41 protein-coding genes, 1 tRNA gene and 1 pseudogene (1 of these 43 running past the window's edge) are annotated in these 57,671 nt (G+C 38.0%); 6 read left to right on the forward strand and 37 right to left on the reverse strand.

Annotated features, from left to right (window positions below; all coding sequences use genetic code 11):
• A protein-coding gene (mnmC, locus tag M0M83_RS12660) for a bifunctional tRNA (5-methylaminomethyl-2-thiouridine)(34)-methyltransferase MnmD/FAD-dependent 5-carboxymethylaminomethyl-2-thiouridine(34) oxidoreductase MnmC (protein ID WP_248466675.1) crosses the window boundary here: on the forward strand, positions 1 to 1,827 show its 3' portion. The gene continues 213 nt to the left of window position 1, outside the view; only the last 1,827 of its 2,040 coding nucleotides appear in the window; the start codon falls outside the window, past its left edge; the stop codon is at positions 1,825 to 1,827.
• Positions 1,828 to 1,831: 4 nt separating this feature from the next.
• Here mnmC and M0M83_RS12665 read toward each other — a convergent pair whose 3' ends face one another.
• From M0M83_RS12665 to hutI, 11 genes are all read right to left on the reverse strand, one after another.
• Positions 1,832 to 2,347: a GNAT family N-acetyltransferase gene (locus tag M0M83_RS12665; protein WP_213913208.1), complete on the reverse strand. Its 516-nt coding sequence runs from the start codon at positions 2,345 to 2,347 to the stop codon at positions 1,832 to 1,834.
• 73 nt (positions 2,348 to 2,420) lie between these two features.
• On the reverse strand, positions 2,421 to 2,693 hold the full coding sequence (locus M0M83_RS12670) for a YfcL family protein (protein ID WP_004257217.1): 273 nt from the start codon (positions 2,691 to 2,693) through the stop codon (positions 2,421 to 2,423).
• Positions 2,694 to 2,721: 28 nt separating this feature from the next.
• Positions 2,722 to 3,270 carry an elongation factor P hydroxylase gene (locus tag M0M83_RS12675; RefSeq protein WP_125891342.1) on the reverse strand — a complete coding sequence of 183 codons (549 nt, stop codon included), beginning with the start codon at positions 3,268 to 3,270 and terminating at the stop codon, positions 2,722 to 2,724.
• 17 nt (positions 3,271 to 3,287) lie between these two features.
• Positions 3,288 to 4,091: a TSUP family transporter gene (locus M0M83_RS12680; RefSeq protein WP_004912371.1), complete on the reverse strand. Its 804-nt coding sequence runs from the start codon at positions 4,089 to 4,091 to the stop codon at positions 3,288 to 3,290.
• 176 nt (positions 4,092 to 4,267) lie between these two features.
• Positions 4,268 to 5,356, reverse strand: a complete 1,089-nt coding sequence (aroC, locus tag M0M83_RS12685) for a chorismate synthase (protein ID WP_125891343.1) — start codon at positions 5,354 to 5,356, stop codon at positions 4,268 to 4,270.
• A gap of 115 nt (positions 5,357 to 5,471) precedes the next feature.
• The gene (gene prmB / locus M0M83_RS12690; protein ID WP_125891344.1) at positions 5,472 to 6,404 is read right to left on the reverse strand and encodes a 50S ribosomal protein L3 N(5)-glutamine methyltransferase; all 933 of its coding nucleotides are present in this window, start codon (positions 6,402 to 6,404) and stop codon (positions 5,472 to 5,474) included.
• A 211-nt stretch (positions 6,405 to 6,615) separates the two neighbouring features.
• Positions 6,616 to 8,007, reverse strand: a complete 1,392-nt coding sequence (locus M0M83_RS12695) for an amino acid permease (RefSeq protein ID WP_213913207.1) — start codon at positions 8,005 to 8,007, stop codon at positions 6,616 to 6,618.
• 89 nt (positions 8,008 to 8,096) lie between these two features.
• The gene (hutH, locus tag M0M83_RS12700) at positions 8,097 to 9,629 is read right to left on the reverse strand and encodes a histidine ammonia-lyase (RefSeq protein ID WP_125891346.1); all 1,533 of its coding nucleotides are present in this window, start codon (positions 9,627 to 9,629) and stop codon (positions 8,097 to 8,099) included.
• A 12-nt stretch (positions 9,630 to 9,641) separates the two neighbouring features.
• Positions 9,642 to 11,321 (reverse strand): urocanate hydratase, encoded by a 1,680-nt coding sequence (gene hutU, locus M0M83_RS12705; RefSeq protein WP_125891347.1) that lies wholly within the window; start codon positions 11,319 to 11,321, stop codon positions 9,642 to 9,644.
• 322 nt (positions 11,322 to 11,643) lie between these two features.
• Positions 11,644 to 12,381 carry a histidine utilization repressor gene (gene hutC / locus M0M83_RS12710; RefSeq protein WP_248466676.1) on the reverse strand — a complete coding sequence of 246 codons (738 nt, stop codon included), beginning with the start codon at positions 12,379 to 12,381 and terminating at the stop codon, positions 11,644 to 11,646.
• A gap of 229 nt (positions 12,382 to 12,610) precedes the next feature.
• Complete coding sequence (hutI, locus tag M0M83_RS12715; RefSeq protein WP_248466677.1) at positions 12,611 to 13,882, reverse strand: imidazolonepropionase; 1,272 nt, start codon at positions 13,880 to 13,882, stop codon at positions 12,611 to 12,613.
• 223 nt (positions 13,883 to 14,105) lie between these two features.
• Between hutI and smrB the strand changes: the two genes are divergently transcribed.
• Positions 14,106 to 14,648 (forward strand): endonuclease SmrB, encoded by a 543-nt coding sequence (smrB, locus tag M0M83_RS12720; protein ID WP_125891350.1) that lies wholly within the window; start codon positions 14,106 to 14,108, stop codon positions 14,646 to 14,648.
• Positions 14,649 to 14,666: 18 nt separating this feature from the next.
• On the opposite strand, the gene sixA is transcribed toward smrB, so the two are convergent.
• The 4 genes from sixA to M0M83_RS12740 form a co-directional block, all read right to left on the reverse strand.
• Positions 14,667 to 15,149, reverse strand: coding sequence for a phosphohistidine phosphatase SixA (gene sixA / locus M0M83_RS12725; RefSeq protein WP_213913204.1), 483 nt, complete (start codon positions 15,147 to 15,149; stop codon positions 14,667 to 14,669).
• 355 nt (positions 15,150 to 15,504) lie between these two features.
• On the reverse strand, positions 15,505 to 17,694 hold the full coding sequence (gene fadJ, locus M0M83_RS12730; RefSeq protein WP_248466678.1) for a fatty acid oxidation complex subunit alpha FadJ: 2,190 nt from the start codon (positions 17,692 to 17,694) through the stop codon (positions 15,505 to 15,507).
• Complete coding sequence (fadI, locus tag M0M83_RS12735) at positions 17,694 to 19,013, reverse strand: acetyl-CoA C-acyltransferase FadI (protein WP_125891353.1); 1,320 nt, start codon at positions 19,011 to 19,013, stop codon at positions 17,694 to 17,696. Before fadI ends, fadJ begins: the two co-directional genes overlap by 1 nt.
• A 274-nt stretch (positions 19,014 to 19,287) precedes the next feature.
• Entirely contained in the window at positions 19,288 to 19,584 is a 297-nt protein-coding gene (locus M0M83_RS12740; RefSeq protein WP_125891354.1) for a YfcZ/YiiS family protein, read from the reverse strand.
• A gap of 353 nt (positions 19,585 to 19,937) precedes the next feature.
• Between M0M83_RS12740 and fadL the strand changes: the two genes are divergently transcribed.
• On the forward strand, positions 19,938 to 21,266 hold the full coding sequence (gene fadL, locus M0M83_RS12745; protein WP_248466679.1) for a long-chain fatty acid transporter FadL: 1,329 nt from the start codon (positions 19,938 to 19,940) through the stop codon (positions 21,264 to 21,266).
• A gap of 570 nt (positions 21,267 to 21,836) precedes the next feature.
• Here the strand turns inward: fadL and mlaA are convergent.
• Positions 21,837 to 22,589 (reverse strand): phospholipid-binding lipoprotein MlaA, encoded by a 753-nt coding sequence (gene mlaA, locus M0M83_RS12750; protein ID WP_125891356.1) that lies wholly within the window; start codon positions 22,587 to 22,589, stop codon positions 21,837 to 21,839.
• A gap of 353 nt (positions 22,590 to 22,942) precedes the next feature.
• Between mlaA and M0M83_RS12755 the strand changes: the two genes are divergently transcribed.
• Positions 22,943 to 23,017: transfer RNA gene (locus tag M0M83_RS12755), tRNA-Arg, on the forward strand.
• A 200-nt stretch (positions 23,018 to 23,217) separates the two neighbouring features.
• Here the strand turns inward: M0M83_RS12755 and M0M83_RS12760 are convergent.
• The 7 genes from M0M83_RS12760 to M0M83_RS12790 are packed head-to-tail and all read right to left on the reverse strand — an operon-like array spanning position 23,218 to position 30,260.
• Positions 23,218 to 24,291 (reverse strand): hypothetical protein, encoded by a 1,074-nt coding sequence (locus tag M0M83_RS12760; protein WP_248466680.1) that lies wholly within the window; start codon positions 24,289 to 24,291, stop codon positions 23,218 to 23,220.
• The gene (locus M0M83_RS12765) at positions 24,288 to 26,876 is read right to left on the reverse strand and encodes a fimbria/pilus outer membrane usher protein (RefSeq protein ID WP_248466681.1); all 2,589 of its coding nucleotides are present in this window, start codon (positions 26,874 to 26,876) and stop codon (positions 24,288 to 24,290) included. The genes M0M83_RS12760 and M0M83_RS12765 overlap by 4 nt, the downstream gene beginning before the upstream one ends.
• 50 nt (positions 26,877 to 26,926) lie before the next feature.
• Positions 26,927 to 27,673, reverse strand: coding sequence for a fimbrial biogenesis chaperone (locus M0M83_RS12770; protein ID WP_248466682.1), 747 nt, complete (start codon positions 27,671 to 27,673; stop codon positions 26,927 to 26,929).
• A gap of 11 nt (positions 27,674 to 27,684) precedes the next feature.
• Positions 27,685 to 28,341, reverse strand: a complete 657-nt coding sequence (locus M0M83_RS12775) for a fimbrial biogenesis chaperone (RefSeq protein ID WP_248466683.1) — start codon at positions 28,339 to 28,341, stop codon at positions 27,685 to 27,687.
• A gap of 60 nt (positions 28,342 to 28,401) precedes the next feature.
• Entirely contained in the window at positions 28,402 to 28,956 is a 555-nt protein-coding gene (locus M0M83_RS12780; protein WP_248466684.1) for a fimbrial protein, read from the reverse strand.
• Entirely contained in the window at positions 28,937 to 29,656 is a 720-nt protein-coding gene (locus M0M83_RS12785; RefSeq protein ID WP_248466685.1) for a fimbrial biogenesis chaperone, read from the reverse strand. The genes M0M83_RS12780 and M0M83_RS12785 overlap by 20 nt, the downstream gene beginning before the upstream one ends.
• A gap of 55 nt (positions 29,657 to 29,711) precedes the next feature.
• Entirely contained in the window at positions 29,712 to 30,260 is a 549-nt protein-coding gene (locus tag M0M83_RS12790; RefSeq protein ID WP_125891361.1) for a fimbrial protein, read from the reverse strand.
• Between the two features lie 720 nt (positions 30,261 to 30,980).
• Between M0M83_RS12790 and M0M83_RS12795 the strand changes: the two genes are divergently transcribed.
• Positions 30,981 to 31,313 (forward strand): helix-turn-helix domain-containing protein, encoded by a 333-nt coding sequence (locus M0M83_RS12795; protein ID WP_248466686.1) that lies wholly within the window; start codon positions 30,981 to 30,983, stop codon positions 31,311 to 31,313.
• A gap of 72 nt (positions 31,314 to 31,385) precedes the next feature.
• Here the strand turns inward: M0M83_RS12795 and M0M83_RS12800 are convergent.
• The 12 genes and pseudogenes from M0M83_RS12800 to M0M83_RS12855 form a co-directional block, all read right to left on the reverse strand.
• Positions 31,386 to 31,734, reverse strand: a pseudogene (locus M0M83_RS12800) (transposase); the annotation flags it as partial.
• Positions 31,735 to 32,531: 797 nt separating this feature from the next.
• Positions 32,532 to 40,937 (reverse strand): hemagglutinin repeat-containing protein, encoded by an 8,406-nt coding sequence (locus M0M83_RS12805; RefSeq protein ID WP_248466687.1) that lies wholly within the window; start codon positions 40,935 to 40,937, stop codon positions 32,532 to 32,534.
• A gap of 42 nt (positions 40,938 to 40,979) precedes the next feature.
• Positions 40,980 to 42,728, reverse strand: coding sequence for a ShlB/FhaC/HecB family hemolysin secretion/activation protein (locus tag M0M83_RS12810; protein ID WP_248466688.1), 1,749 nt, complete (start codon positions 42,726 to 42,728; stop codon positions 40,980 to 40,982).
• Between the two features lies 1 nt (position 42,729).
• Positions 42,730 to 43,656 (reverse strand): fimbrial protein, encoded by a 927-nt coding sequence (locus M0M83_RS12815; RefSeq protein ID WP_248466689.1) that lies wholly within the window; start codon positions 43,654 to 43,656, stop codon positions 42,730 to 42,732.
• 11 nt (positions 43,657 to 43,667) lie between these two features.
• Positions 43,668 to 46,163 carry a fimbria/pilus outer membrane usher protein gene (locus M0M83_RS12820; protein WP_248466690.1) on the reverse strand — a complete coding sequence of 832 codons (2,496 nt, stop codon included), beginning with the start codon at positions 46,161 to 46,163 and terminating at the stop codon, positions 43,668 to 43,670.
• Position 46,164: 1 nt separating this feature from the next.
• Positions 46,165 to 46,866, reverse strand: a complete 702-nt coding sequence (locus M0M83_RS12825) for a fimbrial biogenesis chaperone (RefSeq protein WP_125891368.1) — start codon at positions 46,864 to 46,866, stop codon at positions 46,165 to 46,167.
• A 105-nt stretch (positions 46,867 to 46,971) separates the two neighbouring features.
• Entirely contained in the window at positions 46,972 to 47,574 is a 603-nt protein-coding gene (locus M0M83_RS12830; RefSeq protein ID WP_248466691.1) for a fimbrial protein, read from the reverse strand.
• Positions 47,575 to 48,624: 1,050 nt separating this feature from the next.
• Positions 48,625 to 48,939, reverse strand: coding sequence for a helix-turn-helix domain-containing protein (locus tag M0M83_RS12835; RefSeq protein ID WP_125891370.1), 315 nt, complete (start codon positions 48,937 to 48,939; stop codon positions 48,625 to 48,627).
• A gap of 579 nt (positions 48,940 to 49,518) precedes the next feature.
• A complete protein-coding gene (locus tag M0M83_RS12840) occupies positions 49,519 to 49,941 on the reverse strand; it encodes a GNAT family N-acetyltransferase (RefSeq protein ID WP_125891371.1) in 423 nt (140 codons plus the stop codon).
• 97 nt (positions 49,942 to 50,038) lie between these two features.
• On the reverse strand, positions 50,039 to 50,569 hold the full coding sequence (locus tag M0M83_RS12845) for an MltR family transcriptional regulator (protein WP_248466692.1): 531 nt from the start codon (positions 50,567 to 50,569) through the stop codon (positions 50,039 to 50,041).
• A gap of 100 nt (positions 50,570 to 50,669) precedes the next feature.
• Complete coding sequence (locus M0M83_RS12850) at positions 50,670 to 51,830, reverse strand: mannitol-1-phosphate 5-dehydrogenase (protein ID WP_213913196.1); 1,161 nt, start codon at positions 51,828 to 51,830, stop codon at positions 50,670 to 50,672.
• A gap of 11 nt (positions 51,831 to 51,841) precedes the next feature.
• Entirely contained in the window at positions 51,842 to 53,791 is a 1,950-nt protein-coding gene (locus tag M0M83_RS12855) for a PTS mannitol transporter subunit IICBA (RefSeq protein WP_213913195.1), read from the reverse strand.
• A 632-nt stretch (positions 53,792 to 54,423) separates the two neighbouring features.
• Here M0M83_RS12855 and M0M83_RS12860 point away from each other — a divergent pair.
• Positions 54,424 to 55,659 (forward strand): SLC13 family permease, encoded by a 1,236-nt coding sequence (locus M0M83_RS12860; RefSeq protein WP_125891375.1) that lies wholly within the window; start codon positions 54,424 to 54,426, stop codon positions 55,657 to 55,659.
• Between the two features lie 52 nt (positions 55,660 to 55,711).
• On the opposite strand, the gene M0M83_RS12865 is transcribed toward M0M83_RS12860, so the two are convergent.
• Entirely contained in the window at positions 55,712 to 56,449 is a 738-nt protein-coding gene (locus tag M0M83_RS12865) for a cyclase family protein (protein WP_125891376.1), read from the reverse strand.
• A 226-nt stretch (positions 56,450 to 56,675) separates the two neighbouring features.
• A complete protein-coding gene (locus M0M83_RS12870; protein ID WP_248466693.1) occupies positions 56,676 to 57,518 on the reverse strand; it encodes a MetQ/NlpA family ABC transporter substrate-binding protein in 843 nt (280 codons plus the stop codon).
• Between the last annotated feature and the right edge of the window lie 153 nt (positions 57,519 to 57,671).

Below are 57,671 nucleotides of genomic sequence, written 5' to 3' on the forward strand. Positions count from 1 at the left end.
AATTTTTTAGCATTGTGGCAATCTTTTAATCAATTTAAAGCCGCAAACCCCAATGCAACATTACAGCAATTGCATTTCATCAGCTTCGAAAAATACCCATTAACAAAAACAGATTTAATCGCAGCACATCACTGTTGGCCTGAACTTGCTGCCTTATCGCAATCCCTTTGTGATAGCTGGCCACAAGCTTTACCGGGTAACCAGCGGATCATATTAGAAAATGGCCATGTCATATTAGATTTATGGTTTGGCGATGTTAATGAGCACATTTCTTTACTGAAAAATAATTTAAACAATAAGATAGATGCATGGTTTTTAGATGGTTTTGCCCCCTCAAAAAATCCCGAAATGTGGAGTGAACAGCTGTTCACTAACATGGCAAACTTAGCCCGCCTTAATGGGACTTTTGCCACATTTACCGTAGCAGGCGCGGTCAAGCGAGGCCTACAACAAGCTGGCTTCACCCTTAAAAAGGTCAAAGGCTTTGGCAACAAGCGAGAGATGTTAACGGGTGTATTAGCCGAAAAAGAAATTGATATCCCAACGCCTTGGTTTGCAAGACGAAAAGCAGATAACCCAGCTGATGTCGCTATCATTGGTGGTGGGCTCGCCAGTTTAGCAGCGGCCTACGCCCTTCATCATCGCGGTGCAAAAGTTACCCTATATTGCCAAGACGTCCAAGTTGCGCAGAATGCTTCAGGTAATCGCCAAGGGGCTATTTACCCCTTACTCACTGGCACTAACGACCCCCTTGAACGCTTTTTTGTCAGCGCTTTCCCTTTTGCCTCTCGTTTTTATCATCAGCTGGCCAAACAAGGGCTCGCATTTGAAGGTCAATGGTGTGGTGTGAGCCAATTAGCCTATAACGACAAAGTGGCTCGCAAAATAGCAGGAATGTTAGAAACCGAGTGGCCGGCTGATTTTGCGATTGGTAAAAATCGTCAGCAACTGAGTGATATTTGCGGCGTTGATGTCAACCATGATGGCATTCATTATGCTTCTGGAGGATGGCTGTGCCCTGCTCAACTGTGTGAGAGTTTGCAACAATATTTGCAACAACAGGGAGTCAACTTCTGTTTTGAACATAGTGTCGTTGAATTAAAACAAACGGAACAAGATTGGCAGTTATTAATTGAAACGGCACAATACAAACAGCTAACACGTGTTCACTCAACAGTCATCATTGCTAATGGGCACAAGTTGCGCCAATTTACACAAACCGTTAATTTACCCATTTCACCTGTGCGTGGGCAAGTCAGCCATATTCCAACCAATCATACGCTACAACAGCTGAAAAATGTTTTGTGTTTTGAAGGGTATTTAACGCCAGCCGATGCCTCTGGCGCGCAACATTGCTTAGGCGCTAGTTATCAGCGTGAACGACTTGATTTAGATTATAGTGAGGAAGAACAACAAGGAAACCGCCAAAAACTGGTTGATAACCTACCCGATGTGACTTGGCCTAGGGATATCGATATTTCCCAGCAACATTCACGCCAAGGTATTCGTTGTGTTATTCGTGACCACTTCCCTTTGGTAGGAAATGTGCCTGATTTCGAGCAACATTTGGCGCACTATCATGATTTACCGACTAAAATCGCCAAGCAACAGCCCATCGCCCTAGCGCCTGTTCACCCAAATTTATTTATTTTTGGTGCATTAGGGTCAAGAGGGTTATCAACCGCCCCACTTTGTGCAGAATTACTTGCCGCCCAAATTTTTGGGCAAGTGCTCCCATTTGACGATGAAACCCTTGCAGAACTCAACCCAAACCGTTTTTGGGTAAGGAAATTATTATTAGGTCGCCCTATTAAACTCCCTTATTAATACATTAAGTTAATGAAATAGCCATTGCACAGCGGTCTTCAGCTGCAAACCCTGCATCGACCTCAGATTGTAAAATAGCCTGTAACTCGGTGGTTAGCTCATTAATTTCAAGAATTTTAAAACCTAAGCGTTGGTAATAAGGTGCATTCCAAGGCACATCACGGCAAGTGGTCAATGTCACTACCGTGATCTTGCGTGCCAAAGCGGCATCAAGAACCTGCTTAATCAACTTTTTACCCAGCCCCTGACCTTGCCATTGCTGGCAAACAGAAACCTCACAAATATGCAGGCTATGATGATGATTTTCAGCATTGATAAAGCCAATTGGTTCATCACAATCATTCACCACAACCCATTCTAATTGCGCTGAAATAAAGCCGAGGTGGTCTTGCTCTGTTTGTCCCTCTCCCTCAGCAAGCCATTGATATTTTTCGACACTCGAGAACGCCTGCCCTGCAGAAGCTTCTACAGCAGGAAGGTGCTTGGCATCAAAGGGGGTTGCTAAACGAATATTCGCCATAATGTTTACCTACAACAAAATTTAGCTAACAAAAAAGCGGGTTTCCCCGCTTTTCATGCAGAACTCTATAAAATTAAATTGCGTTATTTAATAAGTTTTTCCACATATCTAATACCAATACTTGGTCTGGTGGCGTCAATTCGCCTGCTTTGATGGCATTTTGAATACTGACTTCAACACGTTGGTATAATGCTTCAGAACTGGTTTCGTTTTCTTCTTCCAGTTCAGCTACAGCAAGGGTTAAGTGACCACGCAAATAGCCGCCAGCGAAGAGCTCATCATCACTCGCGTGTTCAACCATATCATCAATTTTCGTTAGTATGCGTGTTTCTAAATCCGCAAGCATGCTTAATCCTTACTATATTGTGTGTTCATTAGGCAAAAATATCTTCCGGGTAAGGAAAAGCTTCTGCACAAAGAGGTGGCGTATTGTAAAACAATTGTAACGCATTAATAAAGCGTAATGGGCGCTCAGGGATGCCATTTTCTAAATAAAGCATCACTTGGGCATGAACTTTGCGCATAAACGCAATGCGGTCAGGCTCAAAATCCCCTTCTAAGTTGTCACAACTGACATTAAATGGAATGCCAACAGCAACACAAAACAACCAATCAAGTGCTTGAGGTTTGATTTCCACCACTTCAAACTCACACTGTGTTTTTTCATCTCGCCCATCAGGGCAATACCAATAGCCGTAATCAACTTGTTGGCGCCTTGCTTCCCCTGCGATACACCAATGTGAGATTTCATGTAATCCACTGGTGAAAAAGCCGTGTGCGAATACAATTCGGTGATAAGGCACAGCCTCATCTGCGGGTAAATAAATGGGTTCATCATCCCCTTTTACCAGCCTAGTGTTATATGTCACACCAAAGCATTCATCAAAGATATTGATTAGATCCTGATAATTATGTGTACTCATGAATAATTTAAATCATCTTAAAATAATGAGAGAAACCAAGCTTTAATCACGTCACCATGGCTATCATGGAGTAATTTAATACTCATCAGCAACGAAATCACCACGATCATCGGCCTGATCAGTTTCTGTCCTTTGGTTAATACCAAACGCGCACCTAAGCGAGCGCCAACCATTTGGCCAATTAGCATAACAAAACCTAATGCCCAAAGAACATGACCCCCGATAATAAAAAACACTAAAGAGCCGAAATTAGAGGCAAAATTAAGTAACTTCGCATGTGCAGTGGCTTTGGCAAGGTTATAGCCAAGCAACAAAACATAACCTAACGCTAAAAATGAACCGGTTCCGGGACCAAATGCTCCATCATAAAAACCCAGAGTCATCCCAATTGCCACCCCGAAAAATGGCATACTAATACGTTGTTGGCGGTCTTGCACACCAATTGATGGCGTTAATAAAAAGTATAAACCGACACAAATCACCAAAATAGGCAACAGTTGTTTTAAGAACGCAGTGTCAATCATTTGAATGACAATCGCACCCAACATGGCGCCAATCATCGTCATAATGAACGGAAACAGTTGTTCTCGTAAATCTATTGCTTTACGCCTGACGAAATAGAGTGTTGAAGAGAACGAACCGCCAACCGCTTGCAATTTATTGGTCGCTAAAGCTTCAACAGGCGTTATTCCTACAGATAACAGGGCAGGGATCGTTAATAGCCCCCCGCCACCAGCGATAGAGTCAATAAACCCTGCAAACAGCGCAACAAAGAAGAGTAAAGCATAAACTTCAGGTGCAACGGCAGTTAGCCAATCCATTTTACTATCCAAAAAGAAGAAATATCATGATGTTGATGTGAATATATCGCCAATCAGATTTGGTAATATCACAACCTAGATGAGGTATTTTTAGGAGGCTTCATCCGAACCTTCATCATTAACAAAGCGACCTTATAGGCCGCTCAGTTGTCACTACATAAACACAGTAAAAACAGTTACTCAAACGGTTCCATTACTGGTGTCACATCCGCACATTGGCCTCGATGACGTAAATAGTGGTCCATCAGGACAATCGCCATCATCGCTTCTGCAATTGGTACCGCGCGAATGCCTACACAAGGGTCATGACGCCCTTTGGTGATCATTTCAACTTCTTCACCATCACGGTTTAATGTTTTACCTGAAACGGTAATACTGGATGTCGGTTTTAACGCAATATGCGCAATAATCGGCTGGCTGCTGCTAATACCACCTAAAATGCCGCCTGCATGGTTTGAGGTGAAACCATTACGGGTAATTTCATCACGATTTTCACTACCTTTAAGCGCAATAACCCCGAAACCATCACCAATTTCCACCCCTTTCACAGCATTAATACTCATTAACGCATGAGCGAGATCGGCATCTAAACGGTCAAATACCGGCTCACCTAAGCCCGCAGGGACATGCTCTGCAACGACGGTAATTTTAGCACCAATCGAATCACCTTCTTTCTTTAAACCACGCAATAATTCGTCAAGTGCGTCTAACTTGCTTGGATCGGGACAGAAAAATGGGTTTTCTTCGACAATTGACCAGTCTTTAATTTCACAAGCGACTGACCCCATTTGCGTTAAACAACCATGAATTTGCACACCGAGCTTTTCTTGTAAATATTTTTTCGCAATCGCACCTGCTGCAACGCGCATGGCTGTTTCACGTGCTGATGAACGACCACCACCACGGTAATCACGCTGGCCATATTTTTGTTCGTAAGTGTAATCCGCATGGCCGGGCCTAAATACATCTTTAATCGCGCCATAATCCTGCGAGCGTTGATCGGTGTTTTCGATTAATAACCCAATACTGGTGCCCGTAGTAACACCATTAAACACACCAGATAAGATTTTGACTTGGTCAGGCTCCCGACGCGCTGTCGTATAACGCGATGTTCCTGGACGACGACGGTCTAAATCTTTTTGTAAATCTGCTTCTGTCAGTGCTAAGCCTGGGGGAACCCCATCGACGATGCAACCTAATGCAACCCCGTGTGACTCACCAAATGTGGTTACGCGGAAAAGTTGCCCAATTGAATTTCCTGCCATCGGAGTTTCCTATTCTAAGCCATTCTTGTTTTACTAAGAATTTTGGTTGTTAATTATTATATCGTTGTGTCGTTATTATTGATTACATGATCTTGAAACATCACGCAACTGTTGATTAATCGATATAAAGCTCAAAATGTGCGTGGTGCTCGACAAGTTGTTCACGCGTTAACATAAACACCCCGTCACCACCGTATTCAAAGTCTAACCAAATAAATGGAATTTCAGGATATTGTTCAATCAGATGAACCATACTGTTACCCACTTCGCACACTAACACGCCTTCTTCTGTCAGAAAACGCGGTGCATTGGCTAAGATACGACGCACCAGTTTCAAACCATCACTTCCAGCGGCTAGTGCTAGCTCAGGCTCAACACGGAATTCTTCTGGTAAATCGTCCATATCTTCCGCATCCACATACGGAGGATTAGTGACAATTAAATCGTATTTAACCTCTGGCATTTCCCTGAATAAATCCGAACGGATAGGGATCACTCGATGCTCCAAACCATGATTGGCGATATTCTGCTCAGCAACGCTTAGCACATCACTTGAAATATCAACCGCATCGACTTCTGCATCAGGGAATTCATACGCACAAGCAATCGCAATACAACCACTTCCTGTACATAAATCAAGAATGGTTTGTGGTTCATCCGCCACTAAGCCAACAAAATGGTTATTGATTAATTCACCAATTGGCGAACGTGGGATAAGCACGCGCTCATCAACATAAAACTCATGGCCACAGAACCATGAGCGATTAGTCAGGTATGCGACTGGAATACGCTCATTAATACGGCGCAAAACACGCTCAATAATGCGGTGGCGTTCCGTTGGCGTTAGGCGTGAGGTTAACAGCTCATCGGGCAGGTCTAGAGGCAGGTAAAGTGTTGGTAACACCAATTGTAGCGCCTCATCCCATGGGTTATCTGTACCGTGGCCATAGTACACATTGGCTGCATTAAAGCGGCTCATCGTCCAACGTAAAATATCTTGAATGGTATGAAGTTCTGCAACGGCTTCATCAACGAAAATCTTTTCCAAGAAGGGGTTCTCCAGCCTGTATTTTGAAAGGGAATATATGAATAACTAAAGTTTGCCACGAAGTGAAAGACAAATCAGCAGATTAATGTAATAAAATTTGCCAAGGGGATCGGCTCATCGCGCTTATTAATGCATGTTTTGACGTAAAAACGCCCTTTATTTAGCTAAAGGGCGTGAGGAAAATAACAAGTTCAGCAAAGAAGCAACAATATTAGCTTTCGTTTTGCAGTACGATTTCCGCCTCTTTCACAGGTTTTTTTACCCAAAGTGCGTAGGCGATAGTCAGTAATACTAACCAAACAATGCCTACATAGAGTGCAATTCGTGTTGATTCAAAATACCCCAAGACACCAAAAACAAACACCATAAATGCAATGGCTAAAATAGGAGCGACAGGCCACATCGGTACAGGGAATTTTAATTGGCTAATTTCTTCTGGCGACATTTTTTTGCGCATTGCAAACTGTGACAGTAAAATCATCAACCATACCCAAATCGTCGCGAACGTCGCAATTGACGCAATCACCACAAACACATCGTCAGGAATGACATAGTTCAATACTACGCCCACCAGTAATACCGCGACCATCACTAATACCGTCATCCAAGGCACGCCGTTTTTTGTCAGCTTGGTAAAGGCTTTTGGTGCTTGTCCTTCATGTGCCATGCCATACATCATACGCCCTGCACCAAAGATATCGCTGTTAATTGCCGAAATTGCTGCTGTGATCACCACAATATTTAAGATATTCGCTGCAGATTGAATACCTAAGCTATCGAAGATCTGCACAAATGGACTACCTTGCTGCCCAATTTGGTTCCATGGATAAATACACATCAAGACAAATAACGTCAGGACATAGAACAATAAGATACGAATTGGCACCGCATTAATCGCTCTTGGGATCGTGGTTTCAGGGTTTTTCGCTTCACTCGCGGTAATACCAATAACTTCAATTCCCCCGAACGCAAACATCACCACCGCAAAGGATGCAATCACCCCACCAATACCATTTGGCATAAACCCATCGTGAATAAATAAGTTTGATACCCCAACCGCATGGTCTGCAGCTTGGCCAAAACCAAACATCATAATGGCGGCACCACCGACAATCATTGCAATAATCGCAATAACTTTAATGATTGACAGCCAAAACTCCATTTCACCGAAGGTTTTCACGTGACATAGGTTTATCGCACCAATAAAGAAAATAATGCTTAACACCCAGATCCACTGTGCAACCTCTGGAAACCACAGCTTCATATAAACACCAAATGCCGTCACGTCCGCCAAGCAAACAATAAGCATTTCAAAAACATAGGTCCAACCCGCAAAAAAACCGGCTCTCGGCCCTAAATAATGGCTGGCATACTGTGAGAACGACCCCGCAAGTGGTCGATGAACCGCCATTTCACCCAGTGCTCTCATAACCATAAACACTGCGGCACCGCCGATAATATAGGCGAGCAATACCGCGGGACCCGCGGTTTCTATTGCTTTCGCTGAACCATAAAACAAACCTGTACCAATCGCAGAACCTAAAGCCATAAATCGAATGTGGCGCGCAGAAAGCCCTCGCGCAAGTTGTGATGTGCTTTGCATGATTTATCCTTCGTATTATTTTATTGTCGTGCAGATAAATACTTCAGGCGGCCAGTACATTGCCGGCCACCTTTTATTTGCTTGATATATTAGTTAGGGAAGACTGCGCCAGCCTTGAAGAGCGCAGACAGTTTATATTGGTTAATTAAATTAATTGCCGCTTCAATATCAGGGGCAAAATAACGGTCTTTATCATAGTAAGTCACTTGATCACGTAATGTTTTACGTGCTTTTTCCAAGGTTTCACTCGACTTCAAACCTTCACGGAAATCCATACCCTGACACGCAGAAAGCCATTCAATGGCTAAAATACCCGTGACATTCTTTGCCATCTCCCATAATCGACGCCCCGCTGCAGGTGCCATCGAAACATGGTCTTCTTGGTTAGCCGACGTTGGTAGGCTATCGACACTTGAAGGATGGGCTAATGCTTTGTTTTCACTGGCTAATGCAGCGGCCGTCACTTGGGCTATCATAAAACCTGAGTTCACGCCCCCATTATTCACTAAGAACGGTGGCAACTGCGACATGTGGGTATCCATCAATAATGCAATGCGACGTTCGGATAACGCACCAATTTCCGCTAACGCAAGCGCAATATTATCTGCCGCCATCGCAACAGGCTCTGCATGGAAATTACCGCCCGAAATAATATCGCCATTATCAGTAAAGACTAATGGGTTATCTGACACCGCATTGGATTCAATTAATATCACTTCAGCTGCTTGACGAATTTGAGTTAAACAAGCCCCCATGACTTGTGGTTGGCAACGTAATGAATACGGATCTTGCACTTTCACACAGTTCTCATGGGACTTCGCCAATTCACTCGTCGGTGATAAAATATCACGGAACATCGCCGCAACATCAATTTGCCCTTTTTGCCCTCGAACTTCTTGCACGCGTGCATCGAACGGTTTACGAGAGCCCAGTGTGGCTTCAACACTCAGCGCTCCACAGACAATGCCAGATAGCAGCAATTTTTCTGCTTCAAATAACCCTTTTAGTGCAAAAGCGGTGGAAGTTTGCGTCCCATTTAATAATGCCAAGCCTTCTTTCGCTTCTAATTTCAGGGGCTTTAACCCAGCCTTTTCAAGGGCTTTTTTCGCTGAAATCCATTTACCTTCAACGCGTGCTTTACCCTCACCTAATAAAATCAAGCTCATATGCGCTAATGGCGCTAAGTCGCCAGAAGCCCCCACTGAGCCCTTAGCCGGTATAAATGGATAAACTTGCGCATTCACTAATGCAATCAGGGCATTAATGACTTCAAGGCGAATACCAGAGAAACCGCGAGCCAAACTATTAATTTTGAGCACCATGATTAAACGCACGAGGTCATCATCTAACGGCTCGCCAACACCCGCTGCGTGAGACATCACAATAGAGCGTTGTAATGATTGCAAATCTTTAGTCGCGATGCGGGTATTGGCAAGTAAACCAAACCCCGTATTGATACCATAAGCGGTTCTATCTTCCTCAATAATTTTATTTACTGTCGCGACACTTTTTTCAATCGCCGTATGCGCTTTTTTGTCTAAAGAGACAGTTACTGCTTGCTGGAAAACAACGCGTAAGTCTTCGAGTGTCATTTTTCCTGGGTGAATAGTTAACTTAGTCATTAATGGCACTCCTTAACGTGTTTTAATCATTGGTAAATTAAGATTTTTTTCTTGCGCACAGGCAATCGCGATGTCATAGCCCGCATCAGCATGGCGCATGACACCAGTTGCCGGGTCATTGTGCAATACTCGAGCAATACGCTCTGCAGCTTCATCCGTTCCATCACACACAATCACTACCCCTGAGTGCTGAGAGAAGCCCATGCCTACGCCACCACCGTGATGTAAAGACACCCACGTCGCACCACTGGCTGTATTTAATAACGCATTGAGTAACGGCCAGTCTGAAACAGCATCAGAGCCATCTTTCATAGATTCTGTTTCTCGATTTGGGCTTGCTACTGAACCTGAGTCTAGGTGGTCACGGCCGATAACAATTGGAGCCGAAACCTCGCCGCTTCTGACCATCTCATTGAATGCTAAACCTAATTTAGCGCGATCCCCAAGCCCGACCCAACAGATACGCGCTGGCAAACCTTGAAAGCTGATCCGCTCACGCGCCATATCCAACCAGCGGTGCAAGTGCTTATCATCCGGTAGCAGTTCTTTTACTTTTGCATCCGTTTTATAGATATCTTCAGGATCCCCTGATAACGCGACCCAACGGAATGGGCCAACACCACGGCAAAATAGCGGACGGATATAAGCCGGTACGAAACCGGGGAAATCAAACGCATTTTCGACGCCCATTTCCAATGCCATTTGGCGAATATTGTTCCCATAATCAAAGGTGGGGATCCCTTGCTGTTTGAATGCCAGCATCGCTTTAACGTGTTCCGCCATGGATTTTTTTGCCGCTAACGCGGTGGCTTGCGGGTCTTGTACACTGCGTTCACGGTACTCTTCCCAGCTCATCCCAATTGGCAAATAACCATTCAATGGGTCATGAGCACTTGTCTGATCGGTCACCATATCCGGTTTTACACCACGTTTGACAAGCTCAGGAAGAACTTCAGCGGCATTCGCACACAGTGCGATAGAAATGGCTTTTCCTTCCGATGTGTATTTTTTAAGGCGCGCTAACGCATCATCAAGGTCGGTCGCTTGTTCATCCACATAATGGGTTCTTAAGCGGAAGTCGATGCGGCTTTGTTGACATTCAATATTCAAAGAACACGCACCCGCCAGTGTCGCAGCAAGAGGTTGCGCCCCTCCCATACCACCTAAACCTGCGGTAAGTACCCAGCGCCCGGTTAAATCACCGTTAAAGTGCTGACGAGCGGCTTCAACAAAGGTTTCATAGGTTCCTTGCACAATGCCTTGGCTGCCGATGTAAATCCAGCTACCTGCGGTCATTTGCCCATACATGGCGAGGCCTTTCGCATCCAACTCATTAAAATGTTCCCAGTTTGCCCAATGTGGCACTATATTTGAGTTGGCGATTAAAACACGCGGAGCATTTTCATGGGTTTTAAAAACGCCGACAGGCTTACCTGACTGAACCAACAGTGTTTCATCGCTCTCGAGCTGTTTCAGGGACTCAACAATTTGGTCATAACATTGCCAATTCCGTGCCGCACGCCCAATGCCACCATAGACCACTAATTCATGAGGGTTTTCTGCAACATCCGGGTCAAGGTTATTCATTAACATACGTAATGGGGCTTCAGTGAGCCAACTTTTGGCACTTAATGTGCTCCCCCGCGGCGCCCTAATTTCGATATTTCGATATTTATTATTCAGTCCTGTCACTTGTATACCCTCTTTTATCTGTCCATTAACGACCTTTTACTGTTCTTATAGATATAGTTGTATATACATGTAGGATCAATCAATCTTTTAACATAAAGATTAAAAAAATGTGACATAAAGATATTTTTGTTTAGATAAAACAATTAGATAAAAAACAAGATTGATATTTTGGTGTGTTTTCTTTATTCTAAATATGCCTACCAAGTCACATTTAATTTACAATAAATTCACACCAAATGGGTATGGAAGAGAATAGCTCGATACGATAAGCGGAAAATAGGTTGTATATCATTCCGCCCATATATTTACGTGGTGAAATAACTTATGACGTGAAACTACCTTTAAGCTTATAGCGGTGGCCAGGAAACAATAGCTTGGTACTTGTCACCGTGAAAGACTGGGACCAAGTACGCCTTGTAATTAGCAAACAAGATGCGCCGGTGGTTATTTGCAATAACCTTGCTGAACGCTCATCAGCTTCTACAGCCTCAACAATATGCTCCCCTTGTGTTAAAGGAGCTACTTGAGACAAATAATCATGGGGTGTGATCGATAAAAAATTTTGCTGTAAATAATCAGGCGCTGCTAACGCATTGACATATCTGTCTTCAATTTGAACAGGAATATCATTCTCTAAATGAACAATAATAGAGTGGAACACTACCGTATCCGGCCTGATATTTAACTCATTTGCGAGTGCGGGTGATGCTTGTATTTCTTCGAGTTTAATTATCCGGCAACTATATTTGTGGTTTCTTGCCAGTATTTCCGCTTCAATACTGTGAATTTCAAATAGTGCAGATTGACCTTTTGGCTCAGCCACAAACGTCCCTACCCCCTGCAAACGAACCAACAACCCTTCTGCAGTTAATTCACGTAGTGCTCGGTTTGCCGTCATTCGACTACATTGAAACTGCGTGACTAACTCAGCCTCAGATGGAATCCGGTCATTTGCCTGCCACTCTGCGGTATGGATCTTTTGAATTATCGATTGTTTTACTTGCAAATACAGTGGGAGCGGTGCCCCTTGTTTATCCTTTTTATCGGCTGTCACAGTCATTTCCAATTTAATGATTAAAATCTTAAGTATTAATATGCTATTTATTAAATAGCATACAACACGACCTGGGTGCTATCGGACATTTTTTATCCTGACAGTCGCGAATAAAAACATCATGCTTAATTAGTGAGCATTTACATAATTAAACGATGCTATTTCAATAAAAACAAACAGAAAACATTTAAGGTATATAGCAGCAAACATCCTCATTCACTGCTATCAATTATTGTTATTTCTGTGGATAAACTGATGGGTCACACATATCACCGTTTCGATGGGTAATGTTGCCTTCATGGACTCTGATGAGCAATGGGTTGCTCCCTTGCTCATAAATCATTTCGACTGGCTCTTGCGCATCCCACACAATAAAATCAGCAACAAAGCCCGTTTTTAACTGCCCATGGCTATTTTCACGGCCTAACGCTTTCGCTGCGTGACGTGTCACGCCAGCCCATACCTCTTCAGGTGTCAGCTTGAATAAGACAGCACCCATATTCATAATAATACGCAATGAAGCAAAGGGACTGGTGCCTGGGTTAAAATCTGTTGAAACCGCCATAGGGACATTGTATTCCCGCAATAATTCAATAGGCGGCAACTTGGTTTCCCTTAAAAAATAAAATGCCCCCGGTAGTAAGACTGCAACGGTTCCGCTCGCTTTAAGTGCTTTAACCCCTTCTAAATCTAGATATTCAATGTGGTCAACCGATAAACCTTTGTATCGAGCAACTAATTCGCTCCCACCTAAATTTGATAACTGCTCCATATGCCCTTTCACAGGAATGCCTAATTTCTGAGCTGCTGAAAATAATTTTTCGCTTTGGGCGAGGGAAAACCCCACGCTTTCACAGAAAACATCGACTGCCTCAAACAAGCCTTTTTCCCATAGTTCAGGCATAATTTTTTGACAAATCAAATCAATGTAGTCATCAGGCTTATCTTTATATTCAACGGGTACTGTGTGAGCGGAGAGTAATGTTGAACTGACTGAAATAGGATATTGTGCAGATAACCGTTTTGCGACTTGCAATTGTTTTTCTTCATTTTCATAGTCGAGACCATAGCCCGATTTCATTTCAATGCTTGTCACCCCTTCTCGAATTAATGCTTCGAGCCTTGGTTTTGCCCGCTCAAATAATTCGTTCTCGCTCATCTTACGTGTTTCTCGCACTGTAGAATTAATTCCACCACCTTGAACGCTGATGGTTTCATAAGAAACCCCATTCATTCGCTGTTCCCATTCAGAAGCGCGGTCACCACCAAAAACGAGATGTGTATGGCAATCGATTAATCCTGGGGTTATTAATTTACCTTTTACATCAATAACCTGGCAGTCATTTAATTCAATTTCCTGAGTAGGAACAATTGCAACTATTTTATTATCACGAACGACTAAATCATGGTGATTAATAAGTCCATAAGGGGCAGGCAGTTCTGGATCCATAGTGGCAATACGGCCATTACGCCAAACAACATCCTGCGAGTGTGTTTTGAATACCATCGTTTTTCCTATTGTTATTGAACTGAGTTTTACTCATTGATTCATAAATAGTATAGATATGTATATACAATTAGACTAGCAAGTCCCCTTTTGTCAATGCTTACCTGCAAAAAGGTTATAAATATGTTACTTAGCGCGAACAATCTGCGATTATCACCATTCACCAAAAATGAGTTACACTACCAACCAGAAAAATTGATCACAAAAATACACGATTAACATTATGAAAAAAAAATTTGGTCTAGAAGATGAAGAGATCCGTCTTTTCAAAGAAGCCATTAGTGGAGCAAAAAAGATCCACCAGGACCAAGTCCTGCACGCACCTGTTCGCACCAAGGTGACACAACCATCAAATAAAAAAGTCATGCAAGAACAGGTTGACGCCTCTTTTTATTTTTCAGATGAATTTCAACCTCAACTTGAACATGAAGGCCCAACGCGTTATTTGAGGCCCGACGCTAACCCTTATGAATTAAAAAAACTTCGTCGGGGTGACTATGTTCCCGAATTATTTTTAGATTTACATGGCTTAACACAAATGGAAGCAAAACAAGAAATTGGTGCGCTCATTGCGGCATGTAAGCGTGAAAATGTCTATTGCGCCTGCATTATGCACGGCCATGGTAAACATGTTTTAAAGCAACAAACACCATTATGGTTAGCCCAACACCCTGATATTATTGCTTTTCACCAAGCACCTAAAGAATGGGGGGGGAATGCAGCCTTATTACTACTCATTGAAACTGCAGAGAGCGCTCGCCGTTAAGCGCTCATCCGTTCTGTATTATTTTGCAAATAATAGTTGTGATGGACTCAACATCCATTCTAAATGACTTTTCTGATGAGCCACGTCAATATCAACACATGCCACTGTTGATGTGGTGAACATCGGAGGTTCTTTATGTGGACATAGCTCCGACACTAAATACCCTACCAGCGGTAAATGAGATACAACTAATATCGCATTAGCGCCTAGCACAGCAAGGTCTCGAATATGATCAGCCACAAATGCGGCATTCCCACCTGGCGTTAATTGCCTTAAAACTTCCGACTTTGCTGGTAAATCAAGGTGTTGACTCACAACCTGCCTAGTTTGTTCGGCTCTTAGATAGGGACTCACTAACACCGAATCAATCTTAATACCTTGGTTCTGTAACCATTGAGCCATTAATACTGAGTCGTCTTTTCCCTTTTGAGTCAATGGGCGCTCAGCATCGCTAGGCGCTTGTATCGCTGCATCACCGTGACGCATAATGTAAACTTGCATAATCCACCATCTGAGTAACCTACCTGATTAAGGTGGCTATTCTTTTGTTGTTAAGATAATTGTTGTAAAAGTAACCATCAGTTGGGGTGAAAGGTGATTCTGCATGAAATGTTCAATAAAGAAAATGATTTGAGTGGATTTTTGTCTATGTTTTATCGGCAGACATGACAAAAAACAGATTTATTTTTTTAATATCATAAAGTTAATACAGGCAATTTATTATCGTGGATAATCGCTCTGCACGTTCAGAGAAACCTAATACTAAAAACAGGTTCAGTATCAGGCATTAGGCCATTGAATTGACGGTTAAACCGCTACCATTTCAATGACCTACTCTCTCGCTTTTTACTTGCTCTTATTCTTCCATATGATCAGGGAAAAATGTTTGATTACTCTCAGCCATATCACACAATAACTCGCAAGGCTTAAATTTATCGCCGTATTGCATTGCTAAGTTGCGTAGCGTATCTACAGTCTTAGTAATCCCCAAGCTATCCATATACCGAAACGGACCACCAAAGAATGGCGGGAATCCGATACCAAATACCGCCCCTACATCCCCATCACGTGCACTTTTAATAATCTTTTCATCAAGGCAACGGGCCGCTTCGTTAAGCATCATCATGACGCAGCGCTGTGCAATATCCGCTTTAGTCAATGTATTGTTGGGAACTACGCCAATCAGTGAATAAATGGTTTTATCGACTTGACGTTTACTGGCTTTTTTCCAAAACCACAACTTATTAGTGTGATGACCATATTCATAAAAACCTTTGCCGTTTTTCTTACCTTTACGGCCATCTTTAACGACTTTATCGAGAATATCAGGGGCTTTGAAACGCTCACCAAAACGCTCAACTAAAATCGGTAAAATTTTAGTTCCTACATCAATACCGACTTCGTCTAATAGATTAAATGGCCCGACAGGGAAACCAAATTCAACTAAAGCGCGATCAATGTGCTCTATTGACTCGCCTTCAACAAGGCATTGGGCAGCTTCACACAAGAAAGGTGCTAAAATGCGATTTACATAAAAACCGGCATCATCCCCTACGACAATGGCTGTTTTACCTTGACGTTTTGCTAAAGCAACAACGGTTGCAATCGTTGTTTCGTCTGTTTGTTGGTGAGGGATGACTTCAACCAACGGCATTTTATCGACTGGACTAAAATAGTGTAGACCAATGACTTTTTCCGGGTGAGTCGCATTCTCTGCAATTTGGTGAATAGGTAAAGATGATGTATTAGAAGCAAAAATGGCTTGTTGTTTCGACATCTGTTCAACTTCAGCAACCATTTTTTGTTTTAGAGCCAAATCTTCAAACACGGCTTCAATAACAATATCTGCGTTTTCAAGCCCTTGATAACTCAATGTGCCTGATACCTTAGCCATAATAGCGGCACGTTCTCGGGCTAATAACCGCCGCTTGATAACTCGCTGAGTCAGTAGATCCCAGCTATAACGCAAAGCTTGGGTGACACCTTTATCTGAAATATCTTTAATACGAACCGGCAATTTACCTTGAAAAGCGGTGACATAAGCAATTCCACCCCCCATCAACCCGCCGCCAAGCACACCAACTTGATTAATTTTCAAGGGTGCGGCTTGCGCCCCTGTTTCATTTTTTAACGCAGTGACCGCAAAAAATAAATTACGTAATGCGGCAGACTCTGGTGTCATCACGAGTTCACCGAAGGCTTTCGCTTCTTCTGCGTAACCTGCTTGTAAACCTTTATTCATACCTGTTTTCACAACATGAATAATTTTTTCGGGGGCTGGATAATGGCCTTTGGTTTTGCTGAGCGCTTTTTGCTTTGCACTATCGAATACTTTATTACGTAATAATTTACTGCTTAATAAACGCTGTTGCCAATGGATAGCGGGACGCTGAACGCCCCCTTTTTTCACCATCTTCACTGCAACGTCGAGTAAAATAGGCTGAGGAACGACATCATCAACCAACCCTATTTTCAGCGCCTGTTTTGCTTTTAACTGGCGGCCTGTCAGCATTAAATCCAATGCATGTGGAATACCAATCAACCGAGGTAAACGCTGCGTTCCCCCAGAACCTGGTAATAACCCCAACTGTACTTCGGGCAAGCCTAATTTCGTTTTATCATCATGGGAACAAACCCGCGCATGACATGCCAAGGCAAGCTCTAACCCGCCGCCTAAACACGCGCCGTGTATTGCAGCAATAATCGGCAATGGGTAATTATCGATTTTATCAAATAGTACGTGGCCTGCTTTTGACAACTCACTGGCTTGGGCTTTACTTTCACAGCCAGCTATCATGCTAATATCTGCGCCTGCAATAAAATTGTCTTTTTTCCCTGAGGTGATAACTAAACCTTTTAAACCAGAGGTAGACTGCGCTTGTTGTAAAATGGCAAGGAATTGCTCCGCAAATTCCGCTTTTAATGTATTCACTTTTTCATTCGGTACATCAATGAAGATGACCCCGACGTTTTCATCATAAATTTCTAAACGGAAAGCCTGTTGTGTTTTTTCTCTTGCAACTTCTATAGCAGAATTTTGAGCCATTATTCCACCTCTAAGATCATAGCTGCACCTAAACCACCCGCAGCACAAGCTGTTGTTAAACCAAAACCACCACCCCGTCTGCGCAATTCATTTAGGGTTTGTGTCACCATTCGTGCGCCTGTGGCTGCAAATGGGTGCCCGTAAGCGATAGAGCCCCCTAAGACATTAAATTTATCCATATCCACTTCGCCAATCGCGTTATCCATTCCCAATTTTTCTTGAGCGAATTTACGGCTACCAAACATGTGTAAATTAGCGAGCGTTTGCGCTGCAAAAGCTTCATGCATATCAATCAGGGATAAATCTTGCAGCGATAACCCTGCTCGTTTCAACGCAAGCGGGGTAGCATAAGAAGGCCCTAAAAGCATATCTTCCCATACGTCTATCGCTGAAAACGCATAGCTTCGAATATAACCTAACGGCGTATAACCCAGCGATTTTGCTCGAGACTCGGTCATCATCAATACTGCTGCGGCACCATCCGTCAACGGCGTGCTGTTCGCCGCGGTCACACTACCGTGCTTACGGTCAAAGGCCGGTTTTAATTTCGCATAGGATGATAATACTGAGTTTGTACGCACATTGTTATCTTGGGAAAAGGCTTGCTTAAAGGGGGGCATATACGCGGTCATAACTTCATCATTTAACGCACCATTTTCCCACGCTTTGGTCGCTAACATATGCGAGCGATGAGCAAGCTCATCTTGCTGAGCTCGGCTAATTTGATAACTTTTCGCCATTTGCTCCGCAGTATCTCCCATACGCAGCCCCGTAGAGTATTCCGCAACCCCGGGAGCAACAGGCGCTAAATCTTTCAAGCGTAATTTCGCTAACAGTGATAATTTTTGCCCAACAGACTTTGCTTTGCTTAATGCTAATAATGTCTCTGCCAATTTTTTTGATACGCCAATTGGAAGCACAGAGGATGAATCAGCTCCGCCAGCAATACCGATAGAAATATCGCCAACCTTCATACTTTGAGCAACGTTAACAATTGCTTGAAAGCTGGTGGCGCAAGCTCGGGATACACTATAAGCATCCGTTGAGACACTCATCCCTGTTCCAAGAACAATTTCCCGCGCAATATTCGGTGCTTCAGGCATTTGTACCACTTGCCCAAATACCAGTTGCTCAATCAGGTTTCTATCTAAATCATTACGGGCTAATAATTCAGCAACTACGGCTTTACCGAGATCGACGGCTGGGATTCCTGCGTATGCCGTAGATTGCTTTGCAAAAGGCAAGCGTAGACCACTGACAATGGCGATCCTTTCATTTGTTTTATCTGTATTTTCACCATGGTTGAGATGTTGATTCATGGTCGCTCCTGCTAAAAGCAAAAATGAAAATTATAGTTAACTAACTCACTAAGCGGACAAAGAGGTCTGACCTGTAGTGATTGTTAACATAAATTTCACAATTATCAATGAGTATTAATAAAAAATGCGAGCAGGTACGCAACTTAGAGTAAAAACCCAGCAAATTATCGCAGAAGAAAACAGAGAGGAATAAAGGAAGCCTTTTATCACTGAGCGTTAATTACGCTATCGTTTTAGTGATAAAAGGCAAATCAGAGCAAATTCAAACGATTGATTAGCGAAGGCCTAATTGAAAAATCAGGCTTTCAGCTTCACAGCTAAAACTAAACTCAGCCGTCAGCTCAACGCCACCCTCTACAGACTTAATAGAATGGGTTATCTCACAAGGGTCTGACTCAACAGATTTTGCTTTCTCTGTGAGTGTTTTCAACATAGTTTCCGCTTCATTTTGTGTAGCGAATACATGCTGATACGAGGCAGTGCAGTCTTTATTATCTAATACTGTTCCCACATCTACGCAGCAGCAGGCTGCGGTTTCATCCGCGCTACAACGGTTAATCGCATCAGTCATTTTACTCTCCAAATAAACAAACTGTTAAGTCGCTATCATAACGCTGAAAAAGTGCTAAAAACTAGTGTGTATCAAAATATATCACTAATAATTAAACATAAGTTTGATCTTACCCCGTGTTCGTATACTTTTTGCTCCCAATTCGTCAGTCAATGTTGCCATTTTGTTAAATATGTCGCATTTTTGAAAACAAAGTCACAATAACTGCAAAACAAGCTTGCAACATATCAGGTGGTCAGACCTATACTCTAGTAACTGGTCTGATTTGTCATAACGGCAAGGGACCCTACAATTCTGCGCTTCTTGCGATAGAAGTCGCTTTATTCAAAATAAAACATAAGAGGGTTTTGGTCATGAGCCAGAAAAACCTGTTTTCTAGATCAGCTTTAGCAATAGCAGTGGCAATTGTATCATCCAACGCAGGCGCGGCTGGTTTTTTGCTTAATGAATATTCTACATCCGCACTGGGACGCGCGTTTTCTGGGGCGGGTGCAATGGGCGACAACGCAAGTGAGGGAAGCCGAAACCCTGCTGCCATGATGTTGTTTGATCGTCCTTCTCTTTCTGTTGGTGCCGTTTATATTGACCCAAGCGTTGATATTAAAGGTAAAGGAGGCTCTTTACTTGGTAGTAATACAACAGCAAATGATATTGCGCCAAGCGCTGTAGTACCCAATGCTCACTTTATCTTCCCAGTTAATGACAAATGGGCGGTTGGTACTTCAATGACCACCAACTTTGGTTTAGCCACTGATTTTAATAAAAATTATGCTGCAGGCCCTATCGGTGGTAAAACAGACCTAAAAACTGTTAACCTGAACCTAAGTGGTGCATACCGCGTAAATAACAATTTCAGTTTTGGCTTGGGCGTGAACGCGGTATATGCCGATGCAGAAATTACTCGTCATGCAGGTGACCTTGGCGCTCTAGCACCTAGGCTTCCAGGAATGGGCCTTCCTGCATTTCCTGCCAGTACTACTATGGCCAAATTAACAGGGGATGATTGGGGTTATGGCTGGAATGCGGGTATTTTGTATGAAATCAATGATGATAACCGTTTAAGTTTAAGCTATCGTTCTAAAGTTAAAGTTAAGTTTGAAGATGGCAAATATTCCAATGACATACCTAAATCAATAACTCAGTTGCATGGTACTGGGGGCGAAAAAATCAAAGGTAAGTTAGACCTTAATTTACCAGATATTTGGGAATTCTCTGGGTACCATAAAGTTGCGCCTAAGTGGGCTTTACACTATAGCGTTGCCTATACTGGCTGGAGTGAATTTAAAGAATTAACCGCCTATAGAAAAAGTGATGGCGAACAGTTATTCCATAAACCTGAGCACTTTAAAGATGCTTGGCGTTTAGCACTCGGTACCACCTATTTTTATGATGATAACTGGACATTCCGTACCGGTATTGCCTACGACCAAACGCCTGTACGTTCAGATTACCGTTCTATTTCTATTCCTGACCAAGACCGTTACTGGTTAAGTGCTGGTACCACTTATGCATTTAATGAAAATGCGTCTGTTGATGTAGGGATTTCTTATATGCACGGTAAAAAAGTGGATATTAAAGAAAGATTAAGTGAAGATGTTCCTGAAAGTATCCTTCCAGCATATCATTTCAAATCTGAAGGTTCTGCTTGGTTATACGGTGTAAACTTCAACTATACGTTCTAATTAATCGAATTTTTAAGTATCGGGGAGTCCTCTCCCTGATACTATTATCAATGTCAATTGCTCCATCCCACTCATTTTCAAAACTTAACATAAATTTTCTTGACCCTAACCCGCATCATATGTAAATTAAATGTTAATCACATGAGTTCACCTCATCATTTCTTTATAAAATACACACTATCGCATTTTTAAGATAAATCGTTTTATATTTCATTAGATTATCATTCGTTCTCTGAATGTTCTTATTTGCAAGTACAACTCAATAGCATAATTTATATTGATGATACCCACTAATATATATGGCCTTTCATCAAACTGTATTAATAACGCTATATTCTATTATTGGCTACTGCCGCGAAGGCGTGTAAAAGAGGCAACAATGACGAAAACTTAGGAGGCTGTATGGGAACACTGTTTACTGTCGGTTTTATTGGTGTATTAGGGGTAATAGCCTTGATTGACACCGTCTCTCAACGAGGAAAGCGAGACAATGATTAGTTTTTTATTTATCACTCTCTAGTATCATGCGTATACAAGAGAGTGATAAACCTTCCAAAACAATTCAATTTACTAATCTATCGAATCAAGCTGGTCTTCAATTGCTGCTGCATTTGGGTTTTCCATGGCTTTTAACGCACCACCACTTGATAAGAAATCATTACGTTGAAAATAAGCTTCTCGCATCATTAAATACGGGTCTGAAGAGTTCTTCAATAATCCATCTGAATCTAATAACCTTGCTCGGGTTTCAATCCCTTCTAGTGCCCACTTACCTGCTGACATCCAAAATGTGAGATAACTTAGCATTGGATATAAATCATCAACTAAGTCACCCCCTTGTTCCCTCGGTGTTGCACTGCCATACCCCGGTAACACCACATAAGGACCATAGCCCACATCGTAATAGCCTAAAGTATTACCAAAACGTTTTGGCTCTTCTTTCGCTAATTGAGGGTTTGCCATTGTCGCCACATCAATGAGTCCCCCCATACCAAAGACAGTATTAAGGAAGAAGCGGTTAAAATGTTTGAAACCTTGAGTCACTTCCCCGCGCAGAAAGCTATTTAACATACTTGCAGGTTCTTCAAGGTTAACAAAAAAATTGGTTAATCCATTACGGGCAGGCATCGGGACATAATCATTCCAAGCAACAGCAACTGGCCTCAAAACATAAGGGTCAAGGACGTTATAGTTGAAATTAAACATTGCTCGGTTAAACCCTTCTAAGGGGTCTGAACGCTCATGTGTTTCTGGGTCAATGCTACTTGCACAACCTGCAATTAGCACCCCTGCCAGAAAAACGCCCGTCATGCGAAACTTCATAACACTTCTCCATTCCCTGTACCGTCCTACTGCGGTACTTTTCCACTGTAATAACTATTTTGCTTATAGTAAGGCGAAAAAAAGAATTATGTTAATCCTTTTGAGTTATTCGATTATCATAAAGGTTAATTATACGCCATTTAATAATATTCTTATTATAAGAAAATTGGACAATTAGTACAAAATAGAAATGTGCCCACTCAACCATAAAGATGATAACCACCCTATTTTCGAATGAAAAACAGCCAAATAAATATTTATGGAAGATAAATTCGATTATTTGTCCGTAACAACTTGATTCAATTAGACCTGAACAGTAAAATGCCTTCGCTGTCGTAATTACGACGCCAAAAGTCCCCTTAGTTAAATGGATATAACGAGCCCCTCCTAAGGGCTAGTTGCAGGTTCGATTCCTGCAGGGGACACCAGTACGACTTCTAAAGACCTCCAAGACTTCCAATTTTTCAAACAAAAACAACCAGTTAATTGTTTTTGACTTCCAAGAAGGTCTAGTAACTTCTAGTGGGATCTAGCACCATAAAATTAAATTTAATCTGAATTTGAATTTAAATATGGGCTTGTTCCATTCAAGCCCTTATTGCTAGCTAATTAAAGTGATGGGATGTGATTAGTTAAATGTCACTAACATTTCCGTAGAAGCGGTTACATCCCCTACTGGTAAATTGCTTCCACCAGAACATAATCGCCAAGTCACATTATTATTCAATACTTTCGTTGAATCTGCCGTGGTAATATTGCCTAGTTTAATTTGTTGGTTATCAAAAGTGATTCCGCTAGTTAACCCACAATCACCGCTACCTGTTACATTATTAATTTCACCAGTAATATAGCCACCACCTTGGTCTAGGCTCAATTGTGTCGGTGTATTATTATAAAGCCCAGATATAGCACGAAATTGCACATTAATATTGGCATCTATTTGGTCGGTCGGTTGACCACAGGTTATGTTCAATGGAGCGGTTACTGTTGCCAATTCACTGTTTTGCTGTGTGTTACTACTTACCGATCCGAAATTAATTGCTGTTACTGTGTCTACCGTGCATTCTAATGTGGAAACCCGTAGGGTAATGTAGCTAGGAAAGATCTGCTTAAATAGGCTATTAGGTTGATAGTGTCCAGCAAAAAGAGCTGGAATAATAATTTCAGCATTTTGTTGATTGCCATCAGCAACAATAACCCATGTCCCTGTTATATTATATGATACATTTCCTGGATCCCTATAAAAATTGCTCACATTTCCTGTTCGAGGAGAAAGACACCAAGGGGTAATTGAATTTGCAGTGGAATGAACCCCTTTAAATGTTCCTTCCGTCGTGGGTAAGCCTATAGTGGCTGTAAATAATTCATTATTATGCTCAGCTTGTACCTGATAAAGCCCTGATGCTGTTGCTCTTGGAACAAGCCCAACCCCTGCAGTAATGGGGAGTGCATCTATGCCTGCAATGGAGGTTAACCTTGTGTTGGGCATACATATATACTGAGTTGCATTTATACCAACAAGCCCATGACCCTCAGTTATATTAGGAGTAGTTATAGACGAGGAAATCCGCTCGCTAAAAGGCATCCCTTCCCACACAACCCCTGTACCTTTGCCAATTGTTATCATCTCGGATTGAGATGTTGGAATATACAAGCAATATCCCCCTAACCAGCAATATGCTGCTAATTTTATTATTTTCATTTCTCTACCTCACAATCCAAACTAAAGGTTTTTATCGACTGACTCGCGATTGCATCACCCATTGCGGCAAAATTAAATGCAGATTGGCATTGCTGAGATGCTGAGTTTCCCCATTTAACGGACAATATTCCACTATCCTTTAAACCGTTCAAGTACACCTGCCCTGCATCACCGACAATGCCAGTACTATTCTCATGAGAGCTGTCTTTCACTGTCACTACGGCGCCAAATGGCAGCAATTGTCCACGATGTTTTAACGTAATTAATGCTTGATAACCGACCCGCGTATTAAAGTTTGCTCGCACAATGGCCCCTTTCGTTGGATAAACATTGACACTTGACTGAGTGATATCCACATCTTCAGGTAAAGTGGCAGGGTTTAAATTAATGCTATTTTTTTGATAATTAGACAAATACGGTACCAACGCATACCCTTGGCTATCCGTTTTAATATTACCGTTCATAATCGAGGTTCCACTGGTATCTGGCGCGCTCACAAGCGCTGCTGAATTGCCGATGGTTTGGCCGAAAACAATCCCCTCTGAATGCACGATCGCCCCACCATTCGCACTCATATTGAGTGAACGATATTGGTTACTGTAGCTATACCCCATGTTGGCTGAACCTTTGCTGCCCTGATAACCGAGATTTAACGTGCTGGTATCATCAATATCGCGATTACTGTGCCCATGACTCAGGTTATAAGACAGGCGATTATCCAGTGTTGAGCCACTTAGCCCTATCTGTTGTTGCACATCTCCCTGACTGTTATGTGACATTTGGTAATTGGCATAGCTGTTACTCAATGAACCTGTGGAGGTAAACAAGCTGAAAGGTACCTGAAGGTTCAATGAAAATTGTCGATTTTCAGGCCAGCTATTGTCTTGTTTTATCCGATCAATGCTGTAATTCAGGCTATAGTTCACACCATATAGTGAACTGTTATATCCAGCAGAAAGTTGGTCATTAGTTTGGCCATTATTCCAATAGTCTTGACGCGATGCAGATAAATAAAGGGAGCCGTAATTCCTCAAATTTTGATTTACACGAACCTGAAAGTTTGAACGCTGGTGATATTGCCGCCACGGAACTTGGTCTTCATTCAACTGATAACCTGTATTATTAAAATCCGCAAAACTATAATAATTTTGAGTGGAATAACGATAAGCGGCTAAATCAATGGAAGTTCCTGTGCTTAATAAGCTTTTGGAATAACGTAGCCGATATGAATTCCCAGATTGGGTGTTAGCCTGTGCTTTTACGTTAGCCCGTGAAGTCGTGATATCAGAGGATATAGCACCGAAATCCCCTAACGATAACCCTACACCGCCCACAAAAGACATATAGTCTTGAGCCTGTAAGCTTCCGCCATAAAGCGTGATGTCATAGGGTAGGCCATAAACTAGCGTTGCCAACGCAAAATCCGATTCCCGAGAGCCGTGCGTGATATTGCCATTATAACGCCCTGCGGTAACTTCATATTTAAAGCCACCCGGTCGTTGCATAATCGGCAGTGAAGAGTATGCAATGTCCTGTGTTCTCACCGTACCATCCGCTTCCGTGATCGTTGCCGTTAACTCGCCACCTTGCCCACTTGGGTATAAATCATCAATGCGATAAGGCCCCGGCGCCACAAAAGTTTGATAAACAATATTGCCGTTTTGTGTGACAGTGATCCGTGCGTTAGACTGTGCTACACCACTAATAACAGGTGCAAAGCCTCTTAAACTGTTAGGCAACATCTCTTCATTGGAATTGAGCTTAACGCCACGAAATGGAATACTGTCGAACACATCATTACCAGAGCTATTTTCCCCCATCAAAATTTCAGATCGCCATGGCTGAATATCTCTCGCCACGTAGGTATTATTGAACTGGGTTCGTTGGTTGGTTTTCGTTCCTTGGCCCTTAGTAGCGTTTTCATTACGACTATAAACCATATCACTGCGAAGACGCCAAGCTTGCCAGTTTAGCCCGCTGCGAATATTGGCATAGAGGTTTGTCTGCTCAGATGAAGGCGTATATTTGCCACTATCACGCCAGTTACGGCCACCGTTAAAGCTGTAATTCATCATGAATGCTGGGATGCCTTGATCCCATAATTCAGGGTCAACATAATTACGTACCGCAGGTTGCATAGCAATTTGTGGGATACTCAACTTAAAACTCAATGTAGGGAAATCAAAAGACCAAGATGCATCTGGAATAAGTTGCTTTAAATCATTGATAGGTTTATCCACCGCCAATCCCTGAAATGCAGGTAAATGTTCGGTGTCTATGCCGACCTTATTTAATAATGCTGGCGTCATTTCTGGTTCCACAACACCTTGCGGGTTAGGTTTGAACGAAATGACATATTGACCTTTATCACTTCCATTAACCAATAGCGTGATAGAGTACGTTCCAGGGGGGATTTGCCCTGACGTTTCATAGAAACTTAAATCAGCAATTTCAGTTTGCCCATTGCTCAGAGCCAATAAATTAGGGTCAAAGTAATCTTTAGCCAATACACCAGATGCCCCTGTATAAACAGAAACCCCCATAAGTACGGGATAAAGTCTCATTTTATTTTTTTTCTTCATCATGGGATGACGTCCATAAATTCCGATAATTAAACTGGATGATTGACTAAAGGTTATAGTGCTTGGCTTATGGTTTTGGTGTTCCAGCCATCTTCATCGATTAATTGCCAAGTCACTTCCCCTTGTACCGCTTTTGGCAATGAATAAGTTTGTATTCCTTGTGCAGGAACCATTCGGCGCAATGCTGCTTTATCAAATACATAATCACCAACCTTTAAAGCTGAAAATGTCGCTTGATATTTCGTTGGGTTTCTAACCTGTAATTGGTTACTGCGGATTGAAAATTGCAATTTATCTGCCATTTCAACAACACCACGTTTATTTAAACCATCTGGTCTGTAAAACAGCTTTAAATTATTCACAACCACCATCGAGATATCGTTTTTAGTTTTATTTTCCTGAGCGGGTATTGCTCGCATCGAGATGTAATAAACAGATTCTTTATCGTCTGGTACTGGGTTATTATTTCGACGGATGCGAAGTGTTAACTCACTATTAGCTTCAAGACGTGTCAATGGTGGCGTAACAATAAAAGGAACATCCTGCTGTAAGGTATTATCTATATCTGCGTCCCCTGTTTCTGGAATAACATTAACTACCTTTGATTGAAGAAGATAAACATTGTTACTTTTATTATGAATTTTCAACACCACACCATTTTTATCACTTTGCATATAAATGACGCGTAATACATAAAATGAAATACCACCATTCTCTTCTTCTTTAGCATTGTTTTTTGAAAATACGCCAGAAGAAAACAGCAGTGAAAAAATAAACAGATAAATATATTTTAATTTCACGTTCATACCCCTCAAATACGGTGATGACATTCAGGTGATAAGCCACCAGCATCAGTAATGATTTTCCATCCAGCTGTTTTCCCTAAAAAATCCTCAGGGATTTTTAAATGACCAAATGGTGAAATCATTGATTCGTCATAGCTCAAATCAATTTTTTGGTTATTCATTTTTAGCTCCCCTATAGTGAGATAATAGGGAGTTGGATTGACTATTTCTGTTTCATTGTTTTTTTTGTTGAACAACAAGCTACAATATATTTTTTCATTTGGAGCAGTTAGGCCTAATGGCCGATAAAATAATTTAATACTAAATGCAATACCCATCGATAATTTAGTCACATCCTGTTCCTCTTTTTTTTGTGCAGGAATGCCAATTACCGATATATAAAATAGTGATTCTTGTTTTGTCGGTAAATTCAAATTATCCGCTATAATTCGTAATGCCTGCTGGCTCTCCGATTTTAAAGTGAATAATGGCGGTGTTATAATAAAATCACTTGATATAGTCTCTTTTAATGAGGTTAAAACTCGGCTTTGAATTAAGTAGTTTATTTCACTCGTATTTTTCACTGTTAATGGAACAGACTTTTTACCTTCATTAAAAATAACCCGTGTCTGACTGAGACTAATTCCTCCCGAGTTTGCATATACAGTCTGTGTTAATAACATCAATATAATAAGAAAAAATCTTTTTTTATTGTATCTAAGGTTTATATTACACATTTTGTGTTATTGATAATTAAATTCAAATAGAAGCTTGGCCGTTACCACTCCAGTATTAACGACACTGCACCCACTATTGCCACCACAACTGACTCCGGCATAAAAAGAAAGCTCTTGATTTAAAGGTGTTTGCCCCCCTGCCGCGAGCGGGTATGTTGCACCATTTTTAACCTCAGATTGGCTATAATTAGGCACCGAATTACTTTGAATGACCAAAATACCTGCCCCTGATGACGAGCTAGTATCCTGTCGAAATAGCCACTTATTGTCTTGAGTCACACCCGTCCCCGTCACTTTAACGATTGGTACTAAACCTTTGATGCTACTTCCCTGACAATCAGTAACTTGTAAGGTAAATGGTTCAGCTGACACCAATGTTTCTACAGTTAGTGAATTCTGGCTAATATCCCCTAAAGATAGGGCTGATTTATCTAAACTTAATGTACAAGTACCCTCATTAATTGTTGCCGAAAAATTTAATATGATTGCTGATGTAGGTGGTACTACTAAAAATAAGCCTAGAGTTCCCGCTAAAATACATTTAATGACTTGTATAAGCATTATTTCCTCCGATATCATTTATTGTTTTCCACTCAATAACTCCGGCTGTATTTTTCATTGGATATACATGGTTACTGAACGGTGATATCATTAATTCTTCAGGAGTATTTAATGGTATTTTCTTTCCTCCGACGGTTAGTGAAGATAAGCTGACATAGTAGGGGGAATCATTAACAACTTTTAATCCGTTCTCCATGACTAAAAACTTCAGGTTTTTTTGCGCTTCTTCTGAAGTCGTTAATAAATTGGTTGGACGATAAAACACCTTAATTATGTTGCCCACTGCAAATTGAATCGCTGCGGGTATATCATCGGATGCCTGCTCATTATTTATTTTTTTACTGGCTGGTAATGCAGATGTATGTAAATAAAATACAGATTCCCTATCTTTAGGTAAGTCAGTTGCATTTAATGTAATCCGAATTAGATTAACGCTATTTGGTTCCAAACGAAATAAGGGTGGTGTCACCGTAAAAGGAGCAGACACCATACTATCTTGAGCCCGACTTATTCCTGCCTGTACCAAATAAACAACATTATCAGTCGTATTTCGTACTGTTGTACTAATATCTTTGCTCCTTTCGGGATATACCAACCTAGTGGCGTTAATACCAAAACCGTTGGCATAGGAAAGAATTGAACAACACATCGCGCCCAATGCAATAAAAGAATAAAATATAGTAGAAAAAATACGTTGCATTCAAAAACCTCAAAAAATAAGTGTAGTGAGTTATAAAAACTCACTACATACTTAATTAGTTGTAAGCAAAGCTAAATAAAATTGGTGCATTTACTACACCAATTTGAGGTGTAGTAGATGTCGCTGCTAATCCTGCTTGAAATGCTAATGTTTTTCCATTGAACTCATTTGCGTTCGTAGTACTTGCATCCGCAATTTCAATTTTTTCTTGGTTCGTAATATAGGTTGTTGGTGATCCCGCTAGACTCAGCATGATGCCGGAATCTGTTCCTGTGCTATTAAACATATTGGTATTCCCTCCCAGTGTTTGGCCTGATACCACAACATTTGCAGTATCGCCTATGGCTTTGGGATTTTCACAGCCACTCAAACCAATAGTGAAGTTTTTAACGCTTGCAGAAAGCGGAGTTGCCACAGCTTGGGTAGCAAATTGTGATTGAGCAAAGTTACCTAAATCCAAATTCGCAGCAGATACAGACACATCACAGGTCGCCGCAACAACATTAGCGGTGATCGTCATTTGCGCATTTGATGCCGCATTAGATAAAGCTGAAGTTGATAATAAAATCAAAGCAGTTGGAACTAAAAATGTTAAATTACGCATAAATTAATACTCATGTTAAATGTTTAATATATAGTTTATTTAGGCTCTGATAATTGATATCAGAACTATAGGTTAGGGAAATAAGACATTCATCTCAAATTAATGAGCCAGTAAATTTATTAAATTAATAATGAGAAAATGAACCCAATGAAGTATTAGGCCCGTTAATAACTATAATTAAAAAAAACACATCCAGCAATATTCGTTAAAAGATGACTTTTTTAAAAAAAAGACACTCAAATTATAAAAACAATTAAAAATCAACCCAATGAATGAATATAAAATTAAAATTAAAATATTAATAAATACTATATTTACAAAAATAAAACATATCTTTTAGTATTTATTGCTTATAAACTAATTCCAGAAGCAATGCTACTAATTATGACAATCAGCGTAAGAATAAAATTAACAACAAAACATCATTTACGCTTTAATTAACCATCAAAAAAAGAAAATGAAATTTAAGCTTTTATATAAAGCCATTTCATTCAAACTTATAAACAATCCAACAAACCATAATGTAATAAAATTTACACATAATTTTTTCTTTATTTACAACTTAACTTAACCTTATATTTTTAAAGAAAATTAAAATCAAAAACATCGTTAAAAAATAAATAAAATATATTTTTATCCAATTATGATTGTTTACACAATTGTGACTTTTAACTATTATTTCCACTCCTGAAAAGTAAATCACTTAAATAGATAGATAATATGAGATTAAATAAAAAAATCGGATTATACATTCGATACGTAAGAAAAAGTCAAGGAATTTCAGCTGCAAAACTAGCACAACTTATTTTTATAAGTCAGCAACAAGTTTCAAGGTATGAACGGGGTATTAACACGATAAGTCTCGAAGTTGTTTTTAATATATTGAATATATTAAATATTCCTATAGATGACTTTGTCGAGAAGATAATAAAGCCAGAGCAGGAAGCTTTATATAATAAGATGATAATTGAATTAGAAAGAGAAGGCATTATTAGTAGTACCGTGAGTAGCGATACGTGCTCAATTAAGAGTATAAATAAACCCTGCAAGTAATTCTATGTATTTACCTTTTTATTAAATATGGCCGTCTAGACGGTCACCGAACTCAATAATAAAATGACTCATTTACTGTTTCCAGTTTTGAATTGGCATACTCCATTTTTAGAAGCTGATTCAATTACTAAATAAATCACTTTCCGCACAGAGTCACCACTGGGGAAGACCTTATGTTCTTTAATCGTATGACGGATAACGCTGTTTAATGGCTCTATGGCATTGGTTGTATAAATCGCTTTGCGGATATCATCAGGATAAGTAAAAATGTATTCACGTTTTCTCAGAGTGAGTACCAACTTTCACTAATTTTTGAGTATATTTCATCTCAGATTAAAGTGAGTTTCGCCAACAATATCAGTGCGAGAGCTTCTGTTGTAGCGCGATAAACGGTTTTTAGACCCGCAGTACAGTCTCTATAAACTAATAGTATCAATTTTGAATAAATTATCAGAAATTACCTAGAAAATGCACATATAAACTACCGCTACACTCTCTTTTTAGATATTAAAACTCATGCATTTAATCTAGTGAATATCTTTTAAGAGATTCCTTTCTTGATTAATATTTGTATCATTCCTTTGATTAACAAACGAACTATTACGGTTTTACTCTATTTTGCTAGATAGATACACTGATCTTATCTTGTAGCCTAACCCAATATCTAATACCTTATTATAAGGTAACCCCATAATATTAATATTTTTCTACTGAACTATTTCAACCATTTTTATTCATTTCTTAAAGAGTGGCTCTACATACCTAAAGATAACAGTAATATGACAATAATATTTCATTCTTATTAAATTTGATTCTTACTTGAGTATTTTTTTGCATTTAATCCCACTTTATATTTAACTCAATCATTGAGGTGATTTAGATTATTACTTCATGTTAGTGGTATTTAATAGATAACAACCATATTTTATGTTTCTACGGAGATTGTTATGAAAAAAGTACTCTATACCCTACTAATCCCTGTACTACTATTGTCCACTACACCCGCTTTTTCTTGCGTAATGTGGGGACAGCGCACATGTATTCAAGACTGTAAAAACGTCCCTTTTTGGTTATACCCAGTTTGTTTATATGGAGGGACTAATAACCACTAATGACAGTGATATTTTTCCCACCTAATATTAAATTTTAATCGTGTAGGAGACGGGATTTCTCCCGTCGTCCTCTTATACTCAACTACATGCGGCTACATACCCGCAATTACGCTAACTCTGTATCATTAAAAAGTTGTATCCATTTGCCATTACCTGACGACGCTACCGTATCTCCTTTCGGTGGCACAAACCCCGGCATACTACTTGAACTGCCCGGTGAGGTGATCACGGGTTTTGTTGGCTGAACTTCGGGCCATTTAGTACCGCCTGTCGAACCTTGCCCTTGCTGGCCATTGGCTTTTGGTGCCTCATTCTGCCCGTTTCCACTTTGCGAACCATTCCCTTTCGGTGGCACAAACCCCGGCATACTACTTGAACTGCCCGGTGAGGTGATCACGGGTTTTGTTGGCTGAACTTCGGGCCATTTAGTACCGCTTGTCGAACCTTGCCCTTGTTGGCCATTGGCTTTTGGTGCCTCATTCTGCCCGTTTCCACTTTGCGAACTATTTCCTTTCGGTGGCACAAACCCCGGCATACTACTTGAACTGCCCGGTGAGGTGATCACGGGTTTTGTTGGCTGAACTTCGGGCCATTTAGTACCGCCTGTCGAACCTTGCCCTTGCTGGCCATTGGCTTTTGGTGCCTCATTCTGCCCGTTTCCACTTTGCGAACCATTCCCTTTCGGTGGCACAAACCCCGGCATACTACTTGAACCGCCCGGTGAGGTGATCACGGGTTTTGTTGGCTGAACTTCGGGCCATTTAGTACCGCTTGTCGAACCTTGCCCTTGTTGGCCATTGGCTTTTGGTGCCTCATTCTGCCCGTTTCCACTTTGCGAACTATTTCCTTTCGGTGGCACAAACCCCGGCATACTACTTGAACTGCCCGGTGAGGTGATCACGGGTTTTGTTGGCTGAACTTCGGGCCATTTAGTAACTGGTTTAGTTTCCGGTGTTGTCGGCTTAGTTTCCGGTGTCGTTGGTTTCTTCTCCGGTGTTGTCGGTTTAGTTTCCGGTGTCGTCGGTTTCTTCTCCGGTGTTGTCGGTTTAGTTTCCGGTGTCGTCGGTTTCTTCTCCGGTGTCGTCGGTTTCTTCTCCGGTGTTGTCGGTTTCTTCTCCGGTGTCGTCGGTTTCTTCTCCGGTATTGTCGGTTTCTTCTCCGGTGTTGTCGGTTTCTTCTCCGGTGTTGTCGGTTTCTTCTCCGGTGTTGTCGGTTTCTTCTCCGGTGTTGTCGGTTTCTTCTCCGGTGTTGTCGGTTTCTTCTCCGGTGTTGTCGGTTTCTTCTCCGGTGTTGTCGGTTTCTTATTTGGAGTCGTAGATGAATCACTAGGTTTTTTATCTTTCCCTGACCCAATGCTCCCAACAGTAAACGAGATATCATTTCCAGCTATGACAACATCCTTGGTAACTTCACTCATGTTATCTTTATCTGTATTAAGATCACCATTAATTTTATCGAGATTTGGCTGGCCAACAGAAATTGTCGCCTTTTGATCCTCTTCATAGTCAATGGTATCACTCGTATTTACATAACCATTCGCTGTTGGCATCCCTTTCATTGAAACGCCAGCACCACCACCAGCCGTTAAGCCATCCTGTTTAATTGTGTCAGTTAAGGTTGTTGCATTAATATCACCACCAACATCAACACTACCTTCCCCTGATTGAGAAACAATATGACCTCCTGTCAGATTGACATCATTCCCAGTCTTAATATTCAACTCACCTGTCGTTTTAATCCCTGACTGCTCAGATGTCGTTTTTGACTGATATTCCTCACTTCCCTGGCCATAACTTCCCGAAGCTGTCGGTATCACACCTGATGTTGAAACAGCTAAACCAATAGATGCTCCCCACTGTTCACTGCTATCATTACGATTAACAGTATCTTGCACACTGGTAATATTTAAATCACCCCCCACATCAATATCCGCAGTATTACTGTTTATATTGGCTCCAGTTAATGATAAATCACCACCAGTCTTAATCGTGACGTTATCCCCTGTAATATTGCTATTTGTATAAGATGTTCCTGACTCTTTAGATGAACTTTTCTGTTCACTCGCATCGATAGAAACACCAACTCCTCCTCCCGTCAGTCCAACCGATGCTCCAGCACTTAAACCAACAGATAAAGAATTTGAAGATGAAGACTCTGTGTATTCAGTTTTCGCAGAGTTAACAGTAAGCTCGCCACCAATATCCATATCAACATTATTACCCGTGATATTAACACCATTTAATTCCGCATCACTTTTGGTGTTAATTTCAATATTATTTCCTTTAATCGTCGTAATATTTTCTTTAGAGGTTGTTGATTGAGTCGTATCAGATGTTTTATCTTTTCCAACACTAACTGAAGTACCCGCAATATCACCAAAAATAACATTTGTGACTTCTCCGGCAACTTCTGCAGTTGTAAGCCCTGCGTTTATTTCTTTACCGCTTTTATCTTGCTCAATTTTGTTACCAATTTTATCATATGCATCAATAACATCTGAATGAGCTTCAGCTTTGACTCCTATGAATGTTTCCTCATGAGTAACCGTTTTACTCGTCGTATCCTCATATTTAGTGGATTTCAGTTCATTCGCTTCTATTTTGATTGAATCACTTTCAAAGTCTCCCCCTCCAATATCCACAGTGTCACCTGCTTTAATCGTAAGGTCATTCCCGAAGTTCAGTGAAGCATTATTGTTCGTCACACTGTTTTCTGTCGTGGTAGTAGTTTCAGTTTTAAACCCTGCTTGAAATCCTCCGGTTTCAGTTGTTGGCGCAGAGCCTGGTCGTTTACTTCCCGCATTCGAAACTTGCGACTCTTTATTATTATGAGTCCCATTTTCAGCTGTTGTATTAGTGCCTTCTGCACTATAGGAATCATACTCTGCAGATTTTCCGAACCCGGACACCTTAGCACCAAGAACGAAACCTGAAGAAGAATCAACTTGTTCTGAATAGCTATAATCTTGGGTAGCCTGAACATCAATATTACCACCTGCATTGATATTCCCAGACTCCCCACTATATTCCCCTCCTTTCATCACAATATCGTTTGAGGCATTAATAGTTAAATTTCCACCAGCCTTAACCGTAGACTCAACACTTTTTGCCTCAGACGTCGTGGTTTCCTTGAGAGTACTTGTCAGTAGTCCTGATGATGTATACTCAGAATCATAACTAGAATCAACATCATAGAGATTATTAAATTTGACATCACCATCTTTGGCTGTTAGCGAAATATCTTTATCTGCTTCAATATCAACAGCATTAACAGTGACATTATTTCCGCTAATATCAATATTGCCTCCGGCAGTTACAGCATCATCATAACGATGTGTCACTTTCTTACCTTGGTCGTTATATCCAGTACTGGCCGTTAAAGTCACATCCCCTTCTTTTGCCTCTACTTTTATATTCTCTCCAGCCTTTAGCGCTGCACCTGAATTATGAATATCACCAGTTTCAGAGACAAGAGATATATTACCACCAGCTACTATCCCACCATTTTGGCCAACCGATGAATTAACAATATTATTCTCCGATTTAATATCAACATTACCGCCACTTTTAATCGAACCATTTACATTGTTAACTTCTGTTGCATCAATTTGCACATCTCCACCAGCAGAAACAATTGCTGATGCGTTAGATGAGTCATTCTTAATTTCCTCTAGTGTTGAAGGAGCTAAATAAATTCTAGGAACTAATACTTGGACACCTTCAACATCTTCTGTTACAAACCAAACAATATCTTTATCAAGGTTGTTAATTTGTTCAGGGGTCAATGGCTCACCAATAACAAATTCATCTGCACCATTCACAGTACCTGCATTGTCCATCAATTGTTTAGTTAAATCAGCACCTTCTACCCCATCACGAGTTAAGAAAAATGCACCGACAGAATCATCAATTTCACGACGGATTACTTCACTAATAAAATAGTTATCTCCAAGAACAATAACGGGTTCAGTAGGTTCATAACCGACTTGTTGAAAGAAATAATCGGAACCATAAAACGCATCCTGATTAATAAACTCAGGACGAGTCTCATACAACACATGTATATTTTCACTTGGATCAGGACTGGGTTGTAGATTCGCATAGCCACCAACTATGTCATTGTTTTTATCAAATAATCCCGGCATCTTTGCCATTTCTTCATAAGTATTTGAAGTTGTGATTCCTGATTGGTTTTCAAGCCTAGAAATATCTTTTTTACTGGTTGTCACATCATAAGAAGAATTATTAACGTTAATCTCCTGATCACCCACTTTCTCTATAACAACATGTTCATTGCTTTGCTTATCAACTGCGAGCTCTTTATCTAATCCATTATTAAAACTGCCATCTACATGTTGCAAATTTCCGCCAGCTGCAATAACACTTTTTTGCTCCGAGACAGCATAAAACTTAAGGTTGGAGTATTCTGGTTTACCTGTTACTGGATCACGTTGATTTAATTTTTGCCAATCATTTTGTAAATCCTCTTTGTTTTTCGCTTTCCAAGATGCGCCAAACAACTGTGACATATGTGCAGAAAATATCGTCTCATCACCAACTTTTTTTGTCGCCTTTAAGTAATTTTCATCGGACTCTGGTGATAAAATAAAGTCAATGAACTCGTGAAGTGTTGAAAACTCTTGCGTTTCTGTATTACTACCAATCGCTGACCAATGATACTTTGCCACTAATGGATCACTTAGTTGCTTATCTAAAATTGAATCATAACCTATAGAAATACTAAGTGCTTCATTCGTCAAATCCCCTCTGATGAACATGTTTCCACCAGATTGAATTGTTCCCCCTTTATTTTCCGTTTTTTGGCCACCTTCATATTTGTTTTGCTTGTTGATATTAAGCTCATTTTTTGCAGAAATAGTTGCTTGATCGTCTATTTCAATAATTCCTACAGGATTTGGAATACTCCCGGAGATATAATAGCTACAAGTAGCAAACCCTCCCCATCCACATGACGGTTGTGTATGTTGCCCATTAATTTGCTGGCTATTACTGTAATCCCACTCACCATCTTTATTATATATAGTTGTTTCATTCTTCAAATATTTAGACTCTATATTTATATTTTTTTCAGAACGTATTTTACCTCCCTTATTTATTACATTTTCTGCTGTAATATTAATATCACTTATAGCAGATACATTTGCTTTTTCATTATTAGAAAATGTTCCATTCTCAGTAATAATATTAACTTCTTTACTAGAGAAAATCAGCGCATTTTTTTCATTGGTGATATCTCCATTCGCTTCCAAATGAACATTATTACCACTTAAAATTCCGCTAGTATTAGTAATACTACCTGTAGCATAGAGCTGAATAGCAGCAGAGGACTCTAAAACCTTATTTACCGTTATTGAGCCTTCACTTTCTAGTTTCATACTTCCATTAGCATCATTGACTTGAAAATAACCGCTATCTTTGTCATAGATAAAATCATTGTTAATTTTGAAATATAAATCATTCGTTGCTATAATATAACCATCGTTATTTGTTATATTTTGATAAATTTCAACATGAGTATTACCATCTGACTTTATATTTGATTTATTATTGTGTAGGTTATTGGTTTTTATTACAACATTATTATCGGCATAAATTTCAGAGCCTTCCGTATTTGAGATAGAGTTTGCAGCATTAATCTCCAATTCATTTATCGCATCAATTAAAGCTGTTTTATTATTAACATCCTCTGCTACAATATGCATTGAATTTTGAGCTGAAATATATGCATCCACTCTAAAATTATTATTTGTAGATATATTATCGATTCGTTTAACATTTAGATAAATGTTTCCATCAGAATCAATAAAAGAGTCTTCATTTTTTAAATATAGAATATCATCAGCTTTTATATTACCAGCCTTTATGTGCCCCTCATGTATGTTCAATAAGTCAGAAATGTTACTTAGAATTAAGTCATTACCTGCCAATATGACACCACCATTATTTTTCAATGTATCTACATTGCTAAATTTAATATTATTCTCAGCGGAAATCTCTCCTGAATTAGCTATATTTTTTATATTGTTAAATTTAATGTTATTGCTGGCTGCGATCAAACTCCCCGCTAAGTTTGATATAGCATTAATATCCTCTAAGTAAACATTTCCATTCTCAGAAACTATTTTTGCACCTAATTTATTTTCAACCACATCTACATTTGTAAGCACTAAGTTTTGATTAGAATAGATACCGCCATCTTTGGAATTAGCAGAACTGTTTATCAATTTACTTACTTTATTTATTTCTAGATTTCCTCCAGAAACTATGCTTCCATCTTGGTTATTTATTTCTCTAATATCAGTTAATGATAACTGATTTTCCGCATAAATAGCACCACTATTAGTTAACTCACTGACTTTATTTATCTTTAATTTGTCTTTAGAATTGATTTTAGATCCTTGTTCATTGACTAAATGATTGGCATTACTTATTAGGATTGAGTTCCCTTGAATAACAGCATCACTTCCCTTATTTTTAATAGAATTAGTTTTATCAATAACTAATTTTTCATTTGAAATAATAGCTCCGGAGTTTTCTAAAGTGTTGAAATTTAAAATATCTATATCTTCACCTTGCAACCTCCCTTGGTTATTAATGCTGTTCTCTCCCGCACCTTGCAGAGTAAGCTTATTTCCTGAAATTATTTCGGAACCCTTAAAATTATTAATATTACCCGTAGATGTTATATTCAACTCATTCTTAGCATTAATTTTATTGCTATTATCAATTTCCTTAGAGTTAATATTAAGATTATTACCTGAAGCAATGGTACCTTTATTTATCAGGCGACCATCTTTAGTATTAATGTTAACATTCTGTCCTTGTAAAAGTCCCGAATTATCAATTTCTTTGCTTACTTTGAGGTTCAGCCAACCATTTTTTGCAACTATCTCACCATCATTTTTCATTTCTAAAGAATTAACATTAACTTCTTCAGCTACAATCACACCTGAATTAAATAAATTATTTAACTCTAATGTCACCGAATTTTGAGAAGTTAGCATACTCGTATTCTTTAGAGTTTTTGATGTTATATGCAGATTACCAGATGCAGAAAGAACTCCATCATTATTAAAAATATCGGTGATATCAAAAACTAAGCTTCCTGACCTTCCAATAAATACACCATTGTTGTTTGTCAGACTACCAGCTTTAACATTAATATTTCCTGAATCCGCCATAGTTGTGGAAGTAGAGGAAATCATTGCATCTTTTACAATTGTCCCGTTACCATCATATACAACATAATTACCATCTTGAAGATTAATTTTAGCATTAGGAATAACCTCACCTTTACTATTTGTGGCATATAATTGCCCTTCTAAAATATATTCCCCTTTTACATTGATAATGATGCTATCAATTTCAGTTGGATATTTAGAATTTTTAACAAAAATACCTGCGGATTGCTGTAAAAATCTATCTGCTGCTATATCTATTTTTCCTTCTTCAGAAACTAAATCAGCAGCAAGCGTCAACGTTTTTTTAGAGTGAATATCAACATTATTTTTTGCAGAGATTCCACCTAAGCCTGCTTTATTTTTGCTGATAGTGATATTCTCACCGTTAAGTTTAACTGAACTATTTTTAGATTGCAGAGCCGTTAATTTTAAATCACCATCCGCTGTAATATCTAATGAAGACTGAGAAACTATACTTCCTTTATGATGTACCCCCAAACCAGTTTCAGTGCTAATAAGCTCAACTCGATTTCCATAGATAGAACCGAGTTCACTACCATCAATGGCAACAACAGGTTTATTTTCTCCGCTAGCCCCGGTTTTAACATACGTACCTTTTGAGGTGTTATATTTATTACTTCCTGCTAATAATTTAACATCCGCACTTCCTGCTATCTGCCCATCTAGTTTAATAGCACGACTGATAATCTCAAAGTTTGACAAACCATCGGTAGAAATACCATTTCCTGTTATATTTACTTGTCCTTTATTGACATTCAGTAAATACTGCCCATCAGATAGTTCAACCTTTCCAGTACTCAATGTGAGATTATTTGCATTTAATGTCTTAGCACCATTAACTTCGATACCATTTTCATTCGCTATAATAAGGTCAGCACTTTTACCAAATACTTCCATCGTGCCATTCAACTGAGTACCTTTAACACCTCCAACCTCGTTTATAATAACATTAGCTTCATTATTTAAATTGTTATTTTTTATAACAAAACCACCCGTCTGGCTCACACCATCGTTTTTACTATTATTAAAAATCACACCATTTTTATCGACATTAAATTCTTGGTATTTATTATGAGAAATACCATTAGAATTTGGGTCTACAATATTAATAGTAGGTGTTCCATTTGCAGATTGATTAACATTAAGATCACCAGCTCCTTCGCCAGGTATAATTGCAGATAATGACTGAATAGGAAATGCGGTTGTAAAAATAGCCAAGTAAACTGGAGATAGCTTAAAGAACTTCTTACTCGCAGAATAAGAAGAAGCTATTGAATTAGATTTATTCAATTTAGATTCCTAATAAAAATTAATTTTGTTTAAAATAAATTATTAAAAATTGACACCGATACGATAGTATATTGCAAGGTTATCAACATCCCTGTTACGTAAGCTTTTCGGCTTTATTAAAGGCCACCCTGCTGACAAAGATGATGAAAAATATTTTTGATTTAATCTAAGGCCTAGAGCCCCTCCTGATATATATTCCCCAGAACATTTATTTACATAGATGCTGCAATTATTTTTAATATAACCAACATCATAACCAAAAAATGGTGTTGCCATAACCCCGCCAAAACCATTAAAATAAAATGGAAATTTTTGAGTATTTGAAATATATCCACCATTATTTCCAGAAATAGACTCTTCCTTAAAACCTCTAACAGAATATTCATCCCCTATGGTGATATTTTGATCGCTAACTAATATATTATTACTGTATTGAAATGATGTATTTAAATCATAGCTAATAGAAAACCTATCAAATTGATAAATATTTTTCGACCAACTAACCAAACCATTCATTTTAACAAAATTAATATCAAAACCTTTTAAATCAGGATCATTAACCCAGGCAGAGCCAAACCAAGGCGTTCCTTTCGTAAAAGATAGATCCCAATAAGTTCCACCATCCCATATTGTTGTAACGTCATTCATCCCAATAGAAATATTACTGTAACGCTTACTACTTACATCAATTATTAAATTCTGTATTCTATTTAGGTTATCTTTAACATCTAAAGCAGTATAAAGTGATAATTTATGCTCACTGTTTCGAAAAACAACATGATTAAATTTAAATGAATAACGTTCTGAATTACCATCGCTTTTATATCCACCAAAGTTTCCACCAATTAATTTCTCATACTCTGAACGATAATAAGATGCATCAAAAGATGAGTAACCAAATGGTATTGAATATGATACTGACCAAGAATTTTGCGTATCTGCCTTTTGTTTTAACTCATTGTAGCCGTAATAAAAACCTAGAATGTCATTAAAGCCAATAAAGTTATTAACGCTAAGGTTCCCACTATACTGATTCCACCCTGACTCCTTTCTTCCTGAGTTATTTAACTTCAAAGAGCCATTAATATAATCATATTCTAGGTTTTCAATATCTAAATTGGAAAATCCAATTTCATCATCTGCTAACACCCTGATCTTTGCTTTATATGATATTCTTAAAAGGTTATCCAAGGTCTGATCGACATCAGATATGTCTAATACTTTTCCTTTATAAAAAGGAAATGCACTGTTCACTCTCATCTTTTGAAAAAAAGTAGGATTTTTACCATCAATTAATACATCATTAATTTTTCCCCAAAGAACCATTAACCGAAGCTCTTTTGAGTTTAAATTTCCTTCTTGGATAGTTAAAAGTGTTGTAGTGTATCCTTTGTCAATATAAAAATTAGTCAAATCACCTATTAATTTTAAAATTTCGGTTTTACCTAACTCTTTACCAGTATAATTTTTGAGTATATTATTTCTTTTTTTTGAGTTAGCAAATACATCATCATTTTCTATCACAATTGATGTGATAAGATACTTAACGTTATCTAATTCTTTTTCTAATTCATAATCTTTTTCTATTATTTTTTTATTATTATTATTAATCTCTCGATTAATCCATTTTTCTTTATTAATATTGTCAATATTTCTTTCACGGATCAGTTTATCTAATTCCCTTGTAGAATCTGACATATTCCCCGCATCCGTATTAGCTAAAGAATAAATTGAATAACCACATAAAAATATTAATAAAAACAATACCACTAATATATATTTATTTTTCATACTAATTGACCGAAAGTGTTATAAACGCATCAGCATTAATAGTTCCGATTGAAAGCTTACTTTTACTTTCAATCTCTATAGCTGCTTTTAAATTAAGTAAATAAGGTATTCCATTTTCTATTTTTATTTGATCTCCAGGCTCAGTACGGGAAACAATAGAATTGTCTTCATTCATAAGCTTAATAGAAACGCCTCCTTTTCCTGCGGTTCCTAAATTCTCCAACTTCCCTGTACTTCCAAATTTCCCTTGATAATAAACACCTACGTATTGCGTCTGGTCACAATAAATTTCCAGTTGAAAGTTTTCCCCTCCCTTATTGAACCGACCACTTTTTAAATCATCAATACTGTAATTTCCAAGATCAACAATCACATCATCTTTCACATAACAAGATTTGGCTTTTGTCTCTATATCTTCATCCAAAACTATACGCATAAAATTAACATCATTATCCCTTCCCCTTATTACTACAGTTGCTATTTCTGTATTTTTTGATATTTTCCCTGTTCTAATTCCACTCATTTTTACAAATTCGACAACCAATTGTTGGCTAACATTACAAGGAGTTTTACATTGCCTATTAAATGGAAAATAATTAGTTGATGAATTTACTGAGCTATCACTTGTTGGCCAATAAATACGTAACCCTAAACCAGGAATTGATGTTTTAATCGTATCTCTATCATATTTTCCAAAATTAACTCTATCCGAATAAACACCTATCAGCTCTAATTCTTGCTGATTATTAGTCGTGCTATTTATTACTTTTGTATTTATTTTATGCTCGCTTTTGGATAAAACTGCCCCCAATGGTTTATCATGGTAATCTATAATTTTATTATCATTTAAATAAATATTTTCTGTATATACACTTGAAAAGCATTTTATAGAAACGAAAAACAACATTAAAAATATTGAAATTTTCATTAGAATCTCTTTTAATAGCAATTTATGTCAATTTGCGATTGTGTTGTAGACATATCCTTTTTTAAATCATCAGTATTTAATATACATTCATACTTTTCCCCATCTAAACTCCAAACTGCCTTCCAGGGGTTTTCATTAACTTCATTTATATTAGGCTCTGATATAAATACAAAACCACTTTGATCTGTAATGCCTAAGCTATTATTTTCCCCATCTATTATTTTCGTACCAAAAGGAATTTTATATTTATCACTCTTAATTTTAAGTATTTTATTAAATACTTTGTTTACCTTGAACTCAACTAATGGCGATGAGCCTGAAACAGGAATAACCATTAAATTATTATCTTCTATCTCAGCGTTATTTTTGCTTTTTTTAGAATCCAATAGGATATAATTCTTTTTATACGGTGATAAGTTTGGATAAATACCATAGCCATTACCAGCAATTTCAATATTACTATTTGATGATACTTTCATGCCCTCAGCACCAACTGCTTTTATAATCGAATAAGTTTTTCCTATATTTGAGACTCTATTTATGCCACCAGAATGTAAAACAACGGCTCCTTTCATATTACCATATAACATTTTACTATTATTGCTTTGAGAATAGCCTACTGATTTCGTATTATAGCCATTATTATTTTCTACTGATAATCCAAATCCAGGAGTTGTATTTGAATTCTTATCAGTCCAAATATTTATAGAACTTGCATTTCGTGTTTTTTCATTTATCGAAGCTGCAACTCTGGTATTATACCCATTAGAATGATTTGAATAACTTGAACTGAGATTAACATTTTTATTTTTAGTATAAATAGGAATACTTGCACTTAAATATAGTGTATTATCAATTTTGTCCATATTGTTTTTATATCTAAAAATTGACATATTGTAGTTTATTCTTTTATATTGATTATTAAAACCAATAGAATAACTATAATTATCCTTATAATTACTACTCCATGGCTGTGAATAGTAACCAGACATAGATATACTACCAAAGCCTTCTGGAAGATTTTTACTTATAGATATATCAGTTAGCTGTTTTTGGCTCGAATTTATAAAAAAGTTTCTGTTATTATCAACTTGTTTCTCTGTAAGAAATTGCTCCAATTCCAAATAATTTTCATCTAAATAACGTGACATTGATAATGAAAAATAGATATCCAATGGGTGAATATCATTTTCGTAACTCATTCTTATTTTGTCATTACAAAATACACTACACGATGAATCAAGAGCCCGCTTTACATCACTCTTTGAGCGAGAGTATTCCATTGACATACCACCAATAGATGAATTTATTGTTCCTCCAACCATTGCCTGCATATAATCATTGGGAAAAATAGTTTGTACACCACTGTATATGGTAAGATTATTATTTACTCCATATTTTATAATTCCCTGAGTTAGCCAATAATTCTGTGAATAATTCATATCTAATTCACCAACATCTACGCTATACTCATACTTGCCAGGCCTCAGAAGATTAGAAATAGTAGATACAGGAATTTCCTGTACAGTTCTTTCTCCCTCAACATTCGTTAATATGATATCTAAACTACCATTTCCATAAGTTATTGGTAAATCAGTGATATTATATTCACCAGCAGGTATGTTTTTTTCATAAATAACACGACCATTATACTCAACACTGAGTAAAGAAGGTGTATTAGCTATCCCTCTGATAACTGGTGCAAAACCACTTAGTGATGTTGGCTCCATTCTCTTATCACTAGCCAATTTTGCTCCCCGATATTTAGCCCAACTAAAATATTGACTATCTGTTGTCATCTCCCCGATAGTTAAAGCAGATTTTAAGCTAGCAATTGGATACTCTGCATATAAATCATTAAATCTATTTTTTGTTGCTTTATTACTTTTTGCTGTTAATACGTTGCTAGTATATATATGCCATGAAGATAAATTTAAATGTTGATTGAAATACCCCCTATATAAATGCATATTGTTATAATTGCTTTGCCTTATATTGGTATAATTCATATCATATGAAATAGCATAACTATTGACTCCCTTACTCCATTGTTCAGGAGAAATATAGTCCTCTGGCTTTGTCGATATATAAATTTGAGGTATGTTAATACTTAATTTTTCTTCCTCATCATTATATTCCGTATATGCTCCATTTAATAATTCATCTATATAAGTACAACCTAATAACCGCTCTCTTTCTAAGAAAACCATTTCATAATTTAGTTTTAATTTATCTAAATCTTTCTGTGAAAAGCACGGTTTTAATTCACCATTGGCATTTTTAAAATTAATATTTTCCAGGCCAATCTTTTTATGATTAACATAAATATCCACATAGTATCTGCCTGGTTTTTTAACTTCATCTAATATAATGTTTTCATTATGTCCTAAATATGTTAAAAAACTAGTTTTAAACCTATCATTGGAGTTCTTAGTTTCATTAGCATAGGTAGTTTCATTAGCAAAAAAAACAAACAAAGCTGGTAATATATATTTTTTTATTTTCATATCAGCTCACAATGACCTCTTTTGATATGTAAGCCCCAAGATCATCTATGTAACTATATTTTATGTTTATATTTTTTCCATTCGTCTTATTTTTTAATTTAAATCTAGTCTCACTAAATGGAGAAATAAAACTTGAATCCATATTTACAGCATTATCATCAATTAAAACACTTCCTAAATTAACATATATTGGTGACTTATTTGTAGCAACCAAATAGCTATCATTACCACTATTTTCCATTCTCCAAGTTAATTTATCCCCCGCATCTTGCCTATTTATATTGATGTTACTAGGCAAATAAAAAAACTTAATTTTAGTGTGAATGGCAATATTAAGAGAATTCTCTGACTGACTGTTTTCAGGTGGTATATCCAAAAAATTCAACCACAACATAGTTTCTCTATCTTTAGGATATGAGTCTTTAAGCTCACTAGTTCCTATAATTCTTACCACCTTTGATTTTTCAGGTCTTATCTTAAATACAGGCTGTGTAATAATAAATTTCGAATCAGCTATTTTATCATTACTCTCATTTTCAGATAACCAAACGTGGACCAATGCTGTCTTTTTACCTAAATTATTCACCTCAAATGTTTGCTCATTTTCCGATTCATCAAATATAACTCTCGTTGTATTTATTTGAATTGTAGCTAATGACGATAAGGGCATTAGTACGATAAATAAAATAATTAATTTATTCATTTTATCATCCAATATTTATAGATATTAAATTAATGCTAATTAGTGCTGATTTATTTTAATATTTGATTTTTTATTGTAGGCTTCATTTCCTGAAGCCTTATTTTATTATGGGTAAACTACACTATATAAAAGGTTACCTTCGACTGCACCTGGGGCTACATTTTCCTTAATTGAAATATAATTAACAGTAAAATCAAATTGTGTATCTTGATTCTCTACGCGAGTTTTCTTAGGTGAAATATTTTCAGCTTTCTTAAAATCAAAATCATTATCGACTTCATCAGTAATAACCAGCTGTACTCCTTTTGCACCGCCAATTCCATCTTCTTTCATATTTCTTAAATAACCCGTAGCTGTATCAATGAATTCAGCATTATTCAAACTTTCGAATTTAATTGCATAGCCTTCTCCAGCAAGACAATTTTCACCTTTTAATCTTATGAAGAATGAAGTGCTACCTGCTCTATCATTAATCTTCCTAAAATCAGCTACATTAGCAACTGGCATATTAACAGTGAAATTATTGTTAGTCGTAGCACCACCTTCTGTATTTCCTCCTTCAATAATACAAGTAGCATCACGAATACTACCTATAAAACTTATCTTTCCATCAGGGACAGCCGCTATACTCATATTAGAAAGGATCCCCCCACTAACAAGTATTGTCGATAATAAAGTTTTACGATTAAATATTGAACTTAGTTCCATAACTTAACTCCAAATTGTTTTCGTTTTGAACATTCAAAAATAATAAAATATGTATGTGCCTATAATTTACAGTTCACATAAATATAGTTAACTAATCAGCTTGCGTGCAAATTATATAAAATGGGATATTTTATTAAAATAGTTTATATGTATCATATTATTTCTAAAAACCAAAAAAATAATCACTGCAATACACTGATATTAAACAATAAAAATAAAATCAATAATAATGAGCATAGATTCTGATATTTTTTATTTCTACATGTAAATAAGGAAGGTTCATCATGATACTTATCACTCTCATTTCGACATAAAATTTATTAACTATTTCAGTGTGGGAATCAAAATAGATTTCAATGGTTACCCCTTTAGTAAAAACAACCTATTGTTAACAAAATCACATAAGTTATTTAATATGCGTGGAGCGGGTAAAATAGTATTTACTTCGGTTAAATATGTGTTTGTAATATTGAGCAGCAGGTGGAATTGAGATAGTTTAATAGGCGTTAAAAGTATATTAATATACATTTAAGCTTTTATGATATCGTCTTTATCGAATTAGATATGAAAGGAGATAAGAATTTGGCATAAAGCCAAGAAAACAACTCATTCTATTTTTAATAATGAGTTAGCTAGATAAGGATAATCGTCATACAGCTTCCATTTTCAACCATATCTTCTTAAATATAAAGTCACTATTTAATTAACGGTGAATTGCTGTAATTTTAAAAATTCAAAACAATTACTACTTATGAAAGTTGATAATGAGAATAGAGTGTAATCCTCTTGAAGTTATTTATAGTAAGAATATTTCTACTTTACTTAATAGATGATAGATAATTATTATAATGTGTTTAAGCAAGCTGATTTAAAAATAGAAATTTCTGTACTCTGTGATCTCCTCTGCAAAACTATTTCTGTTTAAACCATAAATACAGCACATTCCCATATGGTTCACGGTAAATGTTTATCATTTGTTAGTCTTTATAGCTAGGATAGCTTATTAAATACATTAGTATATACAAATAAAAAGTTACTCTAATACCGTTACTATAGTGAGGATGTATCTATACAGTTTACACTTCCTATATTAATAACACCTTCATTTTCAAGCTCTTCAATCATCTTGTTATATATCTTTTCTTGCTCAGGCTTAATGATATGCTCAATAAATTCGTCTACTGATACATTTAGCACATTTAATATCGTTAAAATGCTTTCAAAATTCATGGATGTAATACCACGTTCATATCTTGAAACTTGCTGCTGACTGACAAATATCAACTTAGCCAATTCCTTTTCTGATAACCCTCTAGATTTCCTCGCACCACGAATGAATAAGCCAATATTTTTATTTAATTTCATATATTCCACCATATTTAACAAATCAAAAAAACAGGCGGCAAATAATAAATAAATACCCTGCATACGTAAACATTCTAAATTTGATGATATATTTTGTTACATTATTTTTCATTTCCTTTCATTTTATGTTATCGTGAACATTAACTTATCAGTCATACTCATCTAACAGAAACTTAAACCATAGCTAAATAAGATTTAAATTAATATAAATGATTCATGACATTATTGTATTTTCCCTTCCATTTGACATGCTTGGTTTCAAATAAAAACATTTTGAAACATTCGACCGTTATTAATACACGCATAGGGAGTTAAAAAATATTTAACAATAAGAATACAATTTAATTAGATAAATAAGTTAAAATAATCACTTTTAATAGATAAAAAATCCAATACCATCAGCTGTACATTAATGCTTGGTGAGCTAATTAGTAGTCAAATAGAGTTATTCTTCGTATTAAATAAAGCTAGTCCAACTTCTTCAAAATACCCTCTACTTATTGTTCTAAATGCTTTTTATCGTATTAATACAAATGATAACAATGTCAACTTACAGCAGATTAAATGCAGTAAATATGATTATGATAATTCAATTTTAGTGAGATAATGCCTTTCCATGCCTGTCTCAGGGAAATCAGGCAATGACATTTGTTTCACATACCCTAATTTTTCATAAAATGGCAAGGCTTGAAAACTGAAGGTGTCAACTAAGCTATGAATACAACCTATTTTGATTGCTTCCCGTTCAGCAGCCTTCATCAATTTACTGCCTAACCCCATTTTTCTGGCGTCCTCACTCACCCATAAAAAATCAATACAGAGCCAATTCGCCTTCACAGAAGCCAGTAATCCTCCAAGCATAACACCAGAGTCATTTTTAAAATAAACGCCTAGCTCACCAAAACGTTCTGCATTCAAATATTGGATATTAAAACTACGTAACCCTGCAAGGAGTTCTTCTTTATCTTCAGTGGTGATTTCATGTGCAATAATAATATTCATTCGATGCTCTGTTAATACTCGGCTAATAACGTGTTATTTCAAACATATTTACTTTGATAAGTAAACAGTAAAATAGGAGAGGATTGAATATGCTATTTTAAAATACATCAGTTTCTATAATTTGGGTAATTAAAGCCGTTACAGACAATACCAATGAGGATTTGATCATTTGCTGAAAACGGTGTTTTTGTAATTCAATTAATTGGTTATCGACAAGATCCTCTGGTTGATTGAATCTCATCATTTCTGGTAAAGGTTCCATACAATGAAGCATTTTAATACTGCCTAAAATTTCATCATCGGTGAAATTCAGATCCACGTTTTCTACTGATAACGATCCATTCAAAGCAAGGAATAATTCTATATCCTCATAGGTTTCTCGAGAAATAGCCCCTAATGCAAATAGGAGTTTCAAACGAACTGATAACTCACCTAATGGGCCATTTCCAGTCAAAAGAGGCTCAACTGCATATTTTACTGCATAATCATCCTTTCTAAAAACTTTTAACATTAATTTATCAATAGCTTGTGAGATTAAAATAACAACCTCCTGGACAAATAAATGCACCTCCGGTCGTTGATTTAACCGTTCAAGAACTTGATTTTCAATGTTTTGTTTATTTTCCATATTAGCTTCTTTTATCACTTTATAGCTATATTACTTTATCTCACATAGCAAATAGCCATAAAGTGATTGAACCTCAAAAATTAATCCATTACCCGTAATATTACTTATTATTCAGCATCATTAATTGATATTGAGTACAAATTCTATCAATTATCTCTGGATATTGCTCTAACCCACAAAGCTCAACAACCGCTTGATATATACCTTTGCAAGCAACTAGCTTTGCCATTTCATTTGCTTGGGGATCGGCTTCACATCTGAAATGTAATGCGGCAGCAATTCCTATGATCAGATTTTCATTTGGTAATTGGTATTCTAATGTGCCTAACAACGGCTTAATTAAGCGATCATTAGAACTTAATTTTCTCATAGGCTGCCGCCCTACTCGACTGACATCATCTTTTAAATATGGGTTTGAAAAGCGACTTAGTATTTTATCTATGTATTGATTATGTATTTGTGAATCAAAACCATAACGTTGAATTAAAACTTGTCCGCTTTCTTGCATAGCTGATTTAACAACAGTATAGATCCTCAAATCTCCAATTGCCTCGCTGATTGTCTGGTACCCATATCGCTGCCCTAAATACGCTGTCATTGCATGACCTGTATTTAATGTAAATAATTTACGTTCAACAAATGCCATTAGATTGTTCGTCAATTCCATTCCATCGATAATAGGAATATCACCAACAAATTGTGTTCGGTCAACAATCCACTCACTAAAGGATTCGACAGTAACATCAAGTGGGTCATCATTCGCTGCATCCATCGGAGGAACGATCCGGTCAACTGCGGAGTCTACAAAACCAATATGTTGGTCAACCCATTGATGTAATTCTTCCGGCAAATGAACCAACACATGTTGTTTTAATTGGCTAGTTCCCCTTACCATATTTTCACATGCAATTATATTGAGTGGCTGGTTATTTCCCTGCGATTTTCTATAAATTATGCCTTTAGCTATCGTTGACGCTATTTTTTCAAGTACTTGTGGCCCGACAGCAGTTGTAAGCATATCCGCTGTTGCAATAAACTCTATCGTTTTAGGGTCATTACTATTAACAGCGTGAATGTGTTGGACTTTCTCGATACGATTTTCCTGACCAACAACATGAACATTATAAGATTGCTGATGCGCGAGTTGGTCAATTAATGGCTGATTGACATCAGTAAAAGTTACTTGTGAATTTGCGTCTGCTAATAATTTACCAATAAAACCGCGGCCTATATTTCCTGCACCAAAATGAATGACTTTCATTATTATTCTCCTTATGCTGCACTTTGAGACGCTAAAATTTCGAGTACTTCCTGAACATCTTGGGTTTCACATAAACGCTCAATAACCCCATCTTCATCTAACGCGGAAGTAATTCGTGTGATAACTTCAATGTGCTCATTATTTTGTGCTGCAATACCAATAACTAAGCGGGCAATTTCATCAGGTTCTTCACCAAATTGTACGCCTTCAGGGTATTGGCAAATAACAATGCCGGTTTTTAATACACGATCTTTTGCTTCTATGGTGCCATGAGGAACAGCAATAGATTCACCTAGATAGGTTGAAGTCAGTTTTTCGCGAGCTAACATCGCCTCAATATAGTCAGGCTCAACATAGCCACCCTCAACTAATTTTTGCCCTGCAAATTGAATGGCTTGCGTTTTATTCTGTGCAGATAGGTTTAAATGAATATGCTTTGCACTCAATGTAAATATCGCATCATCATGATCTTCCATTTCATAGGATTCATCATTTGCTGCAATAATCGTTTGTTTAACCAGTCGTCCATCATTTGCTGCTTTAGGATTTTTTTTAGCTATTAAATTGGTGACTAAATCATTATACGTTTGGCTATCTAAGAAGTTTGTTAAAGAAATATGCATTGCATTTGGTGCAAATGACTGTGCCCTTTGTGTTAGGTCTCTATGAGTAATGACAATATCAACGTTATCTGGCAGGTCGTTAATTGCCATATTAGTGACGGTAATATCGATTAACCCTGCATCTCGCACTTTTTTGGCTAATACCCCAGCCCCCATTGCACTTGACCCCATGCCTGCATCACAAGCAACAATAATGCTGCGCACTTGAGCTAAATTGATAGAGGTATCTTTATTGATTGAGCTTGTTGCTGATGACTTTGATTGCGTTTTCATATTGCGCATTTTTTTCGTCGCACTTTCGAGCTCATCATCATCGCCAATTCGTGTTCGTTTTAATAAAAGTACTGAAACGATAAAAGAAACAACTGTAGCACTGGTGACTGATAAAATAACGCCAATAAGTGATGATTTAGGGGTCATCAGTAGAACTGCAAATATTGAACCCGGTGATGCTGGGGAGACTAACCCTGCATGAAAAAGGTTCATAACAAACACTCCTGTCATCCCGCCCAGAATAACAGCAAGAATTAACCGAGGGTTCATTAAGACATAGGGGAAATAAATCTCATGAATCCCACCAAAAAAGTGAATAATTGCGGCCCCTGGTGCAGATTGCTTGGCATTACCTTTACCAAAAAACATATAAGCGAGTAAAACGCCTAAACCTGGTCCGGGGTTTGCTTCAATTAAGAAAAAGATGGAGGAACCTGTTTCAGATGCTTGCTGAATACCTAACGGTGAAAAAATACCGTGATTAATAGCATTATTGAGAAATAAGATTTTTGCAGGTTCAACAAAAATAGACGTGAGTGGAAGTAAGTTATTCTCCACCATCACGTTCACACCAGCCGCTAATATTTTGGATAACCCTGCAACAAGAGGACCGATCGCTAAATAAGCCAAAATAGCTAATAACATGCCGATAATGCCGGATGAAAAATTATTCACCAACATTTCAAAACCTGTTTTAACCTTGCCTTCAATCCACAAATCAAAACGTTTTATTGCATATCCGCCTAATGGGCCAGCAATCATTGCCCCCATAAACATCGGCATGTCAGCACCAACAATGACTCCCATTGTTGTTATTGCACCAACTATTCCACCCCGCTCTCCACCGACCAAACGGCCACCGGTATAACCGATTAATAGAGGGAGTAAATAGGTGATCATAGGACCAACAAGTTGAGCTAATGTCTCATTAGGCCACCAGCCCGTTGGGATAAATAACGCGGTAATTAATCCCCAAGCGATGAAAGCACCGATATTAGGCATAACCATATTACTGAGGAAACGCCCAAAATTCTGTACCTTTAATTTGATATTTGATGTTACCATGATAGAACCCCGTGGTACGAGAATGATAAAGTTGTAACGTTATCGCCAAATAACGTCTGTGATTTTTTCAACTCTTTCACTCTAGCATGAGCTTTATCAGATCCGCACCACGTGGGCCTTTATGTGAACAAGATCACTATTAGCCCCCGACTTACCCCACCTTTATATTGATGAAGATCACATAAAAATCATGTTACTAAATTACATTGCTCTTTTTTCACACAAAAAAACCATTTTTAGTGATGTTAGTCACAGTTTAAAACTCGTTATTTATCTTCAATTAGTGAAGAACATCACAATTTATTTTCTATTTATCTTTTTTATCCTGTGGACTGATATCAATTATCCAACTGTACAAATCACTTTTTATATTTTGTAATAAAATTACTAAACGCACTTTCTTCATTTTTCTTTGCATGCTGCAATAAATCACATTATCGTCTTTCGTAGTCAATGCCTGTTATTGCTATGTGAAAACTTCATTTTCTATTTCATTATTACTACCGTCTTTTTGCGATAATCTTAAACTGAATTAACGACAACGTATTATTATCAATACATTATTTAACCTTGCTTAGTCTGGTCTTCACCGATAAATTACCTCTAATTTTCTTAATTAAAATGTGAATATCATGACGTTAACCATTATTGTTTTTCTTTTGGTTTATATTGCGATGGGCTTTGGTAAGCTACCCGGCTTTAAAGTTGATAGAACTGGCGCTGCGGTTATTGGTGCCCTAGCTATGATGGCTATTGGTAGTATTACCCCTCCTCATGCATGGAATGCTATCGATTACCGAACGATTGGGATGTTATTCGGGCTTATGGTTGTTTCAGCTTCTTTTGTTGTGTCTGGTTTTTATAGCTGGACCGCAAATAAAGTCGCAATGCTAAAAGTTTCGCCCCCTATATTACTCGCTGTTTTAATTCTTGTTGGTGGCTTTCTTTCCGCATTGCTCACGAATGATGTTGTTGTTGTCGCGATGACTCCATTATTAGTATCAATTAGTTTATCTCGCGGTTTAAACCCAATTCCTTTTTTACTTGGCTTTTGTTTCGCAGCGAATAACGGAGCTGCAGGTTCATTAATTGGTAGCCCACAAAATATGATCGCAGCACAAGGGCTTGATATCTCGTTTGTTGGCTTATTACAGGCATCAGCAATACCAGCCCTACTTTCCTTACCATTAACATGGTTAGTACTCGTTTGGTTATATCGTCATCGTTGGTATTTGACTAAAGAAAATACGCTCTCAACTCCCCCTAAATCAACCCAAGAAACATTAGATGTCTGGGAGACAGCAAAAGCAGGTGTCATTACTTTCGCAGTCATCATTACCTTTATTGTGACTGATATTCCTAAAGAACTTATTGCATTAACGGCTGCTGGATTTTTATTATTAAATCGATCTATTGCCTCGAGTGATATGCTTAAACTCGTTGATGGTAATCTTTTATTACTCATCATGGGGCTATTTGTTGTCAATGCCGCTTTTGCTGCCACGGGACTACCTCAGCAATTATTAACTGATTTGCGAAACTACGGTGTGGACCTCAATAATCCATTAGCCCTATTTCTAGTGACCGGTGTCCTAAGTACTATTGTTGGAAATAATCCTTCCGTCATGCTACTTGTTCCTTTCTTAACACCTGAAGGCAATGCCGATTCGTTAGGCGCTGCTCTCGTATTGGGTTCTGGTTTTTCAAGTAACTTACTGGTCTTCGGTAGCCTTGCTGGCATTATTGTCGTTGAGCAATCAGCGGCATATGGCGTGAAAATTTCTTTCGGTGAGTTCTCTAAATCAGGGGGAATTGTCGCGCTATTGTGTATGCTATTAGCCGCTGCTTGGATTTTACTTGCGTTATAGTCGTTTTAACCAATCTGCTATCACACTGGCAGATTGGTTATCATGATATTTTCTATGGCAGGATCGCAAAAGAACGAACAGGAAAACCACTGGCATTATTGGGTTTTGCGACGATATTAAAAATTACCGCGCCACGTGTGGGCACTTGGTCTAAATTAGCGAGTAATTCAACTTGGTAGGTATCTTGTTCTAATACATAATACTCACCGAGTAATGCATTATTTTTTCGAAAATCTTTTGCGGCATCAGTATCAAATGTTTCATGGCCAATTGCTTTTATACCGCGTTCTTCAAATAAAAATTTGAGTGCGTCCATACCCCAACCCGGTATTTGGTTATTGCCCTCGTCATCTTTATTATCCATAAGCTCTTGTGATGGCCAACGTTTACTCCAGTCAGTGCGTAATGCGACAAAACTCCCAGATTCAATTCGGCCATTTTTCGCTTCAAAATTAAGGATATCATCAAGAGAAAATGCAAAATTAGGATCTTCTTTTGCTCTCTCAGACTGGTCAATAACAATTAATGGCAGAACAAGTTCCTTTAATTCGAGCTCATGTAAATAACGTTTTCCTTCCACGAAATGGCAAGGTGCATCAATATGGGTGCCATATTGCCCTGGAAATGTAAACTGCTGCGCAAAAAAGCCTTCTGGGTAGCCAAATAATGTTTTAAATTCGGCAGAGTCAAACATAAAAAAATGCGGTGAGTCTTTATCGAAACTATGGGTCAAATCGACCCATTTTTTAGATTTTATTATATTAAATGCATCAATTAATTCATTGCTCATATTTGCCCCTGTCAGTTCTATTGTCTAAATAAACCTATCTACAAACTATTTTTATAATGCCTTTCCTAACCTATTAAATAACGAAAAAACATTCTGTTGTCTACAAATTCAACACGAATCTTTTTCATATTAAATAAGTAAGATATTTAGTTTATATAGAAAAAACCACTAATTAATAAAAATTAGTGGTCAACATAATAATCAAAATAAAAAATAAACTAGGATTTTATTTAGGATATTTATTCCAGCTCTCAGGTTCAATAAAGCCATCATAAATACGCTGCGAACGAATATAATCTGCATACTCTTTAGACTCAAAAGCGTCTTTCAAATCTTTTGCCCACTGAGCATCTAAATCTTTTTGCATAACAGTCACAATAACGCGATGCTCTAGCGGTGAATTTTCTACAACTAAACCATCAGCAATACGTTGGCCGGCACTTGCCACATAGTTACCATTCACAACAACAAAATCAACATCATCTAATAATCGCAACCCTTGTGCCGCATCGGTTTCTCGAATATCTAAGTTATATTCATTTGGGGAGATATCATTAACACTAAAACTTAATGTACTCACATCTGGCTTAATTTTTATCCAACCTAACTTTTCCAAGATCCTCGCGCCACGCTCTGCATTAACGGAGTCATTAGATAACGCAACAATCATACCGTCTTTCACTTCATCCAGTGTTTTATGTTTATTTGACCGCAGACTTTGAGGTGCACTCGGTGAGTCTGTTAACGCCACCATATTAATATTATTCTTTTTGTTATAAGCCTCCATATAGGCGCGGCTTTGGTTTACAGATGCATCAATAGAGCCTTCCTCAAAAGCAGGGTTAATTTGTCTATTCTGGGAAAATTGGCGCAAATTAACGGTATAACCTTTTTTCTCTAAAATCGGTACGATACCTTTGTCTACTTGGTCAATATAATTGCCAACACCAAAACCTATTGTAATTTGTTTTTTATTCGGATTATCTTTTTCGCTATTATCGCCACACCCAGCCAGCACCGCTAAAGCTGCAGTAATTAAAGATAAATTTATTAATTTTTGTTTTAACATAGATAACAACCCTGTAAAGATATTTTGGGCAGTATAATCATAATTAGCGAGTACAACTTAGACTATATCGTTATAACTTAATACTAAAGTAATATAAGAATGGCATTTGATTCCTTTTAGTTATAAGTATATAACAAATAGATCGTTCGATTA

This window comes from Providencia rettgeri (assembly GCF_023205015.1).
Taxonomy (GTDB): domain Bacteria; phylum Pseudomonadota; class Gammaproteobacteria; order Enterobacterales; family Enterobacteriaceae; genus Providencia; species Providencia rettgeri_E.

Bases quoted from the DNA above. Each gene is read 5' to 3' on its own strand.
- M0M83_RS12665 (WP_213913208.1), bottom strand. From the start codon at position 2,347: ATGGCGAATATTCGTTTAGCAACCCCCTTTGATGCCAAGCACCTTCCT.
- M0M83_RS12670 (WP_004257217.1), bottom strand. From the start codon at position 2,693: ATGCTTGCGGATTTAGAAACACGCATACTAACGAAAATTGATGATATG.
- M0M83_RS12675 (WP_125891342.1), bottom strand. From the start codon at position 3,270: ATGAGTACACATAATTATCAGGATCTAATCAATATCTTTGATGAATGC.
- M0M83_RS12680 (WP_004912371.1), bottom strand. From the start codon at position 4,091: ATGGATTGGCTAACTGCCGTTGCACCTGAAGTTTATGCTTTACTCTTC.
- aroC (WP_125891343.1), bottom strand. From the start codon at position 5,356: ATGGCAGGAAATTCAATTGGGCAACTTTTCCGCGTAACCACATTTGGT.
- M0M83_RS12695 (WP_213913207.1), bottom strand. From the start codon at position 8,007: ATGCAAAGCACATCACAACTTGCGCGAGGGCTTTCTGCGCGCCACATT.
- hutH (WP_125891346.1), bottom strand. From the start codon at position 9,629: ATGACTAAGTTAACTATTCACCCAGGAAAAATGACACTCGAAGACTTA.
- hutC (WP_248466676.1), bottom strand. From the start codon at position 12,381: ATGACTGTGACAGCCGATAAAAAGGATAAACAAGGGGCACCGCTCCCA.
- hutI (WP_248466677.1), bottom strand. From the start codon at position 13,882: ATGGTATTCAAAACACACTCGCAGGATGTTGTTTGGCGTAATGGCCGT.
- smrB (WP_125891350.1), top strand. From the start codon at position 14,106: ATGAAAAAAAAATTTGGTCTAGAAGATGAAGAGATCCGTCTTTTCAAA.
- sixA (WP_213913204.1), bottom strand. From the start codon at position 15,149: ATGCAAGTTTACATTATGCGTCACGGTGATGCAGCGATACAAGCGCCT.
- fadJ (WP_248466678.1), bottom strand. From the start codon at position 17,694: ATGGCTCAAAATTCTGCTATAGAAGTTGCAAGAGAAAAAACACAACAG.
- fadI (WP_125891353.1), bottom strand. From the start codon at position 19,013: ATGAATCAACATCTCAACCATGGTGAAAATACAGATAAAACAAATGAA.
- M0M83_RS12740 (WP_125891354.1), bottom strand. From the start codon at position 19,584: ATGACTGATGCGATTAACCGTTGTAGCGCGGATGAAACCGCAGCCTGC.
- fadL (WP_248466679.1), top strand. From the start codon at position 19,938: ATGAGCCAGAAAAACCTGTTTTCTAGATCAGCTTTAGCAATAGCAGTG.
- mlaA (WP_125891356.1), bottom strand. From the start codon at position 22,589: ATGAAGTTTCGCATGACGGGCGTTTTTCTGGCAGGGGTGCTAATTGCA.
- M0M83_RS12760 (WP_248466680.1), bottom strand. From the start codon at position 24,291: ATGAAAATAATAAAATTAGCAGCATATTGCTGGTTAGGGGGATATTGC.
- M0M83_RS12765 (WP_248466681.1), bottom strand. From the start codon at position 26,876: ATGATGAAGAAAAAAAATAAAATGAGACTTTATCCCGTACTTATGGGG.
- M0M83_RS12775 (WP_248466683.1), bottom strand. From the start codon at position 28,341: ATGTTATTAACACAGACTGTATATGCAAACTCGGGAGGAATTAGTCTC.
- M0M83_RS12780 (WP_248466684.1), bottom strand. From the start codon at position 28,956: ATGCTTATACAAGTCATTAAATGTATTTTAGCGGGAACTCTAGGCTTA.
- M0M83_RS12785 (WP_248466685.1), bottom strand. From the start codon at position 29,656: ATGCAACGTATTTTTTCTACTATATTTTATTCTTTTATTGCATTGGGC.
- M0M83_RS12790 (WP_125891361.1), bottom strand. From the start codon at position 30,260: ATGCGTAATTTAACATTTTTAGTTCCAACTGCTTTGATTTTATTATCA.
- M0M83_RS12795 (WP_248466686.1), top strand. From the start codon at position 30,981: ATGAGATTAAATAAAAAAATCGGATTATACATTCGATACGTAAGAAAA.
- M0M83_RS12810 (WP_248466688.1), bottom strand. From the start codon at position 42,728: ATGAAAAATAAATATATATTAGTGGTATTGTTTTTATTAATATTTTTA.
- M0M83_RS12815 (WP_248466689.1), bottom strand. From the start codon at position 43,656: ATGAAAATTTCAATATTTTTAATGTTGTTTTTCGTTTCTATAAAATGC.
- M0M83_RS12820 (WP_248466690.1), bottom strand. From the start codon at position 46,163: ATGAAAATAAAAAAATATATATTACCAGCTTTGTTTGTTTTTTTTGCT.
- M0M83_RS12825 (WP_125891368.1), bottom strand. From the start codon at position 46,866: ATGAATAAATTAATTATTTTATTTATCGTACTAATGCCCTTATCGTCA.
- M0M83_RS12830 (WP_248466691.1), bottom strand. From the start codon at position 47,574: ATGGAACTAAGTTCAATATTTAATCGTAAAACTTTATTATCGACAATA.
- M0M83_RS12835 (WP_125891370.1), bottom strand. From the start codon at position 48,939: ATGAAATTAAATAAAAATATTGGCTTATTCATTCGTGGTGCGAGGAAA.
- M0M83_RS12840 (WP_125891371.1), bottom strand. From the start codon at position 49,941: ATGAATATTATTATTGCACATGAAATCACCACTGAAGATAAAGAAGAA.
- M0M83_RS12845 (WP_248466692.1), bottom strand. From the start codon at position 50,569: ATGGAAAATAAACAAAACATTGAAAATCAAGTTCTTGAACGGTTAAAT.
- M0M83_RS12850 (WP_213913196.1), bottom strand. From the start codon at position 51,830: ATGAAAGTCATTCATTTTGGTGCAGGAAATATAGGCCGCGGTTTTATT.
- M0M83_RS12855 (WP_213913195.1), bottom strand. From the start codon at position 53,791: ATGGTAACATCAAATATCAAATTAAAGGTACAGAATTTTGGGCGTTTC.
- M0M83_RS12860 (WP_125891375.1), top strand. From the start codon at position 54,424: ATGACGTTAACCATTATTGTTTTTCTTTTGGTTTATATTGCGATGGGC.
- M0M83_RS12865 (WP_125891376.1), bottom strand. From the start codon at position 56,449: ATGAGCAATGAATTAATTGATGCATTTAATATAATAAAATCTAAAAAA.
- M0M83_RS12870 (WP_248466693.1), bottom strand. From the start codon at position 57,518: ATGTTAAAACAAAAATTAATAAATTTATCTTTAATTACTGCAGCTTTA.